54 protein-coding genes and 1 riboswitch are annotated in these 43,544 nt (G+C 49.5%); of the genes, 6 read left to right on the top strand and 48 right to left on the bottom strand.

The features are described 5' to 3' along the window. Positions 1–48: 48 nt before the first annotated feature. From HMPREF3066_RS00260 to HMPREF3066_RS00230, 7 genes are all read right to left on the bottom strand, one after another. A complete protein-coding gene (locus HMPREF3066_RS00260) occupies positions 49–276 on the bottom strand; it encodes a SlyX family protein (RefSeq protein WP_003742919.1) in 228 nt (75 codons plus the stop codon). Beyond that, the gene (locus HMPREF3066_RS00255) at positions 277–1,650 is read right to left on the bottom strand and encodes a Na+/H+ antiporter family protein (RefSeq protein ID WP_070439767.1); all 1,374 of its coding nucleotides are present in this window, start codon (positions 1,648–1,650) and stop codon (positions 277–279) included. Between the two features lie 331 nt (positions 1,651–1,981). Beyond that, entirely contained in the window at positions 1,982–3,256 is a 1,275-nt protein-coding gene (locus HMPREF3066_RS00250; RefSeq protein WP_039855925.1) for a hypothetical protein, read from the bottom strand. A gap of 148 nt (positions 3,257–3,404) precedes the next feature. After that, positions 3,405–6,194 carry a DNA polymerase I gene (gene polA / locus HMPREF3066_RS00245; protein ID WP_070439766.1) on the bottom strand — a complete coding sequence of 930 codons (2,790 nt, stop codon included), beginning with the start codon at positions 6,192–6,194 and terminating at the stop codon, positions 3,405–3,407. A 206-nt stretch (positions 6,195–6,400) separates the two neighbouring features. Continuing rightward, complete coding sequence (locus tag HMPREF3066_RS00240) at positions 6,401–7,189, bottom strand: thiazole synthase (protein ID WP_060975573.1); 789 nt, start codon at positions 7,187–7,189, stop codon at positions 6,401–6,403. A gap of 84 nt (positions 7,190–7,273) precedes the next feature. Beyond that, positions 7,274–7,468, bottom strand: a complete 195-nt coding sequence (gene thiS, locus HMPREF3066_RS00235) for a sulfur carrier protein ThiS (protein ID WP_003684673.1) — start codon at positions 7,466–7,468, stop codon at positions 7,274–7,276. A 30-nt stretch (positions 7,469–7,498) separates the two neighbouring features. Further along, positions 7,499–7,852 carry a winged helix-turn-helix transcriptional regulator gene (locus tag HMPREF3066_RS00230; protein WP_003684634.1) on the bottom strand — a complete coding sequence of 118 codons (354 nt, stop codon included), beginning with the start codon at positions 7,850–7,852 and terminating at the stop codon, positions 7,499–7,501. Positions 7,853–7,956: 104 nt separating this feature from the next. On the opposite strand from HMPREF3066_RS00230, the gene HMPREF3066_RS00225 reads away from it, so the two are divergent. Next, positions 7,957–8,976, top strand: a complete 1,020-nt coding sequence (locus HMPREF3066_RS00225; protein WP_060975574.1) for a zinc-binding alcohol dehydrogenase family protein — start codon at positions 7,957–7,959, stop codon at positions 8,974–8,976. A gap of 115 nt (positions 8,977–9,091) precedes the next feature. Here HMPREF3066_RS00225 and thiE read toward each other — a convergent pair whose 3' ends face one another. The 36 genes from thiE to HMPREF3066_RS00055 all read right to left on the bottom strand — a co-directional run bounded on the left by thiE (position 9,092) and on the right by HMPREF3066_RS00055 (position 32,679). Beyond that, a complete protein-coding gene (gene thiE, locus HMPREF3066_RS00220) occupies positions 9,092–9,709 on the bottom strand; it encodes a thiamine phosphate synthase (RefSeq protein ID WP_060975575.1) in 618 nt (205 codons plus the stop codon). Positions 9,710–9,725: 16 nt separating this feature from the next. After that, positions 9,726–10,373 (bottom strand): nuclease-related domain-containing protein, encoded by a 648-nt coding sequence (locus tag HMPREF3066_RS00215; RefSeq protein WP_060975576.1) that lies wholly within the window; start codon positions 10,371–10,373, stop codon positions 9,726–9,728. A gap of 143 nt (positions 10,374–10,516) precedes the next feature. Then, positions 10,517–10,975 (bottom strand): methyltransferase family protein, encoded by a 459-nt coding sequence (locus HMPREF3066_RS00210; RefSeq protein ID WP_060975577.1) that lies wholly within the window; start codon positions 10,973–10,975, stop codon positions 10,517–10,519. Between the two features lie 51 nt (positions 10,976–11,026). Next, positions 11,027–12,121, bottom strand: coding sequence for an FAD-dependent oxidoreductase (locus tag HMPREF3066_RS00205; RefSeq protein WP_060975578.1), 1,095 nt, complete (start codon positions 12,119–12,121; stop codon positions 11,027–11,029). A gap of 107 nt (positions 12,122–12,228) precedes the next feature. Next, positions 12,229–12,338, bottom strand: a riboswitch (TPP riboswitch). Positions 12,339–12,648: 310 nt separating this feature from the next. After that, positions 12,649–13,026 (bottom strand): 50S ribosomal protein L17, encoded by a 378-nt coding sequence (gene rplQ / locus HMPREF3066_RS00200; protein ID WP_039408189.1) that lies wholly within the window; start codon positions 13,024–13,026, stop codon positions 12,649–12,651. A 24-nt stretch (positions 13,027–13,050) separates the two neighbouring features. Then, on the bottom strand, positions 13,051–14,037 hold the full coding sequence (locus tag HMPREF3066_RS00195) for a DNA-directed RNA polymerase subunit alpha (protein ID WP_060975579.1): 987 nt from the start codon (positions 14,035–14,037) through the stop codon (positions 13,051–13,053). Positions 14,038–14,062: 25 nt separating this feature from the next. Continuing rightward, the gene (gene rpsD, locus HMPREF3066_RS00190) at positions 14,063–14,683 is read right to left on the bottom strand and encodes a 30S ribosomal protein S4 (protein WP_003742907.1); all 621 of its coding nucleotides are present in this window, start codon (positions 14,681–14,683) and stop codon (positions 14,063–14,065) included. Between the two features lie 15 nt (positions 14,684–14,698). Beyond that, on the bottom strand, positions 14,699–15,094 hold the full coding sequence (gene rpsK / locus HMPREF3066_RS00185; RefSeq protein ID WP_002216249.1) for a 30S ribosomal protein S11: 396 nt from the start codon (positions 15,092–15,094) through the stop codon (positions 14,699–14,701). A gap of 19 nt (positions 15,095–15,113) precedes the next feature. Further along, the gene (gene rpsM, locus HMPREF3066_RS00180) at positions 15,114–15,476 is read right to left on the bottom strand and encodes a 30S ribosomal protein S13 (protein ID WP_003749295.1); all 363 of its coding nucleotides are present in this window, start codon (positions 15,474–15,476) and stop codon (positions 15,114–15,116) included. A gap of 67 nt (positions 15,477–15,543) precedes the next feature. Beyond that, positions 15,544–15,657 carry a 50S ribosomal protein L36 gene (gene rpmJ / locus HMPREF3066_RS11790; RefSeq protein WP_003697674.1) on the bottom strand — a complete coding sequence of 38 codons (114 nt, stop codon included), beginning with the start codon at positions 15,655–15,657 and terminating at the stop codon, positions 15,544–15,546. 18 nt (positions 15,658–15,675) lie between these two features. After that, positions 15,676–15,894 (bottom strand): translation initiation factor IF-1, encoded by a 219-nt coding sequence (gene infA, locus HMPREF3066_RS11785; protein ID WP_003684714.1) that lies wholly within the window; start codon positions 15,892–15,894, stop codon positions 15,676–15,678. Between the two features lie 4 nt (positions 15,895–15,898). Beyond that, positions 15,899–17,203 carry a preprotein translocase subunit SecY gene (gene secY, locus HMPREF3066_RS00175; protein WP_039408167.1) on the bottom strand — a complete coding sequence of 435 codons (1,305 nt, stop codon included), beginning with the start codon at positions 17,201–17,203 and terminating at the stop codon, positions 15,899–15,901. 13 nt (positions 17,204–17,216) lie between these two features. Beyond that, the gene (rplO, locus tag HMPREF3066_RS00170; RefSeq protein WP_003749291.1) at positions 17,217–17,651 is read right to left on the bottom strand and encodes a 50S ribosomal protein L15; all 435 of its coding nucleotides are present in this window, start codon (positions 17,649–17,651) and stop codon (positions 17,217–17,219) included. Between the two features lies 1 nt (position 17,652). Then, entirely contained in the window at positions 17,653–17,838 is a 186-nt protein-coding gene (gene rpmD, locus HMPREF3066_RS00165; protein WP_003684808.1) for a 50S ribosomal protein L30, read from the bottom strand. Beyond that, positions 17,831–18,349, bottom strand: a complete 519-nt coding sequence (gene rpsE / locus HMPREF3066_RS00160; RefSeq protein WP_003684704.1) for a 30S ribosomal protein S5 — start codon at positions 18,347–18,349, stop codon at positions 17,831–17,833. The genes rpmD and rpsE overlap by 8 nt, the downstream gene beginning before the upstream one ends. 17 nt (positions 18,350–18,366) lie before the next feature. After that, positions 18,367–18,720, bottom strand: coding sequence for a 50S ribosomal protein L18 (gene rplR, locus HMPREF3066_RS00155; RefSeq protein ID WP_003775849.1), 354 nt, complete (start codon positions 18,718–18,720; stop codon positions 18,367–18,369). 13 nt (positions 18,721–18,733) lie between these two features. After that, positions 18,734–19,267 (bottom strand): 50S ribosomal protein L6, encoded by a 534-nt coding sequence (rplF, locus tag HMPREF3066_RS00150; RefSeq protein WP_039408163.1) that lies wholly within the window; start codon positions 19,265–19,267, stop codon positions 18,734–18,736. A 13-nt stretch (positions 19,268–19,280) separates the two neighbouring features. Next, complete coding sequence (gene rpsH / locus HMPREF3066_RS00145) at positions 19,281–19,673, bottom strand: 30S ribosomal protein S8 (RefSeq protein ID WP_003742898.1); 393 nt, start codon at positions 19,671–19,673, stop codon at positions 19,281–19,283. Between the two features lie 14 nt (positions 19,674–19,687). Continuing rightward, the gene (gene rpsN, locus HMPREF3066_RS00140; RefSeq protein ID WP_003684736.1) at positions 19,688–19,993 is read right to left on the bottom strand and encodes a 30S ribosomal protein S14; all 306 of its coding nucleotides are present in this window, start codon (positions 19,991–19,993) and stop codon (positions 19,688–19,690) included. 2 nt (positions 19,994–19,995) lie between these two features. Then, the gene (gene rplE / locus HMPREF3066_RS00135; RefSeq protein WP_003684750.1) at positions 19,996–20,535 is read right to left on the bottom strand and encodes a 50S ribosomal protein L5; all 540 of its coding nucleotides are present in this window, start codon (positions 20,533–20,535) and stop codon (positions 19,996–19,998) included. Positions 20,536–20,544: 9 nt separating this feature from the next. Then, positions 20,545–20,868 (bottom strand): 50S ribosomal protein L24, encoded by a 324-nt coding sequence (gene rplX, locus HMPREF3066_RS00130; protein ID WP_039408157.1) that lies wholly within the window; start codon positions 20,866–20,868, stop codon positions 20,545–20,547. 11 nt (positions 20,869–20,879) lie between these two features. Beyond that, positions 20,880–21,248 carry a 50S ribosomal protein L14 gene (gene rplN, locus HMPREF3066_RS00125; protein ID WP_002215434.1) on the bottom strand — a complete coding sequence of 123 codons (369 nt, stop codon included), beginning with the start codon at positions 21,246–21,248 and terminating at the stop codon, positions 20,880–20,882. Positions 21,249–21,473: 225 nt separating this feature from the next. Continuing rightward, the gene (gene rpsQ / locus HMPREF3066_RS00120; RefSeq protein ID WP_003707145.1) at positions 21,474–21,737 is read right to left on the bottom strand and encodes a 30S ribosomal protein S17; all 264 of its coding nucleotides are present in this window, start codon (positions 21,735–21,737) and stop codon (positions 21,474–21,476) included. Next, on the bottom strand, positions 21,737–21,928 hold the full coding sequence (gene rpmC / locus HMPREF3066_RS00115; protein WP_003675882.1) for a 50S ribosomal protein L29: 192 nt from the start codon (positions 21,926–21,928) through the stop codon (positions 21,737–21,739). Before rpmC ends, rpsQ begins: the two co-directional genes overlap by 1 nt. After that, positions 21,928–22,344: a 50S ribosomal protein L16 gene (gene rplP, locus HMPREF3066_RS00110; RefSeq protein WP_003675880.1), complete on the bottom strand. Its 417-nt coding sequence runs from the start codon at positions 22,342–22,344 to the stop codon at positions 21,928–21,930. The genes rpmC and rplP overlap by 1 nt, the downstream gene beginning before the upstream one ends. Continuing rightward, entirely contained in the window at positions 22,328–23,023 is a 696-nt protein-coding gene (rpsC, locus tag HMPREF3066_RS00105; RefSeq protein WP_070439765.1) for a 30S ribosomal protein S3, read from the bottom strand. The genes rplP and rpsC overlap by 17 nt, the downstream gene beginning before the upstream one ends. Before the next feature lie 9 nt (positions 23,024–23,032). Further along, the gene (gene rplV / locus HMPREF3066_RS00100) at positions 23,033–23,362 is read right to left on the bottom strand and encodes a 50S ribosomal protein L22 (RefSeq protein WP_003675877.1); all 330 of its coding nucleotides are present in this window, start codon (positions 23,360–23,362) and stop codon (positions 23,033–23,035) included. A gap of 8 nt (positions 23,363–23,370) precedes the next feature. Further along, positions 23,371–23,649 carry a 30S ribosomal protein S19 gene (gene rpsS / locus HMPREF3066_RS00095; RefSeq protein WP_002215422.1) on the bottom strand — a complete coding sequence of 93 codons (279 nt, stop codon included), beginning with the start codon at positions 23,647–23,649 and terminating at the stop codon, positions 23,371–23,373. A 5-nt stretch (positions 23,650–23,654) separates the two neighbouring features. Beyond that, positions 23,655–24,488 carry a 50S ribosomal protein L2 gene (gene rplB, locus HMPREF3066_RS00090; RefSeq protein ID WP_003742892.1) on the bottom strand — a complete coding sequence of 278 codons (834 nt, stop codon included), beginning with the start codon at positions 24,486–24,488 and terminating at the stop codon, positions 23,655–23,657. Between the two features lie 5 nt (positions 24,489–24,493). Next, positions 24,494–24,808, bottom strand: a complete 315-nt coding sequence (rplW, locus tag HMPREF3066_RS00085) for a 50S ribosomal protein L23 (protein WP_210385678.1) — start codon at positions 24,806–24,808, stop codon at positions 24,494–24,496. After that, positions 24,805–25,425, bottom strand: coding sequence for a 50S ribosomal protein L4 (gene rplD / locus HMPREF3066_RS00080; protein ID WP_002218573.1), 621 nt, complete (start codon positions 25,423–25,425; stop codon positions 24,805–24,807). Before rplD ends, rplW begins: the two co-directional genes overlap by 4 nt. Beyond that, a complete protein-coding gene (rplC, locus tag HMPREF3066_RS00075) occupies positions 25,425–26,069 on the bottom strand; it encodes a 50S ribosomal protein L3 (RefSeq protein WP_070439763.1) in 645 nt (214 codons plus the stop codon). The genes rplD and rplC overlap by 1 nt, the downstream gene beginning before the upstream one ends. 301 nt (positions 26,070–26,370) lie before the next feature. Further along, a complete protein-coding gene (locus HMPREF3066_RS00070) occupies positions 26,371–27,630 on the bottom strand; it encodes an AmpG family muropeptide MFS transporter (RefSeq protein WP_070439762.1) in 1,260 nt (419 codons plus the stop codon). Positions 27,631–27,801: 171 nt separating this feature from the next. Then, on the bottom strand, positions 27,802–29,016 hold the full coding sequence (locus HMPREF3066_RS00065; protein ID WP_070439761.1) for an MFS transporter: 1,215 nt from the start codon (positions 29,014–29,016) through the stop codon (positions 27,802–27,804). 307 nt (positions 29,017–29,323) lie between these two features. Further along, positions 29,324–29,557 carry a hypothetical protein gene (locus tag HMPREF3066_RS13015; protein ID WP_168160634.1) on the bottom strand — a complete coding sequence of 78 codons (234 nt, stop codon included), beginning with the start codon at positions 29,555–29,557 and terminating at the stop codon, positions 29,324–29,326. Positions 29,558–29,646: 89 nt separating this feature from the next. Next, a complete protein-coding gene (locus HMPREF3066_RS00055) occupies positions 29,647–32,679 on the bottom strand; it encodes an Rne/Rng family ribonuclease (RefSeq protein ID WP_210385677.1) in 3,033 nt (1,010 codons plus the stop codon). 567 nt (positions 32,680–33,246) lie between these two features. On the opposite strand from HMPREF3066_RS00055, the gene HMPREF3066_RS00050 reads away from it, so the two are divergent. After that, positions 33,247–34,245 (top strand): RluA family pseudouridine synthase, encoded by a 999-nt coding sequence (locus HMPREF3066_RS00050; RefSeq protein WP_070439759.1) that lies wholly within the window; start codon positions 33,247–33,249, stop codon positions 34,243–34,245. Between the two features lie 540 nt (positions 34,246–34,785). Further along, positions 34,786–35,409 carry a 16S rRNA (guanine(527)-N(7))-methyltransferase RsmG gene (gene rsmG / locus HMPREF3066_RS00045; RefSeq protein ID WP_060974855.1) on the top strand — a complete coding sequence of 208 codons (624 nt, stop codon included), beginning with the start codon at positions 34,786–34,788 and terminating at the stop codon, positions 35,407–35,409. A gap of 158 nt (positions 35,410–35,567) precedes the next feature. Here the strand turns inward: rsmG and HMPREF3066_RS00040 are convergent, their stop codons facing one another. The 3 genes from HMPREF3066_RS00040 to HMPREF3066_RS00030 all read right to left on the bottom strand — a co-directional run bounded on the left by HMPREF3066_RS00040 (position 35,568) and on the right by HMPREF3066_RS00030 (position 38,220). Next, positions 35,568–36,992, bottom strand: coding sequence for an alanine/glycine:cation symporter family protein (locus HMPREF3066_RS00040; protein WP_049225358.1), 1,425 nt, complete (start codon positions 36,990–36,992; stop codon positions 35,568–35,570). 331 nt (positions 36,993–37,323) lie between these two features. Continuing rightward, the gene (locus HMPREF3066_RS00035; RefSeq protein WP_029609416.1) at positions 37,324–37,542 is read right to left on the bottom strand and encodes a hypothetical protein; all 219 of its coding nucleotides are present in this window, start codon (positions 37,540–37,542) and stop codon (positions 37,324–37,326) included. Positions 37,543–37,560: 18 nt separating this feature from the next. Next, complete coding sequence (locus HMPREF3066_RS00030) at positions 37,561–38,220, bottom strand: C40 family peptidase (protein WP_070439758.1); 660 nt, start codon at positions 38,218–38,220, stop codon at positions 37,561–37,563. A 170-nt stretch (positions 38,221–38,390) separates the two neighbouring features. Between HMPREF3066_RS00030 and HMPREF3066_RS00025 the strand changes: the two genes are divergently transcribed. Both HMPREF3066_RS00025 and hslO read left to right on the top strand, forming a co-directional pair. After that, positions 38,391–40,034, top strand: a complete 1,644-nt coding sequence (locus tag HMPREF3066_RS00025) for an ABC1 kinase family protein (RefSeq protein ID WP_070439757.1) — start codon at positions 38,391–38,393, stop codon at positions 40,032–40,034. A 159-nt stretch (positions 40,035–40,193) separates the two neighbouring features. Continuing rightward, positions 40,194–41,099: an Hsp33 family molecular chaperone HslO gene (hslO, locus tag HMPREF3066_RS00020; RefSeq protein WP_039410611.1), complete on the top strand. Its 906-nt coding sequence runs from the start codon at positions 40,194–40,196 to the stop codon at positions 41,097–41,099. 87 nt (positions 41,100–41,186) lie between these two features. Here hslO and mscL read toward each other — a convergent pair whose 3' ends face one another. Together mscL and fabI are read right to left on the bottom strand one after the other, a co-directional pair. Then, positions 41,187–41,636, bottom strand: a complete 450-nt coding sequence (mscL, locus tag HMPREF3066_RS00015) for a large conductance mechanosensitive channel protein MscL (protein WP_039410607.1) — start codon at positions 41,634–41,636, stop codon at positions 41,187–41,189. A gap of 294 nt (positions 41,637–41,930) precedes the next feature. Further along, entirely contained in the window at positions 41,931–42,719 is a 789-nt protein-coding gene (gene fabI, locus HMPREF3066_RS00010; RefSeq protein WP_009310937.1) for an enoyl-ACP reductase FabI, read from the bottom strand. Between the two features lie 200 nt (positions 42,720–42,919). On the opposite strand from fabI, the gene orn reads away from it, so the two are divergent. Beyond that, positions 42,920–43,468, top strand: coding sequence for an oligoribonuclease (orn, locus tag HMPREF3066_RS00005; protein WP_039410603.1), 549 nt, complete (start codon positions 42,920–42,922; stop codon positions 43,466–43,468). Positions 43,469–43,544: the final 76 nt, after the last annotated feature.

The following is a 43,544-nucleotide window of genomic DNA, read 5'->3' as shown; positions in this document are numbered from 1 at the left end:
TTTGGGGTGCAGTTCATTTTTCAGACGACCTTCTTTCATATTTCCGCTTCAATAATGCGGCGGAATTTCATCACGCAGGCTGTAAGGTTCGCGCTCTCCGTTTGCGCCTTTGTCCTGCATTTTCTGATAAAGCAGCCTTAACTGCGCCTGCTGTAAATCCAGCGTCTGCTGCATTTTCGCCACCGTATCGTTCAGGCTGCCGATTAAGTCTTCCTGAAGCGCGGTTTGGATTTCCAGCTCGGTGATGCGGTGTTCCAATTCGTCCATTTCACTCATTTACAGCACCATCGCGGCAATCCAGCCGGCAATCATCAGCGGGATATTGTAGTGGATAAAGGTTGGGATGACGGAGTCGCGGATGTGGTCGTGTTGTCCGTCGGCGTTCAAACCCATGGTCGGGCCGAGCGTCGAGTCGGACGCGGGCGAACCGGCATCGCCCAATGCGCCCGCCGTACCGACGATGGCGACGGTTGCCAGCGGCGAGAAGCCGAGGCTGATACACAACGGCACATAAATCGCGGTAATAATCGGCAAGGTGGAGAAAGAAGAGCCGATACCCATGGTGACCAACAATCCGACAAACAACATGGCAAATGCCGCCATGCCTTTATTGCCGCCGAAAAGTTGCATACTGTGTTCGACCAGCGGTTTGATTTCGCCTGTCGCGGTCATGACTGCCGCAAAACCTTGCGCCGCAATCATGATGAAACCGACCATCGCCATCATTTTGATGCCTTCGCCGAACACATCACTGGCGGCATTTCGGTTCATCACACCGAGCATCATGAAGACGGCAAAACCCAACATCGCGCCCAACACCAGCGAATCTTTATACATCAACTGAATCGCAAAACACACACCGATCGCGATTGCCGCCACCAGACTGCGGTAAGCCGAAGGCTGGGGCTGTTCGGATGCTTCGCGGTTGTCTTCCGTATCGACGGTATTGGTTTGATAAATGCGTGATTTGCGGTAGTGGACAAACGCCGCCAGTAGCCCCGCCACCATACCCAGCGCAGGAATCGCCATCGCGTGCATGACACTGATGTCTTTTACATCCATGCCCGCAGATTTGATGTTGCCCAAGAGGATGTCGTTCAAGAAAATCGCACCGAAGCCGTAAGGCAGGAACATATAAGTCGTCACCAAACCGAACGTAATCACACACGCCACCAGGCGGCGGTCGACTTTCAAACGGTTAAACACCAGCAAAAGCGGCGGAATAATCATCGGAATAAACGCGATATGGATAGGCACGACGTTTTGACTCATGATGCCCATCGCCAAAATAATCAGCAACAGCGTCCATTTCACCGAACTTTCGCCTTTCGCGGCATCCTGACTGTTGTTGAGTTTGCGGATAATGCCACCCGCAAGCTGCTGCGGCAGCCCCGAATAGGTAATCGCCATCGCAAACGCACCGAGCATCGCATAAGACAAAGAAATCCGCGCGCCGCCCTTCAAGCCTTCGTTAAACACGGGAATAATCCCCGACTGCGTTACATTGCCCGCCGTATCCACGATGTTTTCCAGCGGCATTCCCGCCACCAGTCCGCCGACGAACGCACCGACAGTCAGGCTCAATACGACGTGTACCCGCGATAGCGACAACACGAGCATAACGATTACTGCAACCACTACGGCATTCATGCCTTTTCTCCGTTTCAGACGACCTGTCGGCCATCTATTTATATATTAAAAGAAACATCATAACCTAACATGATTTAACACGCTAGGGCAAACCGCCTTTCAGACGACCCGCCCTACCCCGCTGCCTAAAATAAAGGTCGTCTGAAAACAAGTGAAACATGTTTTCAGACGACCTTGGATGGGTTTTGGGTTGCAAGCACCGCGTGCGTGCGTACCGCACACACCCTACACCCGATGCCCAGTTTCAGTAGGTCGGATTCTCGAATCCGACGGCTATTTGAGATGGCAGTGGCTTTTGTCGGATACAAGTATCCGACCTACGGCTTTTTGATTAATTTGTACGCAAAAACGATTTTCCAAAAATATCCAATGAGTTATTAAGATAGCAAACAATGTTACATTGTTTTTCTTGGATTTTATTAATTATAGAATCAGGTGTCTCGAATATACCCTCCATATACCGATAAATTAAATCATATTCTTGGGGAGTATTTTCATCTCTTCCTATATAAATAATCGTCACCAAATCAACTAACTCATTGTAAGTATAATCAGAGAAAAAATCTTGAATTCTTTCCCGTTCTTGTTGCCACGCTTCCCAGTCAATTGTATTTAAACTTAAATTCCTTTCACTTTTGTTATCACCTAATATAGAACCCTCTTTTATTTGAAACTGTTTAAAAAAATCAATAATATCTTTAACTTTATCATTGCTCAAAAACTTAAATGCTATATCTTTAGATATTAAAGATGATAAATAATAATCTTGTTTTATATAATCTATGCATTTATATATTTGCCTCCTAGAAACAAGCTTAAATTTGATTTGTAGTTCATCTAGCAATTCTTGAGTTAGAGCTTCTCCCCATTGATGAAATACAGGTAAAGACTCTGCTAGTTTAGTTAGTTGAAAGTAGGTAAGGAATTGATTTCCTCTATTTTTCTTATAATCATCATGTAAATTTTGAATAAAATGATAAAAATCATCCAATTTTTTATGATTTTTCTCAGCATTTGAAAATAAAAAAAGTATTTGAATATTAGAAATATCTTGTAAATGCCTTTTTGATTCTGTATCTAAAGGATAACGGAAAGTTTGCCCTGTTGGATCAATAGCCCCCCATTGCTGGATATATTCATTCAAAATAGATAAATATGCATCAAATTTTTCATCGAATATTTGTTTTCTATTTATGTATGAATCCATAGACCAAATGGAAAAATTATGTGTAGATATTAATTCCCATAACAAAATAATATTATGATGACTTATATTTAATGATGATGGTTTTCTTAGATTTTTGATTTCATATATAGAAATTATTTTCTCAATTATTGCTTTTAGATATAACTCAATAGAATGCCTAATATTAAAACAAATTGGATATACTAAAATATCCTCTGTAATTTTTATATTTTTTATATCTATTTGATGGGATTTTGAGCTTTTCATTAATTTTAATCGTCTTAATATCTCATTAATCATCAATCTAACTGATTCAAAATATCCTTCTGCATAGTAATCAATTGTAGGATGTCCGTTTTCCCCGACAGCCGCTGTAACAGGATCATCAATTTTATAGTTTACAAAATATGAGTAGTCCATTTTAAATCCTTTGTATTCATACATTCTAATTCGTAGGCCAGATTCTTAAATCCGACAAAGCATCTCAGTTTCTCTAAAAAAGTCGGATACAAGTATCCGACCTACGACCTGAAAAATAATTTTTCAGACGGCCTTTTATTTATTCAAATCAATGCGCTTCTTCCCAATTCTCTCCCACGCCCACTTCTGCCACCAGCGGCACGTTTAGCAGGCCTTTTCCTACATCGGCCATCAGCTCGGGCAGGTTTGTTTTCACTAAGTCCAATTCCGATTCGGGTACTTCCAACACCAGTTCGTCATGCACCTGCATAATCAGTTTGCTTTGTAACAGGTCGTCTGAAAGCCAGCGGGACACGTCTATCATGGCGCGTTTGATGAGGTCGGAGGCGGTGCCTTGCATGGGGGCGTTGATGGCGGCGCGTTCGGCTCCGGCGCGGGCGTTGGCGTTTTTGTTATGGATGTCGGGCAGGTAGAGGCGGCGGCCGAACAGGGTTTCGACGTAGCCTTGGGCGGCGGCTTGTTCTTTGGTGCGCTGCATGTATTCGGCGACGCCGGGGTAGCGGGCGAAGTAGCGGTCGATGAAGGTTTTGGCGGACAGGTTGTCTATGCCCAGCGATTTGGCGAGTCCGTATTGTCCCATGCCGTAAATGAGACCGAAGTTGATGGTTTTGGCATAGCGGCGTTGCTCGGACGAGACGTTTTCGGGAGCGATACCGAATACTTCGGCGGCGGTGCGGCGGTGTACGTCTTCGCCGTTTTGGAACGCGGCGATGAGGGTTTTGTCGCCTGAGAGGTGCGCCATGATGCGCAGCTCGATTTGGGAATAGTCGGCGGAAACGATGACGCTGCCTTGCGGTGCGGTAAAGGCGCGGCGCACGCGTCGGCCTTCGGCGGTGCGGATGGGGATGTTTTGCAGGTTGGGGTTGTTGCTGGCGAGGCGGCCGGTGATGGCGACGGCTTGGGCGTAGGTGGTGTGCACGCGGCCGTCTTTGGGCGAAATCATTTCGGGCAATTTGTCGGTGTAGGTGGATTTGAGTTTCGCCAGGCTGCGGTTTTGCAGGATGATTTTGGGCAGGGGGTAGTCGGGCGCGAGCTGTTCGAGCACGGCTTCGTTGGTGGAAATGCCGCCTTTGGCGGTTTTTTTCAGGCCTTTGGTGGGGATGCCCATTTTGTCGAACAGGATTTCTTGAAGCTGTTTGGGCGAGTTGAGGTTGAACAGCTGGCCTGCGGCGGCGTAGGCTTCTTGTTCGAGTTTCATCAGCTCGGCGCCGAGTTCTGCGCTTTGACGGGCGAGTTCGGCGCGGTCGATTTGCACGCCGTTGCGTTCCATTTCAAACAATACCTGCGCGACGGGCAGCTCCATTTTTTCATACATTTCAAGCTGTTTGGCGTCCATTTGCGCGCGCAGGTGCGCTTCGAGGCGCAGGGCGAAATCGGCGTCTTGGGCGGCGTATTCGGTTGCCTGCCCGATGGCGACGTCGGCAAAACCGATTTGCTTCGCGCCTTTGCCGCACAGCGATTCGTAGGTAATGGTTTCCAAGCCGAGCCAGCGTTCGGACAATTCGTCCAAACCGTGTCCGAGATGGCTCTCGATGATGTAGGAAGCGAGCATGGCGTCGCCGGCAATGCCGTTCAGGGCGATGCCGTAGTTGGCGAAAACGTGTTGGTCGTATTTGAGGTTTTGCCCGATTTTTTTCAGGGCGGGGTTTTCCAAATGCGGTTTCAGACGACCTAATACGTCTTGTAAATCAAGCTGTTCGGGCGCAGCGGTCAGGCTGTGCCCTACGGGGATATAAACCGCTTCGCCTGCCTGGAACGCGATGCTGATGCCGACCAGCGCGGCGTTCATCGCGTCTAGGGACGTGGTTTCCGTATCAATACCGATTTTGTCCACTTGCGACAGTTTGTCCAACAAAGCGGCAAACTGCGCTTCGGTGGTAACGGCTTGATAATCCAGCTTTTCGGGTGCAACGGCTTTTTCAGGTAGCCTTTCAGACGACGTTTCCATGTCCAACGCCGCCTGTTCGCCTATCGTATCGCTGCCGAACAAATCGCCGTCCGCCGCTTCGTGCATACGGCTTTCCGCTTCTTTTAGCCAAGTGCGGAAGCCCCAGCGTTTGAAATCGACCGCAAGCTGCGACCATTTCGGCGAAGTGCGGCGCAGGCTTTCGAGGCCGTCTGAAAGCTCGGTGTGCAAGTCCACATCGGTTTTAATCGTTACCAAATCATACGACAGCGGCAGTTGGGGCAGCGCGGCTTGCAGGTTTTCGCCGACCTTGCCCTTGATTTCCGCAGCGTGTTCCATCACACCAGCCAGCGAGCCGTAGGCTTCCAGCCACTTCACTGCCGTTTTCGGGCCGCATTTCTCCACGCCCGGCACATTGTCCACCTTGTCGCCCATCAGCGCGAGATAATCGCGGATTTGGTCGGGGCGCACGCCGAATTTTTCCTTCACGCCTTCAATATCCAGCGTCTCGCCGCTCATCGTGTTCACCAGCGTAACGCGCTCGTTCACCAGCTGCGCCATATCCTTATCGCCGGTGGATACCACCACATTCCAACCTGCTTCGCCGGCCATCGCCGCCAGCGTACCGATAACGTCGTCCGCTTCGACTTGCGGAATCACCAGCACCGGCCAGCCCATCAGCCGCACCAAATCCGGCAAGGCTTCCGCCTGCGGGCGCAAATCGTCCGGCATCGGCGGGCGCGTCGCCTTATAGTCGGGGAACATCTCGTGGCGGAAATTCTTGCCCTTCGCATCAAACACCACCGCGCAATAATCGTGCACATAATCCGCCCGCAGCCGGCGCAACATGTTCAACACGCCGTAAAGCGCACCCGTCGGCGCACCGTCAGGTGCGGACAACTGCGCCATCGCGTGATAAGCGCGGTAAAGATAAGAAGAGCCGTCAACGAGGAGGAGAGTGGGTTTGGACATGGTGAACCTGCTTGAAATAAGTGAAAAATAGATGGATGGATTATAAAGGAAAAGACAAGAGGTCGTCTGAAAGCAAGTTTTCATGGCATAACACGTTCCACTCAAAACGCCCTCCCCTTTCTACATCCATACCGTTAGACATTGCCGTAAAAAAGGTCGTCTGAAATTTCAGACGACCTTTTCATATACCCGCAACACGTTATTCATCAATACTCCGCCGAATGCCAAAACGGCTGCCCTACGGTCGGCGTACTCGCTTGCGCTTTGGTGCGCGCTTCAACCGGTTCGGCTTCAAATGCCAGCCGTCCGGATTCGACGGCAAGTGCGAAGGCGCGCGCCATATTGACGGGGTCGCCGCTGCGGGAAACGGCAGTGTTCAGCAATACGCCGTCAAAGCCCCATTCCATCACTTGCGCCGCCTGCGAGGGCAGGCCCAAGCCCGCATCGATAATCAGCGGCGTGTCGGGCAGGCGTTCGCGCAGGACCTTCAGCGCATAGGCGTGAACCGCGCCTAAACCCGTGCCGATCGGCGCTGCCCACGGCATTAACGCCTGACAGCCCGCGTCGAGCAGGCGGCGGCAGGCAATCAGGTCTTCGGTGCAATAAGGCAGCACTTTGAAGCCGTCTTTAATCAGGATTTCTGCCGCTTCGACGAGCTGGAAGACGTCGGGCTGCAACGTGTCGTCGTCGCCGATGAGCTCGAGTTTGATCCAATTGGTTTCAAACACTTCGCGCGCCATCTGCGCCGTCGTTACCGCTTCCTGCACGCTTTGGCAGCCGGCGGTGTTCGGCAGCACCGGGATACCGATTTCTTCCAAAAGCGACCAAAACCCCTGACCGTGCGCCTCGCCGCCGCTTCCCGCGCGGCGCAGCGAGACGGTAATCATCGCGGGTCGGGCGGTTTGGACGGATTGTTTGAGGATTTCGGGGGTCGGGTAGGCCGCCGTGCCGAGCAGCAGCCGTGAAGGGAAAGTTTCTCCGTATAGGGTGAGCATGATGGGTTCCTTTTGTCCTGATTTAAATTTAATCCACTATAACGTTGTTTTGGGGACAGGGGTCGTCTGAAAAGGCAAAACCGCCTAGCCGCCGACCACCGGTCGCACGATATCGACTTTGTCGTTTTCGTTCAAAACCGTTTCCGCATACGCGCCTTTGGCGACGAATCCGGTATTCACCGCGACGGCAAAAGGCTTTTGCGGCGCGGTTTGGGCGATAAGGTCGGCAACGGTTGTGCCGTGAAGTTCGGCGGGTTCGCCGTTTAAGATGATGTTCATGGTTTCTCGATATTTCGTAGGTAAGTTTCTTTATTCGCGATGCGCCTGCTCTTGCTTGAACCCGTCGCCCCATTCCTTCAATGCCGTCAGCACGGGCGCAAGCGTTTTGCCGTAGTCGGTCAGGCGGTATTCCACGCGCGGCGGGACTTCGGGATACACGGTGCGCAAAATGATGCCGTCGGCCTCCAATGCGCGCAGTTGGGCGGTCAGCGTGCGTTGCGACACATCGGGCAGGATGCGGCGGATTTGGTTGAAGCGCAGCGTGCCGTCCGTGTGCAGGCGGTAGAGTATCGTGCCTTTCCATTTGCCGCCGATAACGGAAAGCGCGGCTTCCACCGAGCAGCCTTCGGCGCAGTCGTAGCTTGGGTGCGGTGTGCGTGGCATGGCAGTATCCTTTATGTAACTATCTGAAAAATAAGTGCGTTCTTGTTAATGGTGTGCTTCAGGCGCATGATACACGCTTTCAGACGACCTAACAGGAGAACATCATGAAAGCCATCGGCTTCACCCGCCCTTTGCCCGTTTCCAACCCTGAAGCCCTGCTCGACATCGAAATGCCCGAACCCGAACTGCGGCCGCACGATATTTTGGTTGCCGTGCAGGCGGTTTCAGTCAATCCTGTCGATGTGAAAGTTCGGGCGGCGCATACGCCTGCGGCAGGGCAGTACCGCGTATTGGGTTACGACGCGGCAGGCATTGTTCAGGCGGTCGGTAGCGAAGTGCGGAATTTCAAAGTCGGCGACGAAGTGTATTACGCGGGCGCCATCAACCGCCAAGGTTCGAACGCTCAATTACAAGCGGTGGACGCGCGCATTGCCGCCAAAAAGCCGCGTTCGCTGGATTTTGCCCAAGTCGCCGCGCTGCCACTGACGGCGATTACCGCATGGGAAACGCTGTTCGACCGCTTGGACGTCAACAAACCCGTGGCAGGCGGCGCAAATGTGCTGCTTTTAATCGGCGGCGCAGGTGGGGTCGGCTCGCTTGCCATCCAGTTTCTGAAAAAGCTGACTGACATTCAAGTCATCGCCACCGCCTCCCGCCCCGAAAGCCGCGCGTGGGTGAAGGAATTGGGGGCGGATTTCGTCATCAACCATCATGAAAACATGGCGGAACAGGTTGCCGCGTTAAATATCGGCGCGCCATCGTTTGTTTTTTCCACTAACCATACCGACCGCCATCTGCCGCAAATCGTGGAACTCATCGCCCCGCAAGGCAGAATCGCGCTGATTGACGACCCCGAAACGTTGGACGTGAACCCGCTCAAAGGCAAAAGCCTGTCGCTGCATTGGGAATTTATGTTTACCCGCCCGCTACGCGAAACGGCAGACATCGAACGGCAGGGCGAAATCCTGGCCGAAACCGCGCGGCTGGTGGATGAAGGCATCATCCGCCCGACCGCCACCCAAGTCCTGCACGGCATCAATGCTGCTAACCTGCGCCGCGCACATGAGATGCTGGAACGCGGGGATATGGTCGGCAAACTGGTGGTGGAAGGCTGGGACAACTGAATCCGCCGATTATTTTTACGCCGTTATGCCCGCTTCTGCCTGTATGGCATCCGAAATGACGGCAATCGAATATCCTAATTGAGCAGGTCGTCTGAAATTTGGCTTTCAGACGACCTTATTCATCCCACAAAGCCTGAAAAGCTTTAACCACCGCTTCGGGATTTTCCGCTTCGGTAACGGCGCGGACGACGGCGAGTGAGGAAACGCCGGTGGCAAGGACGGCTTGGGCGTTGTTTAAATCGATGCCGCCGATGGCGACGACGGGCGTGCTGCCTGCCTGTTTCACATATTCGCGCAGTTTGTCCAAGCCTTGCGGGGCGGTGGGCATTTGCTTGGTTGTGGTCGGGAAAATCGCGCCGCTGGCGACGTAGCTGGGATGTACGGACAGGGCGCGGTCGAGTTCGGCGACGGAGTGCGTACTTAAACCCAAACGCAAACCAGCGGCGGCGATGGCGGCAAGGTCGGCGGTGTCCATGTCTTCCTGTCCGAGATGCACGCCGTATGCGCCCGCTTCTATTGCCTCGCGCCAGTGGTCGTTGATGAAAAGCTGCGTGCGGCGGCCCTGACAGGCGGCGACGCAGCGGGCGATTTCGCGTTTCAATTCATCGCCGTGCAGGGTTTTGCAGCGCAGTTGCACCGTGTCGGCACCTGCTTTGACCATGCGCTCCACCCAATCGGCGGTGGGAACGACAGCGTAGAATTTGAGCGGGGATTTTAGGGGCGGGAAGGTCATGGGGTGTCCTTTTAAGTTATCGCTGATGACGTTCTTGCAGGCGTTCGGTATGCGCCCGCAGTTTTTCGTCATCGGCTTGGTATTCGTTTGAAGACAGCACGGCGGTTGCCGCTTCTATTTCCTGTGGCAGCAATAAGGTCGTCTGAAAACGTCTGATATAGGATGCTGCCTGTCTGATACGGCAGACATTCGGCGGCATTTGCGTTTTCAATTCACAATCACCGAGAAAAACCACCATCGAATGAAATTTTTCTTCCGGCAGTTGCAGCAGTTCGGATAATGCCTTGATGTGTGCGTAATTTTGGCGCAACGGATTTTGAAAGTAGTGTTTCTGCTTATAGACGACTTGCGTCCATTTCGATTGCTTCTCGCTGCCGAAAATCCAACCTGTGTAATTCTTGGTTTCTATGACAAATATCCCAAAAGCCGAAACATAAATATGGTCGATTTGCGTCGTGCCGCTGCGGGATGGAATAATCAAATCGTGAAATTCGATATAGGTTTCTTCATCCAAATCTTTTCCGATTACTGAACGGACTGCCCGTTCGCCTATGCGTCCTTTCACTTTGGGATTTTGGAGCAGCGCTTTCAAAAAAAGCAGGGGAATGACGAGCAGGAAAATCCAAAATATACCTGACAGGTTTCCCATTGCTTGTTCAATCATGACGTTTTCCTTTTTGTTTTATTGTTTAAGTTAAGGTGAGCAGCTTGGTATAGCCATCTAATGGGGTCGTCTGAAAACATCGAGTATTCACATTCATACCGTAAAGTAGAAGACGGATGACACTTGATGGGAAGCTTCCACTTTTATAACCAACGGCGAACGCGCCGACAGTAAGACTCGTACTCTGCACCGAATTTCTGCGCCAAAACGCGTTCTTCTGGCATGATTTGAAAACGCGTCATATAGGCAACAAATGCAGCCAAAAACAACCACGGCAGCGGGTGCGCCAAATAGCCCGCCCAGGCGACCAGCCAGCAGCCCAGACCCGCATACATCGGGTTGCGGCTGAAACGGTACACGCCGTCTGAAACGAAGTGTTCGGTTTGTTCGGGGTTGAGCGGGCTGACGGTCGTGCGCACACGGCGAAACGCCCACACACCTAATACGCCCAACGCCGTCCCAAATACCATCAAAACAACCGACAGCAATATAGGAAAGCGCGGCAGTATGCCGGCCAAAGCCGACACTTGGGCAGAGATGTACATCAACAACGCACAAATAAAACATATCGCCGGCGGCGGAATTTTGGTTTCTAAATTCATATTGTTGCCTTTATAAAACTGATGGCGCGACGTTTTCAGACGACCTCAAACTTATTTTCCAATATACGCCAAACCGCTTTCTTCATCACGTTCGGGCGCGTCTTTTCCGTCAAACAGTGCCACTGCCAATCTAACGGCGGCGGCGGTTACGGCGGGGGAAATCATGAAGCCGTGACGGAAAAGGCCGTTGATTTCAATCAGGCGTCGGGCGCGGCTGTAACGGATTTCGGGGTTGTGGTGGTTGAGCGTGGGGCGCAGGCCGGTGGCGATTTCGAGGATGTCGGCTTCGCCGAAGGCGGGGTGGACAGCATAGAGCGCGGACAAGAGTTCCAGTCCGGAACGTACGCTGGCGGGAGCTTGGCTTTCGCTTTCGATTTGGGTCGCGCCGATAATGAAGACGTGGTTTTCTTTCGGGGCGATGTAGAGCGGGTAACGCGGATGGAGCAGGCGTACGGGGCGGTTGAGCGTGATTTCGGGTGTATAAACCCGCGCCACTTCGCCGCGTATGCCGCGCAAGGTGCTGGTGTGTGCGGGGGATTGGTTCCACGCGGTTTTTGCGCCGTAGCCGCGGCAGTCGATCAGCCAGTCGTATTGGGCTTGCAGGTCTTCGGGGACGCATTCGTGTTCCCAATGGCAAGGGACGTTCAGCCCGTCCAAAGCGTCGGCAAGTGCAGACAACATCTGTCGTCCGTCGAGCTGGCCTTCGGTCGGCAGGTAGATGCCGTCTGAAAAACGTCCGCCGAGTTGCGGTTCGCGTTTGGCGATGTCGTCGGCGCGCCAACGGATGATTTCGTCATCCGCTACGCCGCCGCGTTTGAGATGGCGGACGAACTCGCTGGATAATGGCTTGTCCTGCCCGTGCCACACAATCAGGCTGCCGTTTTCCTGCATCATGGTCGGCATTTTCAGACGACCTCGTATGTCGCGCCACAGCGGAATGCTCTGCCTACCCAGTTTGATGACTTCGGGCGTAGCCTCGACCGCTTCCGCAGCAGGCGCGAGCATGGCGGCGGCAACATAAGCGGCGGCGTGTTCGCCTTTGCGCCCGCCCTTGTCAAAGAGGGCAATGGATAAACCTTGTTCTGCAAGTTGTAAAGCAGTCAGACGGCCGCAGAGGCCGCCGCCGAGAATGGCGATACGGGGCATGGTGGATTCCTTTGCAGTGTTTGGGCAGTCGGGAAGACGAAAGACAAGACGGAAGCGGAATCCACCGAATGGCGGGAAATGCGAGAAAGGGAACGGAAGCCTGAAAAGGCGTTTGACAGCTTGTTTCCTACGCAGGCATTACCCCGACAGGTTCTACGGATTCCGCTGGCGCGGTCTCAGCTGTTTGCAGGAACAAGCAGCACTCCGACAAGAAAATATGAAGTTTATACAGATTTATTTATTTTGGCAAAAGATTGTCTGAAAATACAAATTTTCATGAGACAAAATACTTTAAAAGGGATAATTTTTCCAAATCAATCTTGGCACTTAATCCAAATGAAACGCACTATTAAAGGAATTTGTTCCAAAACACAAAATGGAAACATTAAATACAAACAAATAACGACAAATAGATAATTACCTAACTGCCTAATCTAAAATATAGTTTATAGTGTGCAATTCAAAATATTGATTTACCAATAAAAAAATGTCATCCGCAATGCGGATGACACTTAATTTTAAAGCAATTATTCGCTAACTGTATTAGCAGCTTTATCAACTAATTCAACGAGTGCTAATGGGGCATTATCGCCTTTTCGGAAACCATACTTCAGCACACGAACATAGCCACCATTTCGGGTAGCAAAGCGAGGACCCAATTCATCAAACAATTTAACCACAACATCACGATCACGAGTGCGGTCAAATGCCAAACGACGGTTTGCCAAGGAAGGTTTTTTACCCAATGTAATCAAGGGTTCTACTACGCGGCGCAATTCTTTAGCTTTAGGCAAAGTTGTCACAATAGTCTCGTGAGCCAACAATGAGTTCGCCATATTACGCAGCATTGCAGCACGATGGCTGCTTGTACGGTTTAATTTGCGGTTACCATTACGATGACGCATGTCATTATCCTTTAATCTTCAAACTTACGGCTTTTCTAAGCCTACAGGCGGCCAAGCTTCCAATTTGGAACCTAGTGTCAAGCCTTTAGATGCCAACACTTCTTTGATTTCATTCAAAGATTTACGACCCAAATTCGGAGTTTTAAGAAGCTCTGTTTCAGTACGTTGAATCAAATCGCCGATATAATAAATATCTTCAGCTTTCAGACAATTAGCTGAACGTACAGTTAATTCCAAATCATCTACCGGACGCAGCAGGATAGGGTCAATAGGAGGAGCTTTTTCTTCAACTTCTTCTACTGGAGTACCTTGCAAATCAGCAAAGATAGACATTTGATCAATTAAAATACGAGCAGCACTACGTACAGCTTCTTCAGGATCAATAGAACCATCAGTTTCAATATCCAAAACCAATTTATCTAAATCCGTACGCTGCTCTACGCGTGCAGGTTCAACTTCAAAGCTAACACGACTGATGGGCGAAAAGCTCGCATCCAACTGAATTGCACCAATCTGGCGGTTTTCATCGCGCACAACACGACGACCGGAAACAGATTGATAACCACGTCCCTGCTCAACTTTGATTTCCATCTCAATTTGACCATTCTCGGCCAAATGACAAATAATATGCTCAGGATTTAAAATTTCCACATCATGTGGCAATTCGATATCGCCGGCAATTACTACACCGGCCCCTGACTTTCTCAAAGTTAACTGAACTTGGCCACGCCCATGCAGCTTAAATACAATACCTTTGACATTCAACAAAATATCGACAACATCTTCTTGAACGCCATCAACAGTAGAGTATTCGTGCAACACACCGGAAATGGCCACTTCAGTAGGAGCAAAACCATTCATGGATGACAGTAAGATACGACGCAAAGCATTACCTAAAGTATGACCAAAACCGCGCTCAAACGGCTGCATGGATACTTTTGCACGAGTTGTAGATAAAGTATCGACATCAATTTGACGAGGTTTCAAAAATTCGGTTGTGCTATTTTGCATTTAACTGTCCCTCACTGAGCTAGCGTTATTTAGAGTAGAATTCTACCACCAGCTGTTCATTAATATCGCCAGTTAATTCTGAACGATCTGGCATATTTTTAAATACGCCTTCCAATTTGTCTGCATCAACAGAAACCCAGCTTGGTAAACCGATTTGAGTTGCCAGACTTAAAGCTTCCTGGATACGAACCTGTTTTTTAGCTTTCTCACGAACAGCTACAACATCACCGGCTTTAACTTGGAAAGAAGGAATATTTACAACCTGACCGTTAACGGTAATTGCTTTATGAGAAACCAGCTGACGTGCCTCAGCACGAGTCGAGCCAAATCCCATGCGATATACTACATTATCCAAACGAGACTCTAACAATTGCAGCAGTAATTCACCAGTAGAGCCTTTACGTCGATCTGCTTCTGCAAAATAGCGACGGAATTGACGTTCCAATACACCATAAATACGACGAATCTTTTGCTTCTCACGTAATTGCAAACCATAGTCGGACAAACGCGGTTTTTTTGCGCCATGCTGACCAGGAGCGGAGTCCAGTTTACATTTAGAATCTAAAGAACGACGAGCACTCTTCAGAAATAAATCAGTGCCTTCTCGACGTGCTAATTTACATTTAGGGCCAATATAACGTGCCATGTTTCAATCACTCCTTTAAATACGACGTTTTTTAGGCGGACGGCAACCGTTATGAGGCAACGGAGTAACGTCGGTAATACTGGTAATTTTAAAACCAAGAGCGTTGAGTGCACGTACAGAAGACTCTCGACCGGGACCAGGGCCTTTTATACGAACTTCTAAATTTTTAACGCCATATTCTTGGGCAACTTTACCAGCTGCTTCTGCAGCCACTTGAGCTGCAAACGGTGTACTTTTACGAGAACCTTTAAAACCAGCGCCGCCAGAGGTAGCCCAAGACAATGCATTGCCTTGACGGTCAGTGATTGTAATGATGGTATTGTTGAAAGAAGCATGTACATGCACAATACCTTCGCTTACGGTTTTACGTACTTTTTTACGTACACGCGAAGCTGTGTTTGCTTTAGCCATTAATAAAATTCCTTAAAAATTATTTTTTACCAGCAATCGCTTTACGCGGACCTTTGCGGGTACGAGCGTTTGTGCGAGTGCGTTGACCACGACAAGGCAAACCTCGACGATGACGGAAACCACGGTAGCAACCCATGTCCATCAATCGTTTGATGCTCATCGTTACCTCACGGCGCAAATCGCCTTCCACTTCATACTTGGCAACTTGTTCACGCAAAGCGTCTAATTGAGCCTCGTCCAAATCTTTTGCTTTAGTAGTAGGAGCAATATTTGCTGCCTCACAAATCAATTTAGCACGAGTCGCACCAATACCATAAATAGCCTGAAGGCCAATTACGATATGGGCATTATTAGGGATATTTACCCCTGCAATACGAGCCATATTTTTTCCTTTTTAGGGCAAAGTGTATCACTATACCACAAAATCAAGGGTTAAGAAAACTAACTTCTTAGCCTTGACGTTGTTTGTGACGTGGGTCAGTACAAATTACGCGAACTACACGATTACGACGAATAATCTTGCAATTGCGACAAATTTTCTTTACAGAAGGTTGTACACGCATTTTATTTCCTTTTATTGTTTATCTTGCTCGGAAAACAATCCGAGCACGGGTTAAATCATAAGGAGTTAGTTCAACTGTTACCTTATCACCTGGAGAAATACGGATATAGTGCATTCGCATTTTTCCAGAGATATGACCAAGTACTACATGATCATTTTCCAGTTTTACTTTAAACGTTGCATTGGGCAAAGTCTCAAGGATTTCACCCTGCATCTGTATGGTATCTTCTTTAGCCATAAGCCTACTTACGTGATAAAGATTTCATATCTGGACGACTCATCAAATCTTCATACTGACTACTCATTACGTAGGAATTGATTTGCGTCCTAAAATCCATTGTAACGACAACCAAGATAAGCAAAGACGTTCCGCCTAAATAGAAAGGCACATTCAATGCTGTCGTTAAAAATTCAGGTATCAGACAGATTGTAGTGATATACAAAGCACCAAATAATGTCAGTCTCAGTACAACTTTTTCCAAATATCTAGAAGTTTGCTCACCTGGGCGAATACCAGGTACAAATGCACCACTTTTCTTCAAATTCTCAGCCATTTCTTTAGGGCTAAATACTAAAGCAGTATAGAAATAGCAGAAGAAGATAATAGTTGTTGCAAACAATGCAATATATAGAGGTTGCCCATGTTGTACCAGTGTCGATATTCTATGCAATATTGAATTAGTATCATTCAATCCAAACCAACCTAGAAGCGTTGATGGAAATAAAATAATACTAGATGCAAAAATAGGTGGAATGACACCCGCCATATTTAGCTTAAATGGCATATGAATACTTTGCCCTGACATCATACTAGAACCAAACTGCCTCTTAGCATAATGAATAGGAACCTTACGTTGAGCACTTTCAAAATATACTACAACATATATAAGCAATAATATTCCAAAAGTTATTAGAACAACAGTAAATGATTGAGACTTTGCCAATTCTAATAATCTAGCAATACCAGATGGAATACCCGATACAATACCTGCTGTAATAATTAAGGAAATACCATTACCAATACCTCGTTCGGTAATCTGCTCTCCTAACCACATTAGAAACATTGTACCTGTAACCAAACAAACAACTGTAGAAATATAAAACTCAAGCGTACTTGTTACAACTACACCTTGTTGATAAACAAATGTTGCAGCAGCAAAACTTTGAACTACAGCCAATAATACCGTCCCATACCTAGTATATTTCGTAATTATTTTCCTGCCAGCCTCTCCTTCTTTTTTTAAAGCTTTCAAAGAAGGGATAATCTCCGAAGCAAGCTGTACAATAATCGATGACGAAATATAAGGCATAATGCCAATTGCAAATATAGTAAAGCGCTCCAACGAACCACCCGAGAACATATTTAACATTCCGAATATGCCGTCACGAGCGCCTTGAAATAAATTAGCTAACGCAACAGCATCTACGCCCGGTACCGGTATATGAGCACCAATACGGAAAACGACTAAAGCTCCTAATAGAAACACTAGACGTTTTTTCAGATCTCCAAATTTGGATAATCCTGATAAAGATTGTTGATTAGCCACTATAGTGCAAGCCTTATTCTTCTACTTTGCCACCAGCAGCTTCAATTGCAGCTTTAGCACCTTTAGTAGCTTTTACACCTTTCAAGGTAACCGCTTTTGAAATTTCACCAGAAGCAATAACTTTTACATTAGAAGCAGTCGCAGGAATCAGACCAGCTTGTTTAAGAACCAAAACATCAATTTCGTTTACAGCAATCAGATTCAACTCACTCAAACGAACTTCAGCATTAGCGGCAGCAGTCAAAGATTTGAAACCACGCTTAGGTAGGCGACGTTGCAAAGGCATTTGACCACCTTCAAAACCTACCTTGTGGAAACCGCCAGCACGGCTTTTTTGACCTTTATGGCCACGACCACCTGTCTTACCCAGGCCACTACCAATACCACGGCCTACACGACGACTAGCGTGAGTAGCACCCTCAGCAGGTTGAATAGTATTCAAAAACATATTAAGACTCCACTTTCAACAAGTAGCTGATTTTATTAATCATACCACGGTTTTCAGGGGTATCCAAAACCTCTACTGTATGCTCACGGCGACGCAAACCTAAGCCACGAGCACAAGCACGATGAGATTCAATTGTACCAATCAGGCTCTTAACCAATGTAACTTTAATCTTTTTTTGCTCAGTCATGGTTCGCTCCCAAAATATCTTCTACTGTCAAACCACGTTTAGCAGCAATATCAGCAGGGGTATACAGTTTAGACAAACCGTCTAATGTAGCACGTACAATATTGTAAGGGTTAGTAGAACCATGCACTTTGGCTGAGATATTATGGATACCCATAGCATCAAATACTAAACGCATTGGACCACCAGCTTTTACACCGCTACCTTCTTTAGCGGGTTGCATAAAGACTTTAGTAGCGCCATGACGTCCAATAACCTCATGATGAATCGTACCATTTTTTAGAGGTACTTTAATCATAGAGCGACGAGCCTGATCCATTGCTTTTTGAACAGCTACCGGCACTTCTTTTGACTTACCTTTACCCATACCAATACGACCATCCCCATCACCAACAACAGTTAGCGCAGAGAAAGCCATGATACGACCACCTTTAACTACTTTAGTTACGCGATTAACTGCGACCATTTTTTCAATCAGGCCGTCACCACGTTCTTCAATTTCATGTTTTGCCATCTGAAAGTCTCCAATTATTAGAAGCTTAAACCATTTTCACGTGCAGCTTCAGCCAAAGCTTTCACTCGACCGTGATATTGGAAACCTGAACGATCAAAAGCAACTTTTTCTACGCCTACTGCTTTAGCTTTCTCAGCAATGCGCTTTCCTACTACTGCAGCCGCCTCGACGTTGCCACCAGATTTCAGACTACCACGCACTTCAGCTTCCAATGTAGAGGCTTGAGCCAATACTTTATCACCTTCAGCACTAATTACTTGAGCATAAATATGATTATTGCTACGGAACACACATAATCTTACCATTTTCAAGTCCGCAATACGTGCACGGGTTTTGCGTGCACGACGGAGTCGGGTTGTATGTTTATCCATTAGTGAACCTCAATTATTTTTTCTTGGCTTCTTTCATCACTACTACCTCACCTACATAACGAACACCCTTACCTTTATAAGGTTCAGGAGAACGGAATGCACGAATTTCAGCAGCGACTTGACCAACTACTTGTTTATCTGCACCAGTCAAAACGATCTCTGTTTGGCTAGGAGTTTGAACAGAAACGCCTTCTGGCATTTCATATACGATTGGATGAGAAAAACCCAGAGACAAATTCAAAACTTTGCCTTGAGCTTGAGCGCGATAACCCACACCAATCAATTGTAGTTTTTTCTCAAAACCTTCTGAAACACCTTTGACCATATTATTAACTAATGCACGAGCAGTCCCTGACATAGCATTTGCCTGCTTACTGTCATTTTTTGCAGCAAAAGTCAATTTGCCATCGTTCAGTTCAATGGCTACATCAGAATGCAAAGGAAAGGACAACTCGCCATTCTTACCCTTGATAACCAATGCTTCTGTTCCAAATTTTACTTCTACACCAGCAGGAACAGTCACTGGGTTTTTTGCGACACGTGACATTTACTTTTCTCCACTAGGCTACGATGCACAACAACTCACCACCAACACCCTCAGAACGAGCCTTGCGGTCAGTCATCACACCTTTAGAAGTACTAACAATAGCGATACCCAAGCCATTCATAACATTAGGAATTTCGCTAGAAGCTTTGTAAATACGCAAACCTGGACGTGAAACACGTTTAATTTGCTCAATCACAGGGCGACCTGCATAGTATTTCAATTGAATTTCCAATACCGGCTTCGCATCAGCAGAAACCGAAAAATCCTCGATATAACCTTCTTCTTTCAAGACTTTTGCAATTGCACACTTTAATTTGGAAGAAGGCATGGCAACTACTACCTTATTGGCACGTTGCGCATTACGAATACGAGTCAACATATCGGAAATAGGATCATGCATACTCATTATTAATACTCCTATTACCAGCTAGCTTTAACAACACCCGGAATCTCGCCACGCATAGCGATTTCACGGATTTTAATACGACCCAAACCGAATTTACGGAAAGTACCACGAGGACGACCTGTCAAAGCACAACGACGACGTTGACGTACAGGAGCTGCATTACGTGGAATGGATTGGAATTTCAGACGAGCTTCAAAACGCTCTTCTTCAGTTGCATTCGCATCATTAATAACAGCAAAAATTGCCTCACGTTTGGCTGCAAACTTTTTCGCCAAAGCTTGACGTTTTAGCTCACGATTAATAAGTGCTTTCTTAGCCATGATTATCCTTTAAACGGAAACTTGAACAGTGACAATAAAGCTTTAGCTTCTTCATCAGTTTTTGCAGTAGTTGTAATAGTAATATTCAAACCACGCAAAGCATCAATTTTATCGTATTCAATTTCCGGGAAAATGATTTGCTCGCGAACACCCATATTGTAATTACCACGGCCATCAAAAGATTTGCCACTTACACCACGGAAGTCACGCACTCGAGGTAATGCAATAGTAATCAAACGATCCAAAAATTCGAACATTTGATCACGACGCAGTGTTACTTTGCAACCCACAGGATAATTATCACGAATTTTAAAGCCAGCGATAGATTTACGAGCAACAGTAACTACTGGTTTTTGACCAGCAATTTTTTCCAAATCAGATACAGCATGCTCCATAACTTTTTTATCAGCAACAGCCTCTCCAACCCCCATATTTAAAGTGATTTTTTCAATACGAGGAACTTCCATTACTGACTTGTAACCAAACTGTTTAACCAATTCAGGAACAACTGTATCTTTATAAAACTCTCTCAAACGAGCCATGTTATCTCCTTATGCTCCAATAACAGAGCCATTTGATTTGAAGAAACGAACGCGCTTCACTTTGCCTTCATTTTCAATCAGTTTAATACCAACACGGTCTGCTTTATTAGTTTCAGGATTCAGGATTGCAACATTAGAAATATCCAACGGCATTTCTTTCGAAACAATACCACCCTCAATACCACGCATCGGATTAGGTTTTTGGTGACGTTTAACAACGTTAACACCTTCAACAACAACTTTACCATCCAATACGCGAACTACTTGACCTTGCTTACCTTTATCCTTACCAGTGATCACAACAACTTGGTCACCTTTAATGATTTTATTCATCGCGCTATTCCTTATAACACTTCAGGCGCCAATGAAACGATTTTCATAAATCGCTCAGTACGCAATTCACGGGTTACCGGACCAAAAATACGGGTACCCAGAGGTTCAAGTTTATTGTTTAACAACACGGCGGCGTTGTTATCGAATTTAATCAACGCACCATCAGGACGACGCACACCTTTAGCAGTACGAACAACAACTGCATTGTACACATCACCTTTTTTGACACGACCACGTGGGGCCGCATCTTTAACTGCGACTTTAATAATATCGCCAACAGAAGCGTAGCGACGCTTAGATCCGCCCAATACCTTGATACACATCACGCGACGCGCACCAGAGTTATCAGCCACATCTAAGATGGTCTGCATTTGAATCATATTAGTACCTTTAAATTAACCAACTTAATTTACCATTTTCATATAGCTCGCTTACCTATTTGAATTAAGCTAACTAAATGAAACCATCACGGTTCTAGTAAACCAGTCTTGGATCCCGAAGGGAAGAAACTTCCAGAAGAAACTGAAAGATAAGAAACGAAGTTTACACGCAAATTCACTTTGGCGCAACACTTCGTTTCTTATTGAAGCCAACTGTCTTAAATTTTAAACAGTACGTGCTTTTTCAACCAGTTCTTTAACAACCCAAGATTTGGTTTTTGACAGTGGACGTGATTCCGCAATTACTACTACATCACCAATTCCATATTGATTATTTTCATCATGGGCATGGATTTTAGTTGATAAACGGATGATTTTACCGTACAGAGGGTGTTTCACTTTACGCTCAACCAGCACTGTAACAGTTTTGTCCATTTTGTCGCTTACCACTTTGCCTTGCAAAGTACGAACATTTTTATTTTCGCTCATTACTTAGCACCTTTTTCAGTTAAAATGGTTTTAATACGAGCAATATCGCGACGTACACGTTTTAATTCGCTTGGTTTACCCAATTGACCAGTTGCGTTTTGCATACGTAAGCCAAACTGAGCTTTCAACAAGTCCAACAAATCTGCATTTAATTGCTCAATAGATTTGTCTTTCAATTCATTTGCTTTCATTATTGACCTACCTGTCTTACTACAAAGGTCGTAGGAATAGGCAATTTGGCAGCAGCCAATTCAAATGCTTCACGAGCCAAAGCCTCTGGAACACCGTCCATTTCATACAACACTTTGCCTGGTTTGATTTCGGCAATGTAATATTCCACGTTACCTTTACCGCCACCCATACGAACTTGAATAGGTTTTTCAGTAATTGGTTTATCAGGGAATACACGAATCCAAATACGACCACCACGTTTAATGTGGCGAGTCATTGTACGACGAGCAGCTTCGATTTGGCGGGCAGTCAAACGACCACGACCAACGGCTTTCAAACCGAACTCACCGAAACTTACTTTGTTACCGCGAGTAGCAATACCAGTATTGCGACCTTTTTGTTGCTTGCGGTATTTCAGTCTAGTTGGCTGCAGCATTACGTCCACCTGCCTTTCTTTGTTTCTTTTCATACTCAGGCTTAGCCGAAGTCTTTACATTGCCTTCAGTATAGACCCAAACTTTCAAACCCAGCACGCCATAAGTAGTATGAGCTTCGCTAGTTGCATAATCTACGTTTGCACGCAAAGTATGCAGCGGTACACGACCTTCGCGATACCATTCGCTACGGGCAATATCTGCACCGTTCAGACGACCAGAGGTCATAATCTTGATGCCTTTTGCACCTGAACGCATAGCATTTTGCATTGCGCGCTTCATAGCACGGCGGAATTGAACGCGTTTTTCCAATTGCTGTGCAATACCATCAGCAATAATTTGCGCATCCAATTCAGGTTTACGGATTTCTTCGATATTCACATGAACAGGCACGCCCATCAAGGCTTGCAAATCACGTTTCAGAACTTCGATATCCTCACCTTTTTTACCAATTACTACGCCTGGACGAGCAGAGTGAATAGTAATACGTGCAGATTTCGCAGGACGCTCAATAACTACGCGACCAACAGAAGCATTCGCCAATTTTTTACGCAGATAGTTACGAACATCAATATCTTGTTTCAAAACAGCAGAAAAGTCGGTGCTTTTAGCAAACCATTTTGAAGCCCAGTCTTTAGTTACCGCCAGGCGAAAGCCTGTAGGGTTAATCTTTTGTCCCATAGCTTTTCCTTAGTTGCCCACTGTCACATTGATATGACAAGTTTGTTTTTCAATGCGGTTACCGCGACCTTTGGCACGAGCTTGGAAACGTTTCAAGCTTGGACCTTTGTCAACAAAGATAGTGACCACTTTCAACTCATCAATGTCGGCACCGTTATTGTGCTCGGCATTAGCAATAGCTGATTCCAATACTTTTTTAATCAACTCAGCACCTTTTTTAGGACTGAAAGTCAAAATATTCAAAGCTTGGGCAACGTCTTTACCGCGAATCAAATCAGCTACCAAACGAGCTTTTTGAGCTGAAATACGGGCATTTTTATGTTGTGCATTTACTCTCATGATTCACCTTATTTCTTTTTAGCCTTTTTATCAGCCAAGTGGCCTTTAAAGGTACGGGTCAATGAGAATTCACCTAATTTATGACCAACCATGTTATCGCTGATAAACACGGGCACATGGGTGCGGCCGTTGTGTACAGCAATGGTCAGACCGATAAAATCAGGCAGAATGGTAGAACGACGAGACCAGGTTTTAATCGGGCGTTTGTCGTTGCTTGCACGAGCAGCATCTACTTTTTTCAGCAAATGCAGGTCTACATATGGGCCTTTTTTCAATGAACGAGCCATACTAATTAACCTTTATTTGAGTAACGACGACGAACAATCATGTTATCCGTGCGTTTGTTATTACGAGTGCGGTAGCCTTTAGCAGGAGTACCCCATGGGCTAACCGGTTCGCGAGCTTCACCGGTACGACCTTCACCACCACCATGCGGGTGATCGACAGGGTTCATGACAACACCACGAACGGTCGGACGAATACCGCGCCAACGATTGGCACCGGCCTTACCGATTTTCTTCAGGCTTTGCTCTTCGTTACCGACTTCACCGATGGTTGCACGGCAATCTACGTTGATTTTACGAACTTCGCCAGAGCGCAGACGGACTTGAGCGTATGCGCCTTCTTTAGCCAACAATACCGCAGAAGCGCCGGCAGAACGTGCAATTTGAGCACCTTTACCAGGTTTCATTTCGATACAGTGGATAGTCGTACCAACGGGAATGTTGCGGATCGGCAGAGTGTTACCTACTTTGATGGCAGCTTCAGCACCGGAAACTAATACAGCACCGGCTTGAATACCGCGAGGAGCGATGATGTAGCGACGCTCACCGTCTGCATAGCACAACAGCGCAATGAAGGCAGTACGGTTAGGATCGTATTCAATACGCTCTACTTTTGCAGGGATACCGTCTTTGTTACGTTTAAAGTCTACAACACGGTAATGGTGTTTATGACCACCGCCTTTGTGACGGGTGGTGATATGACCATTATTGTTACGACCGGCAGTAGAATTTTTCTTTTCAAGCAAAGGTGCATAAGGCGCACCTTTGTGCAAACCTTCTGTTACCACGCGAACCATGCCGCGACGGCCTGCAGAAGTTGGCTTCATTTTAACAATTGCCATTTTGTTTATTCCTTATCTGCAGCTGCAGCAGCGGCTTCCAAATCCAACTCTTGACCGGCAGCCAAGCTTACATAAGCTTTTTTAACATCGCTGCGGCGGCCCAAAGTACGACCAAAACGCTTAGTTTTACCTTTAGTGGTAACGGTAGTTACAGAAGCAACTTGAACACCGAACAGCAGCTCAACAGCCGCTTTGATTTCAGGTTTGGTTGCATTTGCCAAAACATTAAACGTCATTTGGTTGCGTTTTTCAGCCAATACGTTGCTTTTTTCAGAAACGATAGGTGCCAAAATCACTTGAGTCAAACGTTGTTGATTCATACCCATTGCTCCTCTAATTGTGCAACTGCATCTTTAGTGATGATTACTTTTTTGTAACGCAGCAAGCTGTAAGGATCAACTTGTTGAGCTTCCAAAACCAACACGTTTGGCAAGTTGCGTGAAGCCAAGTAAACATTCTCATCGAGCTGTTTGGTTACAAACAGCACTTGCTCCAGACCCAGGTTTTTTACTTGTTCAGCAAAAACTTTGGTTTTAGGAGTTTCAGCAGTCAATGCTTCGATCGCAAACAAACGCTCGTCACGGGCCAATTGGGACAGGATAGTCGCCATACCGGCACGGTACATTTTACGGTTTACTTTTTGAGTGAAGTTTTCGTCGGGTTTATTCGGGAACGCACGACCACCTTTACGCCACAGCGGAGAAGAAGTCATACCGGAACGGGCACGACCGGTACCTTTTTGGCGCCATGGTTTTTTGGTTGAGTGTTTTACTTCGGCACGGGTTTTTTGAGCACGGTTACCAGAGCGGGCGTTTGCCAAGTAGGCATTTACCAGCTGATGAACCAACGCTTCATTGTATTCGCGAGCGAACAAAGCATCAGAAACAGACAGACTGCCTGAAACTTGTCCTTTAGCGTCAATTACTTTCAATTCCATTACGCACCTACTTTCACGCTAGGACGAACTACAACATCGCTGTTGACCGCACCCGGAACAGCACCCTTAACCAACAGCAGTTGGCGTTCTGCATCAACACGTACAACTTCCAGTTTTTGGACAGTTGCTTTGGTGTTACCGTATTGACCGGCCATGCGTTTACCGGGGAACACGCGACCTGGGTCTTGCGCCATACCGATAGAACCTGGAACACGGTGAGAACGGGAGTTACCGTGGGAAGTACGTTGGGCACCGAAGTTATGACGTTTGATCGTACCGGAGAAACCTTTACCTTTAGAGGTACCGGTTACATCGACCAGTTGACCGACTTCAAACATAGAAACGGTGATTTCGTCACCGGCTTTCAATTCAGCCAGTTTTTCTTCAGTCAAAGCAAACTCCATCAAACCGCGACCGGCTTCAACACCTGCTTTTGCAAAGTGCCCAGCTTCGGCTTTGTTGACACGGTTAGCTTTTTTCTGACCAAAGGTAACTTGAACGGCAGTATAGCCGTCAGCATCTTTGGATTTTACTTGTGTAACGCGGTTGGCAGACATATCCAAAACGGTTACCGGAACAGAAACACCCTGTTCGTCGAACACGCGGGTCATACCAACTTTGCGTCCAACCAGACCTAAAGTCATGATTATTTTCCTTTTAAAGTAAAGGGGCGGGCTACGATTGGCCTGCCTTCGGACAAAGATAAAACTTGGCACAAATGCACCAAGTCCGCCATTATAATCGACAAATCAAGCAAATACCAATCTTTTTTTAACACAGGGGCTTACTCATGCTTTTTATCTCTATAAATTGATATTTCGCCGTCTATATACCCGAGGGAAGCGACGTGTTGTTTACACACAAATCACCTTCCATATTTAACAAAAGGTCGTCTGAAAACCACAATCACAGGTTTTCAGACGACCTTTTATCCTACCGATACATTCAAACAGCGGTCTGTTTCGCTTTATCTCCGTTCCAAGGCGCAACTTTAAACAGCAGCAGCATACCCGGAATCCCCAACATAAAACACAGCCAGAAGAAATTGACGTAGCCCATCGCTTCAATCAGAAACCCTGCTGTCGCATTCATAAACGTACGCGGTACGGCGGATAGGCTGGACAGCAGCGCAAACTGCGTGGCGGTAAATGCGGTATTGGTTTGTTGCGCCATATACGACACAAATGCCACCGTACCCAGGCCTACACCCACTGCCTCGGCAGCAATAACGACTGCCAACATGGTTCGTTCCGATGCGCCTACATGCTCGAAATGTCCGAAACTTGCCAGCCATGCAAAACCTAAAATCGTCACCCATTGCACCAAACCAAAAAGCCACAATGCACGGTTCACGCCTAATTTGTTTACCCAAATGCCGCCGATAATCCCGAAAATCACCGCCGGCCACAAGCCTGCATTTTTCGCAATCAGTCCGATGTCGGTCTTGGAGAATCCCATGTCGATATAAAACGGTGTTGCCAAGGCGGTTGCCATGCTGTCGCCCAGCTTATACAGCAAGATAAACGCCAAAATAATCAGCGCCTGCGTAACGCTTTGACGGGTAAAGAAATCGCGGAACGGCTCGATAACGGTATCTTTCAATCCTTTTGCAGCGACGGGTTGGCGGGCCGGTTCTCGCGCTACGAATAAAGTAGCCAGCAACCCCGGAACCATGAACAGCGCAGTAATAATGAAGACGGACGACCAAGGCATCCTGTCGGCCAAAATCAAACTCAATGAAGCCGGAATCAGCGAGGAAATACGATAGGCATTTACATACAGCGAGTTACCCAAAACCAACTCTTCATCGGATAACACTTCTCGGCGGAAAGCATCGATCACAATATCCTGACTGGCGGAAAAAAACGCTACTACCAAAGACAGCCCCAAAATAATGGACAAGTGTTCTTGCGGGCGGACAAACGCATAGGCAGCCAAAAGCAGCAAAAGCGCTATCTGCATCACCAACATCCAGCCGCGCCGCAAACCTAAAAACGGCAGGCGTACAGAGTCCATGAGCGGAGACCAGATAAATTTCCAAGTGTAGGGAAAACCGATCAGGGCAAACAGTCCTATGGTTTTCAAATCAACATGTTCGCTGCGCAGCCACGCCGGAATCAGGCTATATAGGAAATAAAGCGGCAGCCCCGATGTGAAGCCTGTAAAAATACAGATGAGCATATTGCGCGAAAAAATCCGCTGCATCGTGCTTGGTTGTGAAGCAGTCATAATAGGTCAGCAACATCAAAAAGAAAGGCGCATTGTAACAAATCCTGTTCAAACAAACTTTAAACTATGCATAATAATCAAAAAGGTCGTCTGAAAACCGTTTTTCCGTTTTCAGACGACCTTTATTCTTTGCTTTGTTTAAGCGGGTTACGCCGTTTTCTTTTCGCGTATCGGCAGGTTCAGCAACGCCGCCGTTCCCGCCAACACCGCGTCGGCATACCACATCCAGCCGTAATCGTTGAATTGGTAAATCACGATGCCGCCGATATACGAGCCTAAAAAGCCGCCGATTTGGTGGCTCAACATGGTCAGCCCGAACAGGGTCGCCAGATAGCGCGTGCCGAACAGCTTGCCTGTAATCGCAGCGGTCGGCGCGACGGTGGCGAGCCAAGTGAAGCCCAGCGCAGCGGCGAAAATGTAGAAATTGACGTCGGTTCTCGGGGCGGCAAGGTAGATCAGCACCATCGCCACACGCGAGGCGTACAGTCCGAACAAAACATATTTGCCCAAAAACCGCCCCGTACACCAGCCCGAAAAAATGCAGCCCGCGATGTTCGCCAAGCCGATAATCGCAATCGAAGTCGAAGCGACCGAAGCGGGCAGGCCGCAGAGCGCGATTTCGTTGGGCAGGTGGGTCACCAAAAACGCAATGTGGAAACCGCAGGTAAAAAAGCCCAAGTGCAGCAGGATGTAGCTGCGGTCTTTAAACGCCGCTTTGACTGCCTGCCCCAGCGATTGCCCGTTTTCAGACGACGTGTGGTGCGTGGCGACAGCGTTTTTGCCGCCCGCCAGCCACCACGAAATCGGCAGGATCAAAAGCGCAATCCCGCCCCAAACATAAAACGTCCCCGTCCAGCCGACGGCGGGCAACACCAGCAAACCCTGCACCAGCGGCGCAAACAGAAACTGCCCCGCCGAACCGCCCGCGTTGACCAGCCCCGAAGCCAAACCGCGTTTGTGCGGCGGCACTTTCGCCGCGACCTGCCCCATGATGATGGAGAAACCGCCCGCGCCCGTTCCGAATGCAAAAAGCAGCCCGATTGCCAGCATCAGCCCCCAATAAGTCGGCATCTGCGGCACCATCAGGCAGGCACAAACCAACAGTAACGCGCCGCCGCCCAAAACCTTAAACGCGCCGAAGCGGTCGGCAAGCGCGCCGGAAAGCGGCTGGGACACGCCCCACATCAACTGGAAAACGGCAATAATCAGGCTGAACTCTTGGATACTCAGTTCGGTAGAGTCGACGACGGGGCGGACAAACAGCCCCATAGTCATGCGCATGCCGATGGTAATCAGCAGGATGGCGGCGGCAGCGGCGATTACCAGCCAAAGGTTGGGGGATTTTTGCTGTGTGTGGGTCATGGTTATTGTTTGTTTCTATTGGAAAATGCCGTTCAATCAACCGGCAAAACGACGGATTTTAACAAACGGGCTGACGCAGGCTAAATAACTCCTGATGCTTTGGATATAGCCAAAACCTCTATCCGCGCCGCATTGACCGTTCTCCTTTACCTGCAAGGCAGGACATGGAACATGGACGGAAATTCAGTGCGTAAAGAACGGCAAAGGTCGTCTGAAAACCCGAAATCCGATTTTCAGACGACCTTCAACCGAGAATCCCCCAACCAACCCGTACCCGCGGCTTGAAATGACACTCTCGGACAGTTGATTAAGGAGAAGTAGCATGAAAATAATCAGGGATATTGCGATATGGATAGCGATAACGGTTTGGATTAATTTTTATCCCGACCGTTACCGCTACGACACCGTTCCGCAAGGACGGCACGGATACTGGCACATCAATCATCCTTGGTATCCCTATGCCCGTTTTTTGTTGCCGCTGCTTCTTGCTGTCTGGATTGCCTATAAACATTGTCAAAAAAGAAAATAGGTTGGACTGCATACAAAAGGTCGTCTGAAACCGGATTTACGGTTTCAGACGACCTTTTTGTCGATTCGGGCATCTTAAACGATGCCCTCTTCTTTCAGCCTTTAGTCTTTACGCGTTTCCACCAAGACCATTTCGGTGGCAGCGACGGGTTCGGCTTCAACTTTCGGCACGTCTGCGCGGCGCAGGCCGGATTCGGGTTCGGGCTGAACCTGTTTGGCAAAGGCGGCGACGGCTTCGGGATTGGTTTCGACGAACACCAAACCGCCTAAGTCGGGCATCGCGGCAACGGCAGGGACAGTTTCTTCCGGCTCTGTCGCTTCCGCTTGGCCTGCTTCCGGCACAGTTTGCGGCTCGGATTCCGTTGCTTGGGCGGCAGCTGCGGCCGCTGCTGCGGCGGCAAGAGCTTCGATGGCGGCGGCGGCTTCGCGTTCGGCTTTCCAAACGACCAGTTCTTCCTCCATTTCAACGACGGCTTCGGCTTCACCTTCGGCAGGGACGGCGGTCATCGGTTGGTAGCCGTCTTCGGTTTCGATGGCGAACACGGAGGTCGGGGTTTCTTCAACGCTGCCGATGGCGGAGTCGATGATGCTGCACTCGTCATCGGTGCTGTCTTCGATCAGGATGCCGCTGTCCGCTTCTTCGCCTTCGATGGAGAACACGAAGGCTTCTTCAGTGGCCGCAACGGGTTCGGAAACGACGACAACCAAAGGCTCGGCACTATCCTCGGGAGCGGGGATGGTTACGGCAAACGGTTCTTCTTCGACGGGCTCGCCCATGACGTGCGCGGCGGCGAAGCGGACTTTGTCGGCGGTATCGTGGATATTCAGGTACTGCTCGATTTTGGCGGCAGACGGAATATTGCGTTTTTTACCGTTTTGACGGCGGTCGCGCTGATTGTTGCGTTCGCGGCGGTCGCGTTGGTTGTTGCGCTCGCGTTGGCGGCGTTCGTTGCCTTTCGGTGCATCGTTATCGGCGGTTTGCACGCCCTCTTCCGCTACGCTGTCCACTGCTTCGGACAAGGTTTCTTCCGCACGGATTTCCGCTTGTTCGCGGTTGCGTTCGTTGCGGTTGTTGTTGCGGCGGCGTTTGCTGCCTTGCGCCTGCTCGACCGAACGGGATTCGTTTTCAGACGACGTTGCGGCGGCAAGTGCTTGGACTTCGAGGTTTTCGGCTTCCACGGTGGAGTTGCGCTCGTTTTGGCGGTTGCGGCTGCGGCGGTTGTCTTTAGCGTTGCGGGTTTCGTTTTCCGCCGCCTGATTGTCCGCTGCTTTGTCTTTAAAGTCCGCCACTTCGCGCACTTCTACCTTGCTGCCGTCGTGCCTATTGTTACGGCGCGGGTTTTGACGGCGGTTGTTTGCGCGGCGGTTGCCGGAATTGCCGTTGCGATTGTTGCTGCCCGAAGTGCGTTTTTCTGCCACTTCGGCAACAGGCGCGGTTTCGGCTGCGGTATTGCCGCCGAAAATGCGTTTGAGCCATGCTTTGAAGGTATCCCACCATGAACCGCTTTTCTGCTCGGATACGGTCGGGGCAGGCTGGGTATGGCGCACGCCTTTAACGGCGGGTTCGGGACGGGCGGCTTTGGCTCTTTCACTGCCGAAAGGTTTGGCAGATTCGTCTTCTTCCGGCTCGGCAACGCGTTTGTAGCTCGGTTCGCCGTCTTCTTCTACGTCGTCGATGCGGATGCGGTTGATTTCGTAGTGCGGGTTTTCCAAGTGGATATTCGGAATCAGGACGACGTTGACGTCCAAACGCTCTTCCATCGCAAACAGCTCGGCGCGTTTTTCGTTCAGCAGGAAGGTGGCGACATCGACGGGCACTTGGGCGTGCACTTCGCCGGTGTTGTCTTTCATCGCTTCTTCTTGAATGATGCGCAAAACGTGCAGGGCGGTCGATTCGATGCCGCGGATGACGCCGGTACCGGCGCAGCGCGGGCAGGCGACATGGCTGCTTTCGCCCAAAGCGGGTTTCAGGCGTTGGCGGCTCAATTCCAAGAGGCCGAAGCGGGAGAGTTTGCCCATTTGCACGCGGGCGCGGTCTTTTTTGAGCGCATCGCGCAGGACGTTTTCAACATCGCGCTGGTGCTTGGGGTTTTCCATGTCGATGAAGTCGATGACGACCAAGCCGCCCAAGTCGCGCAAACGCATTTGGCGGGCGACTTCTTCGGCGGCTTCCATATTGGTTTTGAACGCGGTGTCTTCGATGTCCGCGCCGCGTGTCGCGCGGGCGGAGTTGACGTCGATGGAAACGAGGGCTTCGGTGTGGTCGATCACAATCGCGCCGCCGGAAGGCAGGCTGACGCTGCGGGCAAACGCACTTTCGATTTGGTGTTCGATTTGGAAGCGGGAGAACAGCGGCGTGTGGTCTTCATAGAGTTTCAGACGACCTACGTTACTCGGCATAACGTAGCTCATAAACTCGGCAACTTGGTCATAAACCTCTTGATTGTCCACCAGAATTTCGCCGATGTCGGGGCGGAAATAGTCGCGGATGGCGCGGATGAGCAGTGAGCTTTCCATGAAGAGGAGGTAGGGTTCGTGGTGCGCCTTACCGGCTTCTTCGATGGCCTGCCAAAGCTGTTTGAGGTAGTTCAAATCCCATTCCAACTCTTCCGCGCTGCGGCCGATGCCGGCGGTGCGGGCGATGATGCTCATGCCGTTCGGAATGTCGAGTTCTGCCATGGCGGCTTTGAGTTCTTGGCGCTCTTCGCCTTCGATACGGCGGGATACGCCGCCGCCGCGCGGGTTGTTGGGCATCAATACCAGATAGCGTCCGGCAAGGCTGATGAAGGTGGTCAGCGCCGCGCCTTTGTTGCCGCGTTCGTCTTTTTCGACTTGGACGATGACTTCCATGCCTTCTTTGAGTACATCCTGAATGCGCGCCCTGCCGCCTTCGTAATCTTGGAAATACGAACGCGATACTTCCTTAAACGGCAAAAAGCCGTGGCGGTCGGTTCCGTAATCTACGAAACACGCTTCCAGCGACGGCTCGATGCGGGTGATGATACCCTTATAAATATTACCTTTGCGCTGCTCTTTACCCAGCGTTTCGATGTCCAAATCCAAAAGGTTTTGCCCATCGACAATGGCAACGCGCAGCTCTTCGGCCTGAGTTGCATTGAACAACATTCTTTTCATAATCATTACCTCGCACAGGCGGGCAGCCTTTTCAGACGACCTGCCTGCTCTTTGTCAGACACTCTGCGAGGCGGGCGGGATTAGGCATAGCCCGCACCCCTTTTCGGCGCGGAATGCAGAAACCCGGATGAGCAATCAGTTTTTGAATTGAAGTCCGCAAGGTTGCACGCCGCCCAAAACAATGCGGCCGTGTGCGGAAGGATACGGATAAAGAAGGCAATAAAGAACAATGCGGCGGAACACTCCGTCCGCCGCCGAAGTCCGGACGGTACAGGCCCGGCTTGGAAAACAGGTAGCCGACATCTTCTTATTATCGTTATGCCGGAAGTTTCGAACGGTGCGGCGCGGCAGGTTTGTCAAACACCCGCCCCTCGTCTTATGCCCGGTCAAATCGGCAAAATCAAATCAAACTTAATCACGTTCCTGCGTTTACGGGCTTTGGCATAAACGCAGGGAAAATGCTTTGCAGAGTGCGTTTTTAATATAAAATCTCGTTTTAACAATACCATCCGTCCCATACGGCCTGTTTGTACAGGTTTCTGCCGAAACGGATGTTCGGGATTATAGATGAAAACGCACGCAATAAGCAAAGATTCAGTCAGCCTGATTACCGTCGCCGAACACGAAGCCGGCCAACGCCTTGACAACTATCTGATAAAAATCCTCAAAGGCGTACCCAAAAGCCATATCCACCGCATTATCCGCGCCGGCGAAGTGCGCCTGAACAAAAAACGCTGCAAACCCGACAGCCGCATCCAAACAGGCGACCTGCTCCGCATCCCGCCCGTGCGTACCGCCGAAAAACAAAGGTCGTCTGAAAACCGCGCCCAAGCCGTACCCGCGCGCGAATTTACCATCATCTACGAAGACGACGCATTGCTCGTCATCGACAAACCCGCAGGTATCGCCGTCCACGGCGGCAGCGGCGTGAGCTTCGGCGTCATCGAACAAATCCGCCGCGCCCGACCCGAAGCCCGCTATCTCGAACTCGTCCACCGCCTCGACAAAGACACCAGCGGCCTCCTGATGATCGCCAAAAAACGCAGCGCACTCGTCAAACTGCACGAAGCCATCCGCAACGACCACCCCAAAAAAATCTACCTCGCGCTGGGCGTAGGCAAACTGCCGAACGACAGCTTCCACGTCAAACTGCCCCTGTTCAAATACACCGGCGCACAAGGCGAAAAAATGGTGCGCGTCAGCGAAGACGGACAATCCGCGCACACCATCTTCCGCGTACTCAACCGCTTTTCAGACGACCTCCTCCACCAAGTCGGTCTCTCTCACCTCACCCTCGTGCAAGCCACCCTGAAAACCGGCCGCACCCACCAAATCCGCGTCCACCTCCAATCGCAGCAATGCCCCATCGCCGGCGACGAACGCTACGGCGACTACCAAGCCAACAAACGCCTCCAGAAACTTGGTTTGAGACGAATGTTCCTCCACGCCGCCGAGCTGCACCTCGACCACCCGCTGACAGGCGAAAAACTCATCTTAAAAGCCCCGCTGCCGCAAGACTTGGCACAATTTATCCTGATGCTGGAAAACGCAGGGAAGGTCGTCTGAAACCCGTAGTGTGGGCTTTGCCCACGAAATGAGTGCAAAAACGATGGGCAAATTCGAATCATCAGGCAGCAAGTTTCGCGGGCATAGCCCACACTACGACTTACTGCACTTTCTTACTCAATCTCAATTAAAAACCATTTGCATTAACTAAGTAAGTTTCGCTATAATTTCACTGTTTAGCGGCTGTAATTTTTAAGGTTTTTTTGGTCAATAGATATAATTGAGGTTGGTGGGATAGGTTCGACTCCTATAAAAGTATTGCAAATCTTAGCTTTCTTGGTGTTAATCATAATAAAATTCATCGTAAATTACTTATCAGTAGCTCCAGTATCCAGAAAGGAGGGTAACAATATGAGTAAATTTAAACCAATACTTGCAGCAATATTCGACAACATACATGCAATCGGATTTGTATACTTTAGTGGTAGTCTACTGACCAAAAAATCTTTAGAACAAGAAAAAGGTCGTCTGAAAATACAATATTTCAGACGACCTTTTTTTCCGCTACCATAACGCCCGACACAAACACGGACAAACACCATGACCCCGACACAGCAACTCCAATCAGGCATACAGGCATTAGGTTTGGACCTATCCGCAGAACAGCAAACCCTGCTGCTCGCCTATACCGGCCTGCTCAAAAAGTGGAACAAGACCTACAACCTCACCGCCCTACGCGACGAAGCGCAAATGGTCAGCCACCACCTGCTCGACAGCCTGACCCTGCTCCCCTACCTCCAAGGCGCGCACACTATGCTGGATGTCGGCTCCGGCGGCGGACAGCCCGGCATTCCCGCCGCCATCTGCCGTCCCGACCTCAACATCACCCTTCTGGACGCCAACACCAAAAAAACCGCCTTCCTGCAACAAGCCGTCATCGAACTCGGACTCGCCAACGTCCGCGTCGTCAGCGGCCGCGTCGAAGCCGTTCAAGACTTCCAAGCCGACATCATCACCAGCCGCGCTTTCGCCGAACTCGCCGACTTCGTCAACTGGACGGCACATCTGCTGAAAGACGGCGGCCGCTGGGTCGCCATGAAAGGCGTGTACCCCGAAGAAGAAATCGCCAAACTCCCCGACACCGTCGCCGTCGAACGCGTCGAAGCCCTCCACGTCCCCGGCTTGGATGCAGAACGGCATATGGTGGTTTTGAAAAAAGTTTGAACCTTCCGAACGTTGATTCTGAATATTGCAAAGGTCGTCTGAAAACCCGAAACAGGGCTTTCAGACGACCTTTGTATGTATGCGGAAGCATAAGCGTAGGCGTTTTGCCATTTCAGTCCGCTATAAAAAACCGCCCCATTACAGGGCGGTTTTTTGATTTACCAAATATCGGATTTGATTTTGCGTTTCAAACCCGGATGTTCGGAAAGTTTGAAGACGGGGTCTTTGCCCATTTTCAGTTTCGACGTGTAGTCCCTCAACAGCAGGAAGGCAAGCGGAGAGAGGAGCAGGATGGCGACCAGGTTAATCCATGCCATCGTACCCATCGCCATATCCGCCATATCCCAAACCAGCGGCACGTTGGCGACTGCGCCGAAATATACCCAGCCCAATACCATCATACGGAACAAGGCGGTCAGCAGCCAATGGCTTTTGATGAACTGCACGTTTGATTCGGCATAGGCATAGTTGCCGATGACGGTAGAAAAGGCAAACATAAACAGGATGATTGCCAAGAAGTCTGCGCCCCATGCGCCGACTTGGCTGATAATCGCTGCTTGGGTCAGCTCTGCGCCGCTCAAATCGCCATAAGGTTGTTGATAAACCAAAACGATAAACGCCGTGCAGGAACATACGATAATCGTATCGACGAATACGCCCAGCATTTGAATCATGCCTTGGGAAACAGGGTGTTTGACTTCGGCTGCCGCAGCGGCGTTAGGTGCAGAACCTTGACCTGCTTCATTGGAATACAGGCCGCGTTTGATACCGATCATCATGGTTTGCGAAATCAAGCCGCCGAGCAGGCCGCCGCCGGCTGCTTCAAAGTTGAACGCGCTGTCAAAAATCTGACCGAAGACGTGGGGAATCAGGCTGATGTTTGTGATGATGATGTAGAGCGCCATCAGCAGATACAAAGTCGCCATCAACGGAACAAGCATTTCGGCAAAGCGGGAAACGCGGCGGATACCGCCGAAAATAATCGGCGCAGTCATGATGACCAAGGCGACGCCGACCGCATGTTCGTCCCAGCCCCACGCGGCTTTGGCGGTTACGGCGATGGTGTTGGTTTGAACAGCTTCATAAACGAATCCGAAGCAGAAAATCAGGCTCAATGCAAATACGATGCCCAACCATTTTTGACCCAAACCTTGAGTAATATAGTAAGCAGGACCGCCGCGGAAATGATGGTTGTCGTAATCTCGGATTTTGAACAACTGCGCCAGCGAAGATTCGACAAACGCTGAACTCATACCGATTAATGCGGTGATCCACATCCAAAATACCGCCCCCGGCCCGCCGCTACTGATGGCGATTGCTACGCCCGCGATGTTGCCCACGCCTACGCGACTGGCAAGTCCGGTAACGAAAGCCTGAAACGGCGTAATACCGTGCGGATCATCGCCTTGTTTGCGGCCGCCGAGCATCTCTTTGATACTGCGTCCGAGCAGGCGGAATTGTACGAAACCGGTGGCAAGTGTGAAGAACAGACCTGCACCCAACAATACATACACCAGCCCTGTCCACATCGGATCGTTGATTTTCTGAACCCATTGGTGCAGTAATTCGGTAAAGTTATCCATAAAAAGCCTTTCTAGATACGGCTCTCCGAAGGGATGATCCTGTCAAAGTGCCGCAAAGCTGTTTTCAGACGACATCGGGACAACACCCAACGCCAAAACGCGCTATTCTAGCAGACTGTTGACAAACTGAAAAAACTTTACAGTTTCAGCATTGGCATAATCTTGATAAATATCATAGAGTTTCCTTGTATTACACGACACAGGCTCCGATTTGGGCAAGCAAAAAAAGGTCGTCTGAAAGCATATTGGCAGCTTTCAGACGACCTTGCTGTTTAAACGTCCATAAAAAACGGCATGGCAAAAGCCATACCGTCGTACGGGATAGTTTCGACTAAGCTTTCCGGTATGGGTTTTCCACACCTTCAATCAAGGCTTGCAGGTATTCGCGCAACTGTTTTTCACTGCAGCCCATCAGAAGCGCGTCTTCAAATGCGTCTTGCGCCGCCTGATAAAGCTCGGTCATGTTTTCCGTCATGACTTTCACTTTTTCAGTGCAGGATACGATTTGCCCGTCGTCGTCGTACCATTTGGGCATTTCAGGCATACTCACGTTGTTGCTTTCCTAGACTTAATTGAGAAAACGGGACGGATCGTTTTTCTTCACGCGGCGTGCAAAGGCGTATTTGGCGTTCCAGTATTTGTTGCTGAGGCTGGTGATTTCAATGCGTTTGCCGGTACGCGGAGCGTGGATGAAACGGTCGTTGCCGATGTAGAGTCCGACATGGGAGATTCTGCCGCGACCCATCGTGCGGAAAAATACCATATCGCCCGGCTGTAATTCGCCGCGGGATACGCCGACGCCCATTTTTGCCTGTTCAGCGGAGGTACGGGGGAGATTCAGCCCCATTGAGCGTCTGAAGATATGCTGCATGAAGCCGCTGCAATCGAAACCGGTAGATGCTGATGTGCCGCCGTAACGGTAGGCAACGCCCAAAAGCCCCATCGCGCTGCCGATTAGTTCGTCGGCACTGTCTGAACTTCTCGATGCACGGACGGGTGCTGCCGAAACTGAAGGAATGGAATGTACAACAGGAGTTGCCGCGCGCGCGGGTTGGAAATTTATCTGCGGAGCCTGTGCGGGAGCAGGCTGTTTTGCATCTTCAAATTGGTTTAAAACCTGCTGCCTGTTTTTAACGAACGAATCGAGATCGTCGGCGTTTGCAAAATTAATGCCGGACAGCATACAGGCCGAAACCAATAGTGCCGCCAGCCTGGATAAGGCTTTCATGTTTGACTGATTCCATTTTCAGACGACCAGTCTGCCGCCTGCTATTATGTTATTCTGTATCTAGGATATTCAGGCGATTGTATATAAAAAACAGGATGTTTGGCAAAAAAGCGTCTGTTATATTGCGTTAAAGCGTTGTTTATAAAAAATTTTGCGAAAATATTCAACCAATGATGATACCTACTCTGCTCGCTATGCGCGACTTTTCCAGAATGCGCGAAATTATTACCGTACTGACGAAATACGGCTTGGGCGGCTTTGTTCAGCGTATCCGTTTGGGCGCGGCGGGCGGAGACGAAGTGCATCCCGACAGCCGTTATATGAGTACGCCGCGACGCTTTCGCAAAGCGTTTGAAGAGCTGGGGCCGACCTTCGTCAAACTCGGTCAGGTATTGTCCACGCGGGTCGATATTTTCGGGGCGGAGTGGATTGAAGAGTTTGAACAACTGCAAAGCAACGTCGCGCCGATACCGTCGTCTGAAATCTATACTTTGGTCGAAGCCTATTTGGGCAAACCCGTTTCCGAAGTGTTCCGCAGCATAGATCCGAAACCCGCAGGCAGTGCGTCGGTGGCGCAGGTGCACCGCGCCGAACTTTTAGACGGAACCGCCGTCGCCGTCAAAGTCAAACGCCCCGACATCGAGCCGGTCATTCAGGCGGATTTGCGGATTTTGAACCACCTCGCCAGACTGATGGAATCCGAAATCCCCGAAGTGCGCCGTTACCAGCCCGTATTGATGGTCGTCTATTTTGCCAAGAGTCTGGCGAAAGAAACCGATTTGTCGGTGGAGCTGCGCTATATGCAGCGCTTCGGCCAGACCTTTTCAGACGACCCCTTGGTCCGCATCCCCGCCGTCTATCCCGACATTTCCAACCGGCACATCCTCGTACAAGACTACATCGGCGGCACGCTCCTGAAAGACGCCGACCTCGAAACCATGCCCCACACCTTGCGCAGCGGGCTTGCCGGACGGATTACCGACACCCTCTTCACCATGATGCTGCGGCAAGGCTTTTTCCATGCCGACCCCCATCCGGGCAACATCTTCATCAACGACAACGGCGGCATCACCTTCATCGACTTCGGGCTGGTCGGACACCTCGGCAACACACGCCGCCGCGAAATCCTCAACCTCATCAACGCCCTGACCAACAACGACGCGCTGCTCATCCAATACGTCCTCAGCGACTGGGCGCAGGGCGATTTGCCCGACGAAAACCTGCTCGGCGCCGATGTTTTGGAAATGCTGCTCAACTACGAACACACGCCCATCCGCGACCTGCGTGTCAGCCAAGTCATCAACGACATCACTTCCATCATGCGCCGCCACGGGCTGACCCTGCCCGGCGACCTCGTGATGCTCTTCAAAACCCTCATCACCCTCGAAGGCGTCGTCAAACGGCTCGACGGCAGTATCGAACTGCTCGAACGCGCCAAACCCATCACCGAAGCCGCCGTCAAAGAACAAGCCTCCGCCGCCCACATTGCCCGCAACGCCAAAACACAACTGCGCACCCTGTTACAAATGGCAGAGTCGCTGCCGCAAGACTTCTTCAGGTTGACCAGAATGCTGCAAAAAGGCAAATTCGGCATCACCCTAGACCTCAAGCAGTCAGACCGCATCAGCCATCAAATCGACAGCGCCGCCAACCGCCTGACCATGGGCATCGTTACCGCCGCCCTGATTATCGGTTCGTCCATCGTCATGAGTATAGACACCGGCCCCAAGTTTATCGGCTTCGTCGGCTACCTTATCGCCTTCGCCAACAGCCTGTGGATTATCTGGTCGGTGTGGCGGTCGGGGAAGCACTAGCTGCACGTTTGCTCAAATCATCAATCAGCTCAAAAACAAAAAGGTCGTCTGAAAACTAAGGGCGCAGGTTTCGCCAAAACGTTTTCAGACGACCTTGATTTCCCTGCGGACGCAACCATATAGCCGTCAATCCGTCATCCAGATATAACAGAGGAATTTATGCCGCAAACCCAGATCAACCACGCCGACATCCGCACCCGCTTCATCTTCGACGATATGCCCGTTCGCGGCCTGCACGTCCGCCTTGAAAACGTATGGACACACATCGTCGGACAAAAACACTATCCCGCCGCCATCCGCCGCGCCTTAGGCGAACTCCTTGCCGCAGGCGCGCTTCTGTCCGGCAACCTCAAAACCGACGGCACGCTCATCGTTCAAGTTCAAGGACAAGGTCGTCTGAAAATGCTCGTCGTCGAGGCTACTTCCGACCAAACTGTCCGCGCCACCGCACGCTGGGACGAAACCGCCGACATCAACGACGACGAAAGCCTGACCGACCTTCTCGGCAGCAACAGCGTCTTCGTCCTCACCCTTCAGCCCAAAGACGCAGAACCTTGGCAGGGTGTCGTCCCGCTCGAAGGCAGCAGCATCGCCCAAATGCTTATCAACTACACCAAACGCTCCGAACAGCTCGATACCCAAATCGTCCTTGCCTCATCGGACGATGCCTGCGGCGGACTTTTGGTGCAACGCCTGCCTGAGACAGAACCTGACGCGGCATCATGGGAACACGTCAGCACACTGGTTCAAACCCTGACTCCCGAAGAACTGACCGGACTGGACGCACAACACGTCCTCTACCGTCTCTTCCACGAAACCCCTCCGCGCGTCTTCGATCCCGAAAATATCGAATTCGCCTGCACCTGTTCGCGCGGAAAAGTCAGCGATATGCTGCTTATGCTGGGCGGCGAAGAAGTCGGCGGCGTGGTCGCCGAACAAGGCAGCATCCAAATCGACTGCGACTTCTGCCATGCCAAATACGTCTTTGACGAAACCGATGTCAACGCCCTCTTCGGTGCCGATGTCGTCAACGCCGTCCTAGACGAAGCCAAGCGTCTGCAATAAACATCAACACTTAATATTAATTAAGCAAAGGTCGTCTGAAACCGATTTTAGGTTTCAGACGACCTTTTATTTCAAATCTTCAAAAGATTATTTTTTGTTCAGAGAGTCGCGGATTTCGCGCAACAGCAATACTTCTTCGCTAGGCTCTGCAGGTGCTTCTTCTGCTGCAGCAGTAGCTTCGGCTTTTTTCATAGCGTTCAGTGCTTTGATAACGGTGAAAATCGCAGCAGCAATGATCAGGAAGCTGATGATGGCGTTGATGAACAGACCGATGTTCAGAGTAACGGCACCGGCTGCTTGAGCGGCTGCCAAGCTGGCATAGCCGCCTTCCGGAGCGGCTTGTGCGCCGTCTTTCAGGGTGATGAACAGGTTGGAGAAGTCAACGCCGCCGATCAACAGACCGATAGGGGGCATGATTACGTCGTCAACCAAAGATTTAACGATGCCGCTAAACGCAGTACCGACGACCATACCGACTGCCAAGTCGATAACGTTGCCGCGCATAATAAATTGTTTGAATTCTGAAGCAATAGACATAAATGTCCTCCTGTATGTTTGTGGATAATTTTGTGGATAATAGAGTGAAATTTTTAAAAAAGCGCATCCGAAGCGACGGACGGGCTTTTCCAAACCGGCAGGCATGGTATCGTGTTATTTGTTAAACAAATGTTATAAAAGTTAAAATTTGTTTTTATGACAAAATTCCCGAAATATGCCGCCTTTTATACGAAAAAAGAACCGCCTGAAATAGCCGGTGTACCTTTTTTACACCACTTAATCAGACGGTTTTTTGTGTAATAAGTTGTCTTTTCTACAAAATATTACAAATCATTACGCCTCTTCATCGTTCAGGGCGTTGATGCTGTAACCGCCATCAACGTAAGTGATTTCGCCGGTAATGCCTGAAGAGAGTTCGGAGAGCAGGAAGGCGGCGGTGTTGCCGACTTCATCGATGGTTACGTTGCGGCCGAGCGGATTGTGGGAAGCGACGTGTCCCAAGAGTTTGCTTAAATCGGCAATGCCGGAAGCAGCAAGGGTTTTAATCGGGCCGGCGGAAATGCCGTTGCAGCGGATGCCTTCTTTACCCAAGCAGGCGGCGGTAAAGCGGATGCCTGCTTCGAGGCTGGCTTTTGCCATGCCCATGACGTTGTAGTTCGGAATCGCACGAACCGCGCCCAAGTAGCTCAGGGCGACGATGGCGGAGTTTCTGCCGCGCATCATCGGACGGGCGGCTTTTGCCAATGCGGGCAGGCTGTATGCGGAAATTTCGTGTGCGGTATTAAACGCTTCGCGGCTGATGCTGTCGAGGAAGTCGCCGCTCAAGGCTTCTTTCGGTGCGAAGCCGATGGAGTGGACGAGGCCGTCCAAGCCGTCCCAATGTTTGCCCAAATCGGCGAAAACTTGGTTGATTTCGTCGTCGCTGGCGACATCGCAGCGGAATACGAGTTCGGAACCCAATTCGGCGGCCATTTTGCGGACGCGCTCTTCCAGTTTGTCAACAACGTAGGTGAATGCCAAATCCGCGCCTTGTTCGCGGCAGGCTTTGGCAATGCCGTAAGCGATGGAACGCTCGGAAATCATGCCGGTGATCAGGATTTTTTTACCTTGCAGAAAACCCATTTTTTGTCCTTTAAAGTGTGGTATTGCGGTTGATGAAACTGGGCATTATAGCAAACTGGGGCGGTTTCGGTATAGAAAACAAGAGATAACCTGTCGTCCTGACGGAAAACGAAGGTCGTCTGAAACTTTTTCAGACGACCTTTGCACGTCAAATCCCTTATAATGCCGCCCATTGTTTTCAACGAAAAAGGTCGTCTGAAATGACTCAAAACGCAAGCAACCTCTGCTGGCTCGATATGGAAATGACCGGGCTTGACCCCGAACGCGAACGCATTATCGAAGTCGCCATGATTATCACCGACTCCGATTTGAACGTCTTGGCGCAGTCCGAAGTTTATGTCGTCCACCAAAGCGACGAACTGCTCGACGGCATGGACGAATGGAACACCGCCACCCACGGTCGTACAGGATTAACCCGGCGCGTGCGCGAATCGCAACTCACCGAAGCGGAAGTGGAGCAGAAACTGCTGGACTTTATCGCGCAATGGATTCCCGAAAAAGCCACGCCTATGTGCGGCAATTCTATCCATCAAGACCGCCGCTTCATGGTCAAATACATGCCGCGCCTCGAAGCGTATTTCCACTACCGCAATCTGGACGTGTCCACCCTGAAAGAACTCGCTAAACGTTGGAATCCGCCCGTTGCCAAAGGCGTGATAAAACGCGGTTCGCATCAGGCTTTGGACGACATTCTCGAAAGCATCGAGGAAATGCGCTACTACCGCGAAACCTTCTTGAAACTGCCTTAAATCCTTGCCAATACAAGCAACAATACAAAAAGGTCGTCTGAAAGCTGAACTGGCCCCCAAATCTTGGACACTCATA

Origin of the sequence: Neisseria sp. HMSC03D10, assembly GCF_001807625.1 — a bacterium.
Taxonomy (GTDB): Bacteria; Pseudomonadota; Gammaproteobacteria; order Burkholderiales; family Neisseriaceae; genus Neisseria; species Neisseria mucosa.
This window is presented reverse-complemented; position numbering and strand designations above follow the sequence as displayed.

What these genes read in the sequence shown, in the direction of transcription:
- rplX (WP_039408157.1), bottom strand. Translation starts at nt 20,868, where the DNA reads ATGAATAAAATCATTAAAGGTGACCAAGTTGTTGTGATCACTGGTAAG.
- HMPREF3066_RS13015 (WP_168160634.1), bottom strand. Translation starts at nt 29,557, where the DNA reads ATGCAGTCCAACCTATTTTCTTTTTTGACAATGTTTATAGGCAATCCA.
- HMPREF3066_RS00215 (WP_060975576.1), bottom strand. Translation starts at nt 10,373, where the DNA reads ATGATTGAACAAGCAATGGGAAACCTGTCAGGTATATTTTGGATTTTC.
- HMPREF3066_RS00255 (WP_070439767.1), bottom strand. Translation starts at nt 1,650, where the DNA reads ATGAATGCCGTAGTGGTTGCAGTAATCGTTATGCTCGTGTTGTCGCTA.
- rplP (WP_003675880.1), bottom strand. Translation starts at nt 22,344, where the DNA reads ATGCTGCAGCCAACTAGACTGAAATACCGCAAGCAACAAAAAGGTCGC.
- rpsQ (WP_003707145.1), bottom strand. Translation starts at nt 21,737, where the DNA reads ATGAGCGAAAATAAAAATGTTCGTACTTTGCAAGGCAAAGTGGTAAGC.
- rpmC (WP_003675882.1), bottom strand. Translation starts at nt 21,928, where the DNA reads ATGAAAGCAAATGAATTGAAAGACAAATCTATTGAGCAATTAAATGCA.
- rpsH (WP_003742898.1), bottom strand. Translation starts at nt 19,673, where the DNA reads ATGAGTATGCATGATCCTATTTCCGATATGTTGACTCGTATTCGTAAT.
- HMPREF3066_RS00225 (WP_060975574.1), top strand. Translation starts at nt 7,957, where the DNA reads ATGAAAGCCATCGGCTTCACCCGCCCTTTGCCCGTTTCCAACCCTGAA.
- rpsS (WP_002215422.1), bottom strand. Translation starts at nt 23,649, where the DNA reads ATGGCTCGTTCATTGAAAAAAGGCCCATATGTAGACCTGCATTTGCTG.
- HMPREF3066_RS00055 (WP_210385677.1), bottom strand. Translation starts at nt 32,679, where the DNA reads ATGAAAAGAATGTTGTTCAATGCAACTCAGGCCGAAGAGCTGCGCGTT.
- rplV (WP_003675877.1), bottom strand. Translation starts at nt 23,362, where the DNA reads ATGAGAGTAAATGCACAACATAAAAATGCCCGTATTTCAGCTCAAAAA.
- rsmG (WP_060974855.1), top strand. Translation starts at nt 34,786, where the DNA reads ATGACCCCGACACAGCAACTCCAATCAGGCATACAGGCATTAGGTTTG.
- HMPREF3066_RS00205 (WP_060975578.1), bottom strand. Translation starts at nt 12,121, where the DNA reads ATGCCCCGTATCGCCATTCTCGGCGGCGGCCTCTGCGGCCGTCTGACT.
- HMPREF3066_RS00240 (WP_060975573.1), bottom strand. Translation starts at nt 7,189, where the DNA reads ATGCTCACCCTATACGGAGAAACTTTCCCTTCACGGCTGCTGCTCGGC.
- rplO (WP_003749291.1), bottom strand. Translation starts at nt 17,651, where the DNA reads ATGTTTTTGAATACTATTCAACCTGCTGAGGGTGCTACTCACGCTAGT.
- rplD (WP_002218573.1), bottom strand. Translation starts at nt 25,425, where the DNA reads ATGGAATTGAAAGTAATTGACGCTAAAGGACAAGTTTCAGGCAGTCTG.
- orn (WP_039410603.1), top strand. Translation starts at nt 42,920, where the DNA reads ATGACTCAAAACGCAAGCAACCTCTGCTGGCTCGATATGGAAATGACC.
- rpsM (WP_003749295.1), bottom strand. Translation starts at nt 15,476, where the DNA reads ATGGCTCGTATTGCAGGGGTAAATATCCCTAATAATGCCCATATCGTA.
- rplR (WP_003775849.1), bottom strand. Translation starts at nt 18,720, where the DNA reads ATGGATAAACATACAACCCGACTCCGTCGTGCACGCAAAACCCGTGCA.
- HMPREF3066_RS00210 (WP_060975577.1), bottom strand. Translation starts at nt 10,975, where the DNA reads ATGAATTTAGAAACCAAAATTCCGCCGCCGGCGATATGTTTTATTTGT.
- rpsN (WP_003684736.1), bottom strand. Translation starts at nt 19,993, where the DNA reads ATGGCTAAGAAAGCACTTATTAATCGTGAGCTAAAACGTCAAGCTTTG.
- HMPREF3066_RS00230 (WP_003684634.1), bottom strand. Translation starts at nt 7,852, where the DNA reads ATGCCACGCACACCGCACCCAAGCTACGACTGCGCCGAAGGCTGCTCG.
- HMPREF3066_RS00030 (WP_070439758.1), bottom strand. Translation starts at nt 38,220, where the DNA reads ATGAAAGCCTTATCCAGGCTGGCGGCACTATTGGTTTCGGCCTGTATG.
- HMPREF3066_RS00025 (WP_070439757.1), top strand. Translation starts at nt 38,391, where the DNA reads ATGATGATACCTACTCTGCTCGCTATGCGCGACTTTTCCAGAATGCGC.
- rpsC (WP_070439765.1), bottom strand. Translation starts at nt 23,023, where the DNA reads ATGGGACAAAAGATTAACCCTACAGGCTTTCGCCTGGCGGTAACTAAA.
- rplW (WP_210385678.1), bottom strand. Translation starts at nt 24,808, where the DNA reads ATGAATCAACAACGTTTGACTCAAGTGATTTTGGCACCTATCGTTTCT.
- rpmD (WP_003684808.1), bottom strand. Translation starts at nt 17,838, where the DNA reads ATGACTGAGCAAAAAAAGATTAAAGTTACATTGGTTAAGAGCCTGATT.
- HMPREF3066_RS00040 (WP_049225358.1), bottom strand. Translation starts at nt 36,992, where the DNA reads ATGGATAACTTTACCGAATTACTGCACCAATGGGTTCAGAAAATCAAC.
- rplC (WP_070439763.1), bottom strand. Translation starts at nt 26,069, where the DNA reads ATGACTTTAGGTCTGGTTGGACGCAAAGTTGGTATGACCCGCGTGTTC.
- fabI (WP_009310937.1), bottom strand. Translation starts at nt 42,719, where the DNA reads ATGGGTTTTCTGCAAGGTAAAAAAATCCTGATCACCGGCATGATTTCC.
- rpsE (WP_003684704.1), bottom strand. Translation starts at nt 18,349, where the DNA reads ATGGCAAAACATGAAATTGAAGAACGTGGTGACGGCCTGATTGAAAAA.
- rplB (WP_003742892.1), bottom strand. Translation starts at nt 24,488, where the DNA reads ATGGCAATTGTTAAAATGAAGCCAACTTCTGCAGGCCGTCGCGGCATG.
- rplF (WP_039408163.1), bottom strand. Translation starts at nt 19,267, where the DNA reads ATGTCACGTGTCGCAAAAAACCCAGTGACTGTTCCTGCTGGTGTAGAA.
- rpmJ (WP_003697674.1), bottom strand. Translation starts at nt 15,657, where the DNA reads ATGCGTGTACAACCTTCTGTAAAGAAAATTTGTCGCAATTGCAAGATT.
- HMPREF3066_RS00195 (WP_060975579.1), bottom strand. Translation starts at nt 14,037, where the DNA reads ATGCAAAATAGCACAACCGAATTTTTGAAACCTCGTCAAATTGATGTC.
- thiS (WP_003684673.1), bottom strand. Translation starts at nt 7,468, where the DNA reads ATGAACATCATCTTAAACGGCGAACCCGCCGAACTTCACGGCACAACC.
- HMPREF3066_RS00260 (WP_003742919.1), bottom strand. Translation starts at nt 276, where the DNA reads ATGAGTGAAATGGACGAATTGGAACACCGCATCACCGAGCTGGAAATC.
- polA (WP_070439766.1), bottom strand. Translation starts at nt 6,194, where the DNA reads ATGTCCAAACCCACTCTCCTCCTCGTTGACGGCTCTTCTTATCTTTAC.
- HMPREF3066_RS00250 (WP_039855925.1), bottom strand. Translation starts at nt 3,256, where the DNA reads ATGGACTACTCATATTTTGTAAACTATAAAATTGATGATCCTGTTACA.
- rplE (WP_003684750.1), bottom strand. Translation starts at nt 20,535, where the DNA reads ATGGCTCGTTTGAGAGAGTTTTATAAAGATACAGTTGTTCCTGAATTG.
- rpsK (WP_002216249.1), bottom strand. Translation starts at nt 15,094, where the DNA reads ATGGCTAAAGCAAACACAGCTTCGCGTGTACGTAAAAAAGTACGTAAA.
- rplN (WP_002215434.1), bottom strand. Translation starts at nt 21,248, where the DNA reads ATGATTCAAATGCAGACCATCTTAGATGTGGCTGATAACTCTGGTGCG.
- HMPREF3066_RS00070 (WP_070439762.1), bottom strand. Translation starts at nt 27,630, where the DNA reads ATGCAGCGGATTTTTTCGCGCAATATGCTCATCTGTATTTTTACAGGC.
- HMPREF3066_RS00065 (WP_070439761.1), bottom strand. Translation starts at nt 29,016, where the DNA reads ATGACCCACACACAGCAAAAATCCCCCAACCTTTGGCTGGTAATCGCC.
- HMPREF3066_RS00050 (WP_070439759.1), top strand. Translation starts at nt 33,247, where the DNA reads ATGAAAACGCACGCAATAAGCAAAGATTCAGTCAGCCTGATTACCGTC.
- thiE (WP_060975575.1), bottom strand. Translation starts at nt 9,709, where the DNA reads ATGACCTTCCCGCCCCTAAAATCCCCGCTCAAATTCTACGCTGTCGTT.
- mscL (WP_039410607.1), bottom strand. Translation starts at nt 41,636, where the DNA reads ATGTCTATTGCTTCAGAATTCAAACAATTTATTATGCGCGGCAACGTT.
- rplQ (WP_039408189.1), bottom strand. Translation starts at nt 13,026, where the DNA reads ATGCGTCATCGTAATGGTAACCGCAAATTAAACCGTACAAGCAGCCAT.
- rpsD (WP_003742907.1), bottom strand. Translation starts at nt 14,683, where the DNA reads ATGGCACGTTATATTGGCCCTAAATGTAAATTAGCACGTCGAGAAGGC.
- infA (WP_003684714.1), bottom strand. Translation starts at nt 15,894, where the DNA reads ATGGCTAAAGAAGATACCATACAGATGCAGGGTGAAATCCTTGAGACT.
- hslO (WP_039410611.1), top strand. Translation starts at nt 40,194, where the DNA reads ATGCCGCAAACCCAGATCAACCACGCCGACATCCGCACCCGCTTCATC.